Raw genomic sequence first — 56,539 nt, 5'->3', positions numbered from 1 at the left:
AGACCAGCTCGAAGGCGCCGAACAGGGTGAGAAAGGCGAGGATCGCCTCGATATTCGCCCTGCCCCGCGCGGCGCCGAGCAGGATCCAGACCAGCCAGAGCGCAAAGGCGATGCGGATCAGCAGGATCGGGGTCAGCCAGGACAGCGACGGCACGATCCGGAAATCGAGCGGGATGCCGAAGGCGGTGACGATCTGGAAGGCGGAGAAGGCGACGGCGATCCAGAACAGCAGGCGGCCCTTCCAGCCTGTGCCGAAGGTCGCCGGCAGGCCGTGTTCCGGGTCATGCGGCACGGCCGGTGCGGTGCCGGCAGTGTCCGGCACGGCCAGGGGCCTGCTGGTTTCGTTGCTCATGCCTCTTCCCCGTCCCCGTCGCGCTTATGCGCGGTCGTTCTTTGATCGGCTAACGCAAGCGGGGCCGGTCGTCCGGCCCCGCTGATGGCGAATCTGCCAATAGGCTCAGGAACCGACCTTCAGGCCCTTTTCCTTGAAATAGCGCGCAGCGCCGGGGTGCAGCGGCAGCGGCATGCCTTCGAGCGCGCTCTCGAGCTTGATCGAGCGCGCGGCGGCATGGGCGGCGGCGAGGTCGGGCAGGCTGTCGAAGACGGCCTTGGTCATCTGGTAGACCGTCTCCTCCTTCACGCCCTCGTGGGTGACGAGGTAGTTGACGACGGCGGCGGCGGGCACCGCCGCAGTCTGGCCGGTATAGGTGTTGGCCGGGATCGAGACCTTGACGAAGGGCGGGCCGGCCTTGTCGACCACGGCGGCGGGGACCTCGACCACGGTGATCTCGACCGAGGTCGCGAGGTCGCGCAGCGAGGCGACGCCGAGGCCGGCCGATTGCAGGGTGGCGTCGAGCTGGCGGTTCTTCATCAGCTCGACCGATTCGGCGAAGGGCAGGTACTCGATCTTGCCGAGATCCTTGTAGGTCATGCCGGCGGCGGCGAGGATGGCGCGGGCGTTGAGCTCGGTTCCCGATTTCGGTGCGCCGACCGAAAGGCGCTTGCCCTTGAGATCGGCCAGCGTCTTGATGCCGCTATCCTTGGAGGCGACGATCTGGACATAGTTCGGATAGATCGCGGTGATGCCGCGCAGCTTCTTCAGCGGACTCTTGAAGCCGGCCTCCTCGTCGCCCTTCCAGGCGGCGTCGAGGGAATCGCCGAGCGTGAAGGCGATCTCGCCCTTGCCCTGCTGCAGCAATTGCAGGTTCTCGACCGAGGCCTTGGTCGCCTGAACGGTCGGGCGGACGTTCTGGATCTTCTCGCCGTAGATCTTCGAGAGCGCGACGCCGAGCGGGTAGTAGACGCCCGAGGTGCCGCCGGTCAGCACGTTGATGAAATCCTGCGCACGCGCCGCCATAGGCGTGGCGGCGAGGGTGAGCGCGGCAATGCCGGCCAGGGCCCGGCGATGAAGCGAAATAGACATGAATCCTCCCGAGAGACGAAAGACCGCATCCCGGCTCTCAAGGCCGGCTGACGCTGTTGTAGGACGCTTGCGGGCAAAAAGGGAACCCGCGCCAATGGGCTAAGAGGCCGGCGCGTCGCCTTTCCGCGCGATTTTCGCCCTGCTCGCGCCAGGAAGCTGCGGAGATTGCCCTCGCCGGCTGGACAGGCTAGCCGGAAACACCAACTGTCGATCTTCCCCGATGGAGCGCCCCGCCCGATGCAACCGCGACAGCCGACCATACCTCTGATCGACCGCCGCACATTGCTCGCGGGTGCCGCCGGTACGGCCGCTCTCGCCGCAGTCGGTTTCTCCGGCACGGCGCTGGCGCAGCAGGGCCTGAAGCTCGGCGCCGCCGAGGCGTTCTCCTTCGAAGGGTTGAAGGCGCGGGCCCGCGATCTCGCCGCCAAGCCGTATGAGGCGCCGCCGAACCCCAAGCCTGACGTGCTCGAGAAGATCGACTACGACGCCCACGGCAAGATCAAGTTCAAGCCGGAGCTGGCGCTCTGGGCCAATGGCCCGTCGCCCTGGCCGGTGACCTTCTTCCATCTCGGCCGCTACTTCCAGAAGCCCGTGCGCATGCATGTCCTCGACGACGGCAAGGCGCGCGAGATCGTCTACGACGAGAGCTATTTCGAGATGCCGGCCGACTCCCCGGCGAAGCAGTTGCCGCCAGGCGCGGGCTTCGCCGGCTTTCGCTTCCAGGAGAGCCGCTCCGGCCATCCCGGCCGCAAGGGCGAGAAGCTCGACTGGCAGAAGAACGACTGGGTCGCCTTCCTCGGCGCCTCCTATTTCCGCGCCATCGGCGAGCTCTACCAGTACGGGCTCTCGGCCCGCGGCCTTGCGGTCGATCCGGCGGTCGGCGACCGGCCGGAGGAATTCCCCGATTTCACCCATGTCTGGCTGGAGACACCCGGCGAGGCGGCCGAGCATGTCGTGGTCTACGCCCTGCTCTCGGGGCCGAGCGTCTCGGGCGCCTTCCGCTTCCGCATGCATCGCGGCAAGGGCGTCGATATGGAGATCGAGCAGGAGTTGCACCTGCGCAAGGACGTCGCGCGGCTCGGCATCGCGCCGCTGACCTCGATGTACTGGTATTCCGAGACCGGCAAGGCGACCATGGTCGACTGGCGGCCGGAGGTGCACGATTCCGATGGGCTCGCGCTCTGGACCGGCAGCGGCGAGCGCGCCTGGCGCCCGCTCAACAATCCGCAGCGTACCGTCGCCTCGTCTTTCGTCGACGACAATCCGCGCGGCTTTGGCCTGATGCAGCGCGACCGCGCCTTCGATCACTATATGGACGGTGTCTACTACGAGCGCCGGCCGAGCCTCTGGATCGAGACGCTCGGCCAATGGGGCAAGGGCGCGGTCCAGCTGATCGAGATCCCGACCGACGACGAGATCCACGACAACATCGTCGCCATGTGGGTGCCGGAAGCTCCGGCCAAGGCCGGCAATTCCTATAATTTCCGCTATCGCCTGCATTGGCTCGCCGACGAGCCCTTCCCGCCGACGCTCGGCCGCGTCGTCGCGACGAGGCTCGGCAATGGCGGCCAGCCCGGCACGGCGAGGCCCAAGGGCGTGCGCAAGTTCATGCTGGAGTTCAGGGGGCCGGCGCTCGAGGACATCCCGTTCGGGATCAAGCCCGAGGTCGTGCTCTCGGCCTCGCGCGGTACCTTCTCCTACATCTTCGCCGAAGCCGTGCCGAACGATATCCCCGGCCACTGGCGGGCGCAGTTCGACCTCACCGTCGACGGCACCGACCCTGTGGAGATGCGCTGCTTCCTGCGCGGCGGCGACAAGGTGCTGACCGAGACCTGGCTCTACCAGTACTGGCCGGCCTGAGCCGAGCCGTCATTGCGAGGAGTGCAGCGACGAAGCAATCCCGAGGCCGCAGAGCGCGACGACACCGGATTGCTTCGCTGCGCTCGCAATGACGGTTCAAACTAGCCCTCGATCTGGCGCTTCTGGACGCGGTCGACCGAGACGAAGAGCGTATTGGCCGCGCCGGGCTCGACGCAGAAGACGTCGAAGCTCGGCGCCTGCGGATCGTCGGCTGGCATGTGCAGGGTCGCCGAGCCCTTGCGGCCGGCAAAGGCCATGATCTTGAAGCTCAACCCGTCCGGCAGGCAAATCTCGATCGCATCGGCTGCGATCTCGGTCGCGACGCCATCGCGTATCGCTTTGAAGGTCACCCGCTCGCCGCTCACCGGCCTGCTCCTGTTCGGATATTGTTGACGATGCCGATAACGCAGTGGCGTTGCGCTCGATGCAAGGGTGATCGTGCTTGCTCGTGAGCGAGCGTAATATTATATCATTCACTATGGCTCATGATCACCCCCACCATCGCCAGCCTGTCGCCGAGGTTCCCGGCTGGTCGCTGCTGCGGCTGTCGGCCGGGCAAAGGCTCGGTCTGGCAATCGGCGTGATCCTGCTGCTCTGGGCGGCGACCCTCGCCGTTATCGTGTGAACAAGAGTATCCCTGTGCCCGCCATCCGCTTCAGCGACCTGACGCTCGGCTATGACCGCCACCCGGCGGTGCATCATCTGTCCGGCGAGGTCGCACCGGGCAGCTTGACCGCGATCGTCGGGCCGAACGGCGCCGGCAAGTCGACCTTGCTCAAGGCCATCGCCGGCGCGCTCTCGCCGCTCGACGGCACGGTGACGCTCGCTAAGGGCAAGCGCCTCGCCTATCTCCCGCAATCGGCCGAGCTCGACCGCTCCTTCCCGATCCATGTCTACGATCTCGTCGCCATGGGCCTGTGGGACGCGGCCGGCATCTTCGGCAAGATCGGCCTCGGCCAACGCGGCAAGGTCGAGGCGGCGATCGCCGCGGTCGGCCTTACCGGCTTCGAAAGCCGCAGCATCGGCACGCTCTCGGGTGGCCAGATGCAGCGGGCGCTGTTCGCCCGGCTGCTGCTGCAGGACGCCGACATCATCCTGCTCGACGAGCCGTTCACCGCGATCGATGCCCGTACCAGCGCCGACCTGCTGGCGCTGGTCCAGCGCTGGCATGGCGAGAACCGCACCGTCGTCGCCGTGCTGCATGATATCGAGACGGTGAAGCGCGCCTTCCCGCAGACGCTGCTGCTGGCGCGCGAGGCGATCGCCTGGGGCGAGACCGGCGAGGTGCTGACGGCGAACAACCTGCTCAAGGCGCGGCGCATGGTCGAGGCCTTCGACAGCCATGCCGCGCCCTGCGCGGCGTGAGCTTTCCGCCCTTCTTGTCGATTGAAACATCCTGTGCGGGGTCATCCCGGGCGACCGATGGGAGACCCGGGATCCATTCCTGAACCGTTCCGGAATGGCTCCCGGGTCTTTGCTCCGCTAAGCCCGGAACGACCGCGCTTCTGAATTGAACGCAATGCTCTACGACCTCCTGATCGGCCCCTTCGCCGAATTCGATTTCATGCGCCGGGCGCTGGTCGGCGTGATCGCGCTGTCGGTCTCCGGCGCGCCGGTCGGCGTCTTCCTGATGCTGCGGCGGATGAGCCTGACCGGCGATGCCATGGCGCATGCGATCCTGCCCGGGGCCGCGCTCGGCTATCTCGTCGCCGGTTTCTCGCTGCCGGCGATGACCTTGGGCGGCCTCGTCGCCGGTTTCACCGTGGCCCTCGCAGCCGGCGCGGTGGCGCGCCTGACCGTGCTCAAGGAAGACGCCTCGCTCGCCGCCTTCTACCTGATCTCGCTGGCGCTCGGCGTCACCCTGGTTTCGCTGCGGGGTTCGGCCGTCGATCTTTTCCATGTGCTGTTCGGCAATGTGCTGGCGCTCGACGACGACGTGCTGGTGCTGCTCTCCGGCGTCGCCAGCCTGACGCTCGGCGTGCTGGCGCTGGCCTATCGCCCGCTCGTGCTCGAATGCGTCGATCCCGGCTTCCTGCGCTCGGTCAGCCGTTCCGGCGGCTTCGTGCACCTGACCTTCCTCGGCCTCGTCGTGATCAACCTCGTCGCCGGCTTCCATGCGCTCGGCACGCTGCTCGCCGTCGGGCTGATGATGCTGCCGGCCGCTGCGGCGCGCTTCTGGACCGCCGACATCACCCGGCTGATCCTGCTCGCCTCCGGCTTCGGCATGGCGTCCGGATATATCGGGCTCGTCGCCTCCTATGCCGCCGGCAGCAATCTCCCGGCCGGGCCGGCGATCATCCTCTCGGCCGGCGCGTTCTATCTCGGTTCGCTCCTGCTGGGATCGCAGGGCGGCCTTGCGCGGCGGCTCTTGCCGAGGGCCCATCTCCAGCGCTAGTTATGTTATACTGTTTCATATAGCGCGAGTGCCATCATGCTGAACCGCCGCTCCGTCCTCCTCGGCCTTGTCGCCGGCGTTGCCCTGCCATTGCCGGCCTTTGCCCAGGAGAAGCTGCCCGTCGTCGCGAGCTTCTCGATCCTCGGCGATTTCGTGCGCGAGATCGGCGGCGAGCGCGTCGCGGTGACCACATTGGTCGGGCCCGACGGCGACGCCCATGTCTATTCGCCGACACCGGCCGACGCGAAGACGGTGGCCGGCGCCAAGCTCGTTGTCGTCAACGGGCTGAAATTCGAGGGCTGGCTGACTCGGCTGGTGAAATCGTCGGGCACCAAGGCGACCGTCGCGACGGCGACCACCGGGATCACGCCGCTGAAGATGGCCGACGATCACGGCCACGGCCATGGCGGCGAGGATCCGCATGCCTGGCAGAGCGTCGCCAACGCCAGGCTCTATGTCGGCAATGTCCGCGATGCACTCATCGCCGCCGATCCGGCCGGCAAGGCGACCTACGAGGCCAATGCCGCGGCCTATCAGACCAAGCTCGATGCGCTCGAAGCCGAGATCAAGGCCGCGGTCGCGCGCATTCCGGCAGACCGGCGCAAGGCGATCACCTCGCATGACGCCTTCGGCTATTTCGTCAAAGCCTACGGCATCGCGTTCATCGCGCCGCAGGGCGTCTCGACCGAGGCCGAGGCCTCGGCCAAGGACGTCGCCCGCATCATCCGCCAGATCAAGGCGGAGAAGGTGCCGGCGGTCTTCCTCGAGAACATCACCAATCCGCGCCTGGCCGAGCAGATCGCCAGGGAGAGCGGCGCGAAGATCGGCGGGCGGCTCTATTCGGACGCGCTTTCGGCCGCCGACGGTCCGGCCGGGACTTACATCGCGATGATGAAACACAATATAAGCCAGATCGAGAAGGCGCTCGTCGCCGGCCCGGCCTGACCGGACCGCGATCATCGCAGCGCCACCAACCAGGTCGTTTCCCATGTCCGAGAAGATTCCCGTCACGGTGCTCACCGGCTATCTGGGCGCCGGCAAGACCACGCTCCTCAACCGCATCCTCACCGAGGACCACGGCAAGAAATTCGCCGTGATCGTCAACGAGTTCGGCGAGACCGGCATCGATGGCGACCTCGTCGTCGGCGCCGACGAGGAAGTGTTCGAGATGAACAATGGCTGCATCTGCTGCACGGTGCGCGGCGACCTGATCCGCATCCTCGACGGCCTGATGAAGCGCAAGGGCAAGTTCGACGCGATCATCGTCGAGACCACCGGCCTTGCCGATCCTGCTCCGGTCGCCCAGACTTTCTTCGTCGACCAGGATGTCGGCGACGCCACCAAGCTCGACGCGGTCGTGACCGTCACCGATGCGAAGTGGCTGCAGGACCGGTTGAAGGACGCGCCGGAGGCGAAGAACCAGATCGCCTTCGCCGACGTGATCATCCTGAACAAGACCGATCTCGTCAGCGCCGAAGGGCTCGCCGAGGTCGAGGCGGCGATCCGCGCGATCAACCCCTATGCCAAGCTGCACAAGACGACGCGCTGCGACCTGCCGATCGCCGAGCTGCTCGACCGCAACGCCTTCGATCTCGACCGCATCCTCGACATCGAGCCGGATTTCCTCGAAGCCGGCCACCATCACCATCACTCGGAGGACGTCCGCTCGATGTCCTTCACCATCCCCGGCGATGTCGATCCCGAGAAGTTCATGCCGTGGATCAACGACATCAGCCAGGTGCAGGGGCCGAACATCCTGCGCTCCAAGGGCATTTTAGCCTTCAAGGACGAGCCGCGGCGTTTCGTCTTCCAGGGCGTGCACATGATCCTCGACGGCGATTTGCAGCGCGACTGGAAATTCGGCGAGAAGCGTGAATCGCGCCTCGTCTTCATCGGCCGCGATCTCGACGAGGCAGCGCTGCGCAAGGGGTTCATGGCCTGCGCGGCTTGAGCTAAAGCGTGGGCATGGATTCGATCAGCAAACCGGTCTCGCTGCGCGAGCATGTCGTTCCCGTCGAAGCCGGCGAGCATGTCGTCGGCGCCGTCTGGCTGAAGCAGACGCTGGCGCTTGCCCTCGCCGATGGCCGGGTGCTGCGCTGGCGCGATGGCGAGACGCAGAGCGTCGAGGCGCATGGCGGCGGCCTACTCTGCGTCGCCTCGGACGGCGCCCGCCTGATCAGCGGCGGCGATGACGGCCGCGTCGTCGCGACCTCGGCCGATGGCGCGCCGGAAGAACTCGCCCGCGATCAAAAGCGGCGCTGGATCGATGCCGTCACGGTATCATCGTCCGGCAGCATCGCCTGGAACAGCGGCCGCAATGTCCACGCCCGCGACGACAAGGGCAGGCTCAGGTCGATCGAGGTCGCCTCGACGCCGCAGGGCCTCAGCCTGGCGCCGAAGGGCTATCGCCTCGCCATTGCCCAGATGAACGGCGTGCTGCTCTGGTATCCGAACACCGAGGCCAAGCCCGATTTCCTGGAATGGAAAGGCTCGCATCTCGACGTGACCTGGTCGCCCGACGGGCGCTTCATCGTCACGGCCATGCAGGAGAATGCGCTGCATGGCTGGCGGCTAGGCGAGAAGCCGAGCCATATGCGGATGACCGGCTACCCGGCCAAACCGCGTTCGCTGTCCTGGTCGCATGACGGGCTCTGGCTCGCCTCCAGCGGCGCGGATGCCGCGATCGTCTGGCCTTTCCAGGGCGAGGGGCCGACGGGCAAGGCGCCGCGCGAATGCGGCGCGCGACACGCCAAGGTCACCCGCGTCGCCTTCCATCCCAAGGCGCTGGTGCTGGCCGTCGGCTACGATGACGGCTGCATTCTGATGATCCGTCTGACCGATGCTTCCGAGCTGCTGGTTCGGCCGGCGCAACGCGGCAGCGGCATCACCGCCTTCGCCTGGGACAAGCTCGGCAAGCGCCTCGCTTTCGGCGCCGAGGATGGCGCCGCCGGCGTCCTGACCCTGCCCGGCGGCTGAGCGGCGATGCGCTTCGGCCTCTTCGGCAGGGACAAGCGCGAGGCCGCCGGCGCGGATGCCGCGGCGCAGGTCAAGCGACAGGTGCGCGAACTGCTCGGCCTGCCTGAGAACGTCGTGATCGCGGTCAACGAGATCCTCTGCGCCGATCCCGCCTGCCCGGGCACCGAGACGGTGATCCTGGTGATGAAGCCAGGCGAGAAGACGAGGGCGTTCAAGGTCCAGACGGGGCTGGCGGAGCTGACGCCGGAGGCGCTGGCGCAGGCGTTGTCGACGGCAGGTTGAGCTAGCGAAGACCACCGCCATGATATGTCAGCAGATGGCGGCACCGCGCCTTAACCTTCGGCAATCGCATGGCTAGCTTATGCCGATGGCGACGCGACCGCGAAAGATCCTGAAGCTCGACAAGGCCGAGGCGCGCCGGATCTGGCTCAAGGCCCAGAAGCTCGACACGCGCGAGCCCTTCGGCTCCGGTCCCGCGGCGACGGCGGCTGCGGTCGCCCATCTCGGCTATGTCCAGATCGACACGATCAACGTGGTCGAGCGCTGCCATCACCATATCCTCTACAGCCGGATCCCCGATTATCGCCGCGACGACCTCGCGCAGGCGCAGTCGCAGGACAAGTCGGTGTTCGAGTACTGGACGCATGCGCTGTCCTATGTGCCGATCGCGGACTTCCGCTATTTCCTGCCGGCGATGAAGGCGCACCGCGCCGAGCCCAAGCGCTGGGCCTCGGTCGGTAGCCGCGAGGAGGCGCGCAAGCTGCTGCGCCGCATTCGCAAGGATGGCGCCCTCACCATCCGCGATATCGACACTGACGTTCTGGTCGAGAAGGCGCATCTCTGGGCCAGCAAGAAGCCGTCAAAAGGGCTGCTCGAACGCGCCTTCTACGATGGCGAACTCGTGATCTCCGCCCGCTCCGGCATGCTCAAGACCTATGAATTGATCGATCGGCACTTCGGCTGGGAGAAGCAGCCGGCGCCGGCATCCGAGCGCCAGATTGCGGCCTACAAGCTCGACCGCGCCCTGCGTGCGCAGGGCATCGTCAGCCTCGATTCGATCTGCCATCTCGATGCGCCCAGCAAGAAGGCTATCGCCGAGCTGATCGCAGGACGCGTCAGGCGCAAGGAACTGGTGCCGGTCGCGATCGAAGGTGCAGAGAAGACACCGCACTGGGCTATACCGGCGGTGCTGGAGAGATCGGAGCCGACGGACGGCAGCCTGATCCACATCCTCTCGCCCTTCGACCCGCTGGTCATCCAGCGCAAGCGGCTGAAGCTGTTCTTCGGCTATGATCATGTCTTCGAGGCCTATCTGCCGAAGGAGAAGCGCGCCTTCGGCTATTTCGGCCTGCCGGTGCTGGCGGGGGACCGGATCGTCGCCGTCGCGGATCTCAAGACCGACCGGGCGGCGCGCAAGCTCCTGGTGCAGCAATGGACCTGGCTTGAGCCGGAGCCGTCAACCGAATTGAAGCGGCAGGTCGACGAGGAGATGCAGCGCTTCGAGCGCTTTCAGCTGGCCTGAGCCACCTCAGTTCGGTCGCGGCCAACGGAAATCGTCGGCGCGGCCGGGGCGCGGCTCCGGCGCGATGCCTTGGCCAAACACGCGCTCGAGCCCGGCTGCGACATCGCCGCGGCCGCGCGCCTCCTGGATCGAGGCGATCAGCGCAGCGTCGCCACCTGCGGGGACGGCTCCGGTCAAGGGCAGGATCGGGCCCGCGAGCGGCCGGAGCGGGGCCACCGGGACGAGCGGAAGATCGGTCGGGACGCCGCTGACCATGCGGTCGATCAGGCGCTCGACATCGATGGGCTGTGTCGGTGCGGGCGTGCCCTCTGCCTCGGGAGGAACAGGCAGGGCGATGACGTTCTGCGTCGGCGTCTTCTCCAGGATACGGCGGATGACGACGTCGACGAAATGAGCGGCCTTGCGGGCGCCGGCCTTGGTGAAATGGACGCCGTCGCCGAGCCGCAGCCGGGCGACCTGGCCGTTCACGTCCGGTCCCATGGCGGCGTAGCGGTTCTCGGCGTCGACATAGGCGCCCCAGAGGTCGACGAACTCGCCGCCGGCCGCCTCGGCGCCCTTGCGGAAGAGGTCGTTCAGCGTGGTCAGGTCAGCCGAGAGGCGTGCATTCTGCATCGGCGGCGCGCCGACCCAGATCAGCGGTACGCGTTTGGCGCTGAAGGCTGCCGCGACGGCCTCGATCCGCGCCTTGTAGAGCTGGAGCCAACGCTCGCTCAGCGGCTCATGGGTGATCTCGCCCTCGCGGATCACCTGGCGGTCGTTCGGCCCGAGCACGACGACGCCGACCATGACCTTGGCGTCCCCCGCCAGGAGTTCGCCGGTTGCCTTCGGCCAGTCGTAGAAGTCGGTCCGGACAAGGCCGCTGTCGGCTTTGGCCTTGTTCACCACGGCGACATCGGCTCGGTCCTGCAGGCTGTCTTCCAGCCCTTCGGCGATCTGCCCGGCGAGCGTGTCGCCGATCACCAGGACATGGTGATTGACGTCCACCTTGGGGATGACCGGGTCGTCGCGGACGACAACGCGGGTCGGTGCCCGGCGCTGGGCCGGCGCGACGCGTTCGCGTGGCTGCCGTTGCTGTACGGCGGGCCGCTCGGGAATCTGCCAGAACATGTTGAAGAGGCTGCGGCCTTGCGGCTGTGCCTGCGGTATCCGGCCGGGCGGCACCGGGTTCTGGGCGATCGAAACCGGCCCGCCGGTCACGAGCAGGATGAGGGCAGCCGCCAGAACCATGAAGAGCGAACGCAGGCGCATCATGCTCTCGATCGACGCCGTGCGAGGGTGGCGCCGACAGCCAATATAGGCGCGATCGCTCGCTCCGTCAGCGGGGCGCCTTCATCCGCGTCAGCAGCGCCGGGGTCGGGTAGCCGTCGGCGAGCAGGCCGACGCGCAGCTGGTACTGCCTGACCGCCTCGCGCGTGCCGGTGCCGATGCGTCCGTCGGCGTCGTGATTGTAGAGGCCCAAGCCCTTCAGCCGGAGCTGGACATCGGTGATCCCTGCCTTGTCGAGGCGCGGCGCCTTCACCGGCCATTCGCCCTGCAAGGCAGGCCGGCCGACGATCCGGTCGCCGAGATGGCCGACGGCGAGCGCATAGGCGTCGGAGGAATTGTACTTCTTGATGACGTCGAAATTCGCGGTCAGCAGCAGGGCCGGGCCGGTATGGCCGGCCGGGTAGAACAGCCTGGCCTCGCCTGAGGACGGGAGCGAGCCGCCATCGGCGCGGCGCACCCCGGCCGAGCGGAAGGACGAGAAGCTGGCGCGGTAGAGATTATGGTCGAAGCCATCGGGCACCACGACCTCGATGCCCCAGGGCAGGCCGGGGGTCCAGCCATAGCCCTTGAGATAGTTGGCGGTCGAGGCGATGGCGTCGCTGCTCGAGGTCCAGATATCGGCATGGCCGTCGCCGGTATGATCGACCGCGTATTTCATGTAGCTCGACGGCATGAACTGGGTGTGACCCATCGCGCCGGCCCAGGAGCCGCGCAGCTCGCTGCGTTCGACATGGCCCTTCTCGATCAGCTCCAGCGCGGTCAGGAGCTCGTCGCGGAAGAAGTCGCCGCGATAGCGGATGTTCGCCAGCGTCGCGAGCGAGCGGATCACGTCCTTGTCGCCCTTGAACGAGCCGTAATTGGTTTCCATCCCCCAGATGCCGAGGATGATCTCCTTGGGCACGCCATAGCGGGATTCGGCCTGGGCCAGCACGCTGGCATGGGCCTCCAGCATCTCGCGGCCGCGCGAGATCCGGCCGCCGCCGACCGCGCTGTTGAGATAGCTCCAGATCGGCGCGGTGAATTCTGATTGCTTGCGGGTCAGCGCGACAATGGAGGGATCGGGCGTCACGCCCTGGAAAGCCAGGTCGAAGGTCTTGCGCGAGATGCCGCGCGCCTGCGCCATCGGCCAGAGCGTCCTGAGGAAGCCGTCGAAGCCGGGCGCAGCCGGCCGCGCCTCGGGCCTGGGGGTCTGCGCCCGTGCCGGATTGATCGAACCCGTCGTCTGCGCGAGCGCCGGCCCGAGGCCGAGCGCGACGGCGAAGGCGAGAACGGTGACGGGGCGCATGATGGCTCCTCTGGCTCGGCCGCGGTGTCTTTCCACCACAGCGCCCGATCGAGGTTAACCATGGGTTAACGCCGCGCCAAATCCCGTCGCTCAGCTCGCATTGCGCTTGCGCAGGCTCTCCTCCCAGGCCAGCGCCTGGGTGACGATCTGCGTGAGGTCGTCATGCTCCGGCTGCCAGCCGAGTTCGGCGCGGATGCGATCGGCCTTGGCGACCAGAGCGGCCGGGTCGCCAGGGCGGCGCGGCGAGAGACGGACGGGGAAATCGACGCCGGAGACGTCTTTCACCACCTCGACCACTTCCTTGACCGAATAGCCGCGGCCATAGCCGCAGTTCAGCGTCAGATTGCCGCCACCGGCGCGCAAATGGTCGAGCGCGGCGAGATGGGCGCGGGCAAGGTCGGTGACGTGGATGTAGTCGCGCACGCAGGTGCCGTCGGGTGTCGCGTAGTCGGTGCCGAAGATATCGAGCCCGGCGCGCTGGCCGAGCGCCGCCTGGCTCGCGACCTTGATCAGATGGGTGGCAGTGGCGCTGGACTGCCCGGAGCGGCCCCTGGGATCGGCGCCGGCGACGTTGAAATAGCGCAGGGCGACATAGGTCAGGCCATGGGCGCGGGCGACGTCGCCGAGCATCCACTCGCTCATCAGCTTGGAGCGGCCATAGGGATTGATCGGATTGAGGGCGATCTCCTCCGGCACCGGCGAGACCGGCGGCTCACCATAGACGGCAGCGGTCGAGGAGAAGATCACATGCTTGACGCCGCCACGCACGGCGCTTTCCAAGAGGGCGCGCGTCTTGACGGTGTTGTTGTGGTAATAGCCGAGCGGATCCGACACGGAATCCGGCACGACGATCTTGGCAGCGAAATGGGCAATCTCGGTGATGCCGTGCTCGGCAATGGTGCGCTCGACCAGGGCCTGGTCGCCCATGTCGCCACGCACGAGCGTCGCTTCCTGTGGCACTGCCCACCAGAAGCCGGTCGAGAGATCGTCGAGCACGACGACCTTTTCGCCGCGGTCGAGCAGCTCGAGGACCATGTGGCTGCCGATATAGCCTGCGCCGCCCGAAACCAGAATCGCCATCTTCGTCTCCTCGTCACGTGATCGGCATAATCCGGAATCACGACAGTTCGATCCAGCCTCTCCGGCGCACATGGCTAATCTCGGGCGCCGCGCGAGTGAAGCCATGCAAGAATGATGACCAGGGCGGCAAAGTGCGCCAAGGGCATTGACGTATCGGCAAGGTCAGAATGGTATTCGAAGAGGGGCTGGCCCGGCTTTTGCCAGAATCGCGGGCCAGCCTTCAGCGGCCGGCATGAATGGGCGACGCCGGCTCTCCCCAAAGCCCTCCGATTTTCAGCAGGCGCGCGCCGGGCGCGCGCGAGATGGACGCGCATGATCAAGAAAATCCGCAAGGCGGTCTTTCCCGTCGCTGGTCTCGGCACCCGCTTCCTGCCTGCCACCAAGGCGATCCCGAAGGAGATGCTGACCATCGTCGACCGGCCGGTCGTCCAGCACGTGGTCGACGAGGCGCGCGCTGCCGGGATCGAGCATTTCGTCTTCGTGACCGGGCGCAACAAGGCCGTGATCGAGGACCATTTCGACATGGCCTACGAGCTCGACGACACGCTGGCCAGGCGCGGCAAGACCAAGGAGCTGGAGGCGCTCAAGCACGATCTGCCAGCCGCCGGCGCAGCGAGCTTCACCCGCCAGCAGGCGCCGCTCGGCCTCGGACATGCCGTCTGGTGCGCCCGCGAGATCGTCGGCGACGAGCCGTTCGCACTGCTGCTGCCGGACATGCTGCACCATGGGGCGGGCAAGGGCTGCCTCGCCGAGATGATCGCGGCCTATGAGGAGCATGGCGGCAACCACATCGCGGTGGCGCCGGTGCCGGACGACCAGACCCATCAATACGGCATCGTCGGCGTCGCCGACGCCAAGGCCAAGGTCTCGCAGATCAGCAAGATGGTCGAGAAGCCGCCCAAAGGCACGGCGCCATCGAACCTGCACATCACCGGCCGGTACATCCTGCAGCCGACGATCTTCGATCTGCTCGCCAAGCAGGAGAAGGGCGCCGGCAACGAGATCCAGCTTACGGATTCGATGATCGCGCTGGCGCAGCAGGAAAAATTCTTCGCCGTGCGCTTCGACGGCGACATCTACGACACCGGCTCGAAGATCGGCTTCCTCAGCGCCAACGTCGCCTATGCGCTGGAGCGCGGCGATCTGGGCCCACAATTGCGGGCCGAGATCGAGCGGCTGCTGAAGAAATAGAAAACGCCGACGCCATGGCCGGGGTCAGCCCGGCCATGGCGCTTTTCTCAATGACAGGGGATCAGCCCGACTTGGCCTTCTTGGCCCGCTCGATCGCCTCGACGATCAGCTGCTTGGCCTTGGCGGCGTCGCCCCAGCCGGTGAGCTTCACCCACTTGCCGGGTTCCAGGTCCTTGTAGTGCTCGAAGAAGTGCTGGATCTGGTCGAGCGTGATCTGCGGCAGATCGGTGTAGTTCGTGACGTTCTCGTAGCGCTTGGTCAGCTTGGGGACCGGCACGGCGATGATCTTCTCGTCGCCGCCGCCCTCGTCTTCCATCATCATCACGCCGATCGGGCGGACCGCGATGTAGGAGCCCGGCACCAGCGGGCGGGTATTGGCGACGAGCACGTCGCAGGGATCGCCGTCTTCCGACAGCGTATGGGGGATGAAGCCGTAATTCCCGGGATAGCGCATCGGCGTATAGAGGAAGCGGTCGACGAAGAGCGTGCCGGCTTCCTTGTCCATCTCGTATTTGATCGGTTCGCCACCGATCGCGACTTCGATGACGACGTTGACCTCGTCCGGGGGGTTCTTGCCGATGGCGATGGCGTCGAGCCGCATGTACCTGACCTATCGATGATAAAACTTCGGCGGCGTTATGCGCGGTTGCGGCGCAAAGGCCAAGCCCGGCTTTTAGTCGGAGTTACCGATTTGCGCAGCAAGGCTCCCGCTGCTATCGGGCGGGCATGACAGGTGCGATCCCATGCTGAACCGCTGGCGGCGGCCGGAAGACCGCTATGCGAGGCGCATGGCTCGGATCGCGCGCTGGGATCGCCCTTTGCGCGGCCGGCTCGATCGCGCTCGCGCCTGGACCAATATGCTGCTGTCCGACCACGGCATCTTCCGGCTCGTCTATCTCAATGCGCACCGCATCACCCCGCAGCTCTGGCGCGCCGCCCAGCCGGCCCCGACCGACATCGCCTGGTTCGCCCGCCAGGGCGTGAAGACGATCGTCAACCTGCGCGGCGGCCGCGAGCACGGCGCCTGGCCGCTGCAGAAGGAGGCCTGCGAGCGCCACGGCATCGCGCTGGTCGAATTCGTCCTGCGGTCGCGTGGCGCGCCGGACCGCGACACCCTTCTGGCTGCCCCCGCGTTCTTTGCGGGGTTGCAGACGCCTGCTCTGGTCCATTGTAAATCGGGCGCCGACCGGGCCGGTTTCTTCTCTGCGCTCTATCTGCTGATCCACGAGAGGCGGCCGCTCGCAGAGGCGATGGCCGAGCTTTCGCTGCGCTACGGCCATTTCCGCTTCGCCAAGACCGGGATTCTCGACGCCTTCTTCGAGACCTATGCGCGCGAGGGCGCCAGCAAGGGCACGCCGTTCCTCGACTGGGTGGCGAAGGAGTACGATCCCGAGCGGCTCGAGCGCGAATTCAAGCCGGGCTTCTTCTCCTCGCTGCTCGCCGACCGGCTGATCCGGCGGGAATAGCCTAGAGCATTTTCGAGCGAAGTGGACACCGGTTCGCGTGAAGAAAATGCGCTAAGAGAAAGACTTAGAGCAATTCTGCGATTCGAAGAATTGCGGAATTGCTCTAGCTTGGGTTGGCCAATCGCTGGTCGCCGATCGCGGTCCATGTCAGGCGCAGATGCAGCAGCAGGCGCCCCAGCGAGATCAACCCGATCACCGCGAGCAGGGCGGGAGACAGGCTGCCGAACCCCCAGATTACGATCGCCGCAGCGGCCAGCGCCACCGCATTGGCCGTCATCTGGCTATGCGGGCGGGAGGAGAAGGCGCCCATTTCCTGCAAGGGGCCGGCCAGGGCGCCGCTGCCATAGAACAGCGCCATGATCGCCATCACCTCGCCGATGCCGTCCCATTTGGTGCCGCTCAGGAGCAATTCGTCGGTGCTGACGGCGACGAAGGCGATCGCGGTGAAGAGCGTCGCCACAATGGCCACCATCCCCAGGGTGACGAGGCGGGCTCGCTTCTGCTGATCGTGGCCGCGATGCCTGCGCAGATTGTTCATCACCAGCGGCGTCGTCACCGCGCCGAACATCTGCGCCGGCACGTCGAGCAGGCGCGTCGCCAGGGCGACATGGGCAGCCAGCACCGGGTTGCTCGACATCGGCAGCGCCAGCAGCGGCGCCGCCGAGAAGCCGAAGGAGAGCAGTGCCGAGGGCAGGAGGAAGGTCGGCGAGTTGCGCCATTGCCAGCCTGCCATGATCAGCTCGGTCAGCGACCAGCGCGCGGGGTGCATCAGGCGCAGCAGCGAGTCGCGTCGGCGCCAGGCGAGATAGCAGGCCGCGACGGCGTGGCCGAATGCGTCTGCGGCGAACAGGGCCAGAGATACCGGCCCGAGCGGCCAGATCAGCAGGATCATCATCCCGGGCTGGAGCAGCGCCTGGGCGATATTGGTGTTGCCGATCGTGGCGAAGTCGCCTTCCGCCGTTGCTTCGGCCAGCAGCAGCCGGATCGCCGCCCGGCTCGCCAGCGAGATCAGGAACAGCGCGCCGAAGCCGCGCAGGATCCAGCCCTGTGCCGCTGCGAACAGGACCGCGATCACGGCCCCGGCGAGAAAGACGGCGCCGGTGGCGACCGCCAGGCGGAAGGCCCGGCCGAGCCGCAGCCGGTCGTTGTTCTGGAAGAACACCGCCTCGAACCGCAGCAGGACGGCGATCGAAGCCAGGTTCGCCAGGGCCGCGAAGATCGCGAAGTTGGCGAAGACCTTGGGTGGACACAGGGCGGCGGCCAGCAGCAGCCCCCAGACCGACAAGAGGCGCGCCTGCACGAAGCGGAGCGCCAGCATCACCCCGTTGCGGAAGCCCGCGTGCTTGGCGAGCGATGACAGCCCTGCTTTGGGGCCGGCTGCGGCCAACGCCGGCCCGATCAGGTCCTTGGCGAGGCTGACCCGTGTCAGGGCGAGCTGTGCCGCCATCGCAGCGTCCTCAGCCGGAGTCTCGGGCAGGCCGTCTGCGCCGGCCGGCCGGCCGTGGCGCTCACCTGTCGGAGGCCGTGCGCGATCAACGGTGTCGATCACGTCACTTGTCTCCGCAGCCAGAAAGCTGCGCTTCTATGGTTAACGCTTGGTAAATTCTCGATCTTTCGCGATATTTCAGGCCCCGCTCACCCGATATGGCGGTGCTTGTGGCGGAAGCGTGGCGACTGACGTCATTTGTCAGCGATCAGCCTGCGGCCATGCGCATGCTGCGTGACGAGAAAGCCCCCGCCGGGGATGGCGGAGGCTCGGATGAATTGCCCGTCAGCCGGAGTCGGTCGGTCTCAGGCGAAGTCGCGCTTCAGCGCCTCGAAGCGTGCGACCTGATCGGGCAGGAGCTCGCGCGCCGCATCGCGGCGGACGAAGACCTTGAACATCGCCTCGCCGGCACCATTGAAGAATTGCACCGAGCAGGAGCGGCGGCCGTGGAACTGCCGGTCGACGAGATAGATCGCCCTGCAGTTGCCGGCCTTGATATGACCGCCGATCGGGCTGTCGCCATGGATGTTGTAATAGCCGTGGCCGAACGAGCCGACCGGCAGCGAGCCCTCGCATTCCAGCACGATGTCGGGCGTGTGCACGATGAAGAGCACCGTGCCCCAGGTCGCAAGCTCCCGCCAGAGCGCCTCGAAGCGCTCCGCCGCGATGAAGCGGCGCTGCTCTTCCGGGGTGACCTCGAGCACGGCGAGGGTCGAGACGCCATGCTCGCGCGCGACCGCCTCGATCACGCCGTCCGGCTTGGCGGCGAGCGCCGCCCGGACCTTCGCCATGGCTTCGGCGGGAGCAGGCGGTGCCAATGTCTCGGCAAACGACATCGTGATCAGCCTCTCACTCGGCCGCCTGGCGCGGCAGATGCGGATTGTGCTCGGTCAGGATCGTCTCGAAGCCCTCGAACTCGGGATGGCCGAGATAGAGCGGCGTCGGCCGCGGCTGGCCGGCGCTGCGATGCGACTCGCGGAACTGCTCGGACTTGGTCCAGGCGGTGAAGTCCTCCTTCGAGGCCCAGGTCGTGTGCGAGGAGTAGAGGGTGTGGTCCTCCTTCTCCGGGCCCTTGAGCAGATGGAAGGCGATGAAGCCCTTCATCTCGTCGAGGCGGGTCTTGCGCGAGGACCAGACCGTCTCGAAGGCCTCCTCCTCACCCTTGACGACCTTGAAGCGGTTCATGGCGATGAACATCGGGAAATCCTCGGCGATTTGCAAAAGCGTGATGGTCCGGCAGCTTGCGCCGCTCTTGACCCTCCTTAGTAAAGCTGCATATCACCGTCAATAACGGCTCCAATAATCGTTGTTTTGAATGATTATAAAAGAGCCATTACTTTGTAATGACTTCAGTGTAGCTGAGCGTTGCGAGCGCTTCTGCTGCGCGTCGTCGCACGCACGAGATCGATCATGGGCACGCTCCAAGCGCCTTCATCCGCTCCGCTCGCAGGCTTCAGGGCCAAGCGCCTCGGCCGGGAGATCGCGGCTGCTGCGGTCGTGTCTCTGCTGGCGCTGGGCGGCCTCTCCGGGTCGCTGGAGCCGCTGGCCGTCGTCGCTCCCGCCCGGGCGCAGGCCGCCGAGCGTATCGTCGCTGCCGGCGGCGTCGTCACCGAGGTACTCTATGCGCTCGGCCAGCAGGACAAGGTCGTCGGCGTCGACACCACCAGCCAGTGGCCGCCGGACGCGCTGAAGGACAAAAAGAGCGTCGGCTATGTCCGGGCGCTCTCGGCCGAGGGCGTGCTGTCGCTGAAGCCCTCGCAGGTGATCGCCGTGGAAGGCGCCGGTCCGCCCGACGCGCTCGCTTTGCTCAAGGAGTCGGGTACCCCGATCACCATGATCCCGGAAGCGCTGTCGCCCGAAGCGGTCGTCGGCAAGATCGCTGCGATCGGCAAGGCCGCCGGCGTCGCCGAACCGGCAGAGCAACTCGCCGCCGCGGTGAAAGGACGCTTCGACGAGCTCGACAAGCTGCGCTCCGGCCTGCCCGGGCAGAAGCGCGTCCTGTTCGTGCTCTCGCTGCAGAACGGGCGCACCCTGGTCGGCGGCAGGGCCACCACGGCCGACGCGATCATCGCGCTCGCCGGTGGCGTCAATGCCGCCAGCGCCGTCGAAGGCTTCAAGCCGATGACCGACGAGGCGATCATCACCGCCGCGCCCGATGTCGTGCTGATGATGCGCCATTCCAGCGCCCACAATGCCGGCCCCGACGAGCTCTTTGCCATGCCGGCCTTCTCGGAGACACCGGCGGCGAAGCAGAAGGCGCTGATCCGGATGGACGGGCTCTATCTGCTCGGCTTCGGGCCTCGGACCCCGAACGCGGCGCGCGACCTGATGGCCGAGCTCTATCCCGAAGCCAAGGTCGCCCAGCTTTCCGCCGCCAAATGACGCTTGCCGCGAAGCAGCCCCTGAGTGCGAGTGCTGCGGCGCTGGCCGTGCTCACGGCCGGCCATCGCCGCAAAGGCGTGATCGCCGTCGCCGCGCTCGTCGGGCTCTGCCTGCTGTTGATGCTGCTCTCGCTCGGGGCAGGGGCGTTCGCGATCGCGCCCGGCCGCGTCGCCGACATCCTGCTGGCGAAGCTCGGCTTCGCTCCGGCCGAGCTGCTGGGAAGCCGGGAGGCGCTGGTCGTGCTCAATATCCGCATGCCGCGCCTGCTGCTCGGCGCGCTCGTCGGGGCGGCGCTCGCGATCTCCGGCGCGCTGATGCAGGGCCTGTTCCGCAATCCGCTCGCCGATCCCGGCCTGGTCGGCGTCTCCGCTGGCGCCGGTCTCGCCGCCGCTGCGACCATCGTGCTCGGAGACCGCCTCCTCGCGGCTTTCGCGATGAAGCTGCCCTTCGCGGTGCTGCCTTTCGGAGCCTTTTTCGGCGGCCTCGTCTCGACGCTGGCGCTCTATCTGATCGCGACGCGCCAGGGCCGCACCTCGGTCGCGACCATGCTGCTCGCCGGTGTTGCGCTCGGCGCGCTCGCCGGCTCGCTCACCGGCCTTCTCGCCTTCGTCTCCGACGACCGGCAATTGCGCGACCTGACCTTCTGGTCGCTGGGCAGCCTCGGCGGGGCGAGCTGGACCAAGCTCTCCGTGGTGGCGCCGATCGTGCTGCCGCTACTCTTTGCAGTGCCATTGCTGGCGCGCGGCCTCAACGCTCTGATGCTGGGTGAGGCCGAGGCCTATCATCTCGGCATCCCCGTCCAGCGCATCAAGGCGCTCGCGATCCTGCTGGTCGCCCTCGCGGTCGGCGCCAGCGTTGCCGCAGCCGGCGTGATCGGCTTCGTCGGCATCGTCGTGCCGCATCTGATCCGGCTCTCGATCGGTCCCGATCACCGCCTCCTGCTGCCGCTCTCGGCGATCGGCGGCGCTGCCCTTCTGGTCGGCGCCGACATCATCGCCCGCCTCGTCGTCGTGCCGGCGGAATTGCCGATCGGCATCGTCACCGCCTTCATCGGCGCGCCCTTCTTCCTGTGGCTGCTGCTGCGCCGCGGCCGGATCGCGGAGCTCTGAGCATGGCGATCCTCGCAGCGGAGAATCTCAGCTTCTCGGTCCGCGGCAGCTCCCTGGTGCGCGGCGCTTCGCTTGCGCTGGAGGAGGGGGCGACGACGATCGTCGTCGGCCCCAACGGCGCCGGCAAGTCGACGCTGCTCAAGCTGCTGACCGGCGAGCTCGCTCCCTCGCAGGGCACGGTCCGCATGGACGGCGCGGCGCTGCCGCAGATTCCGGCATGGCAACTCGCCTGTCGTCGCGCCGTGATGGTGCAAAACCAGCGCCTCGCCTTCCCGTTCAGCGTCTACGAGGTCGCGCGCCTCGGCCTGGAAGGCGTCGGCCTTGCGCAGCCGCGCGCCCGCAAGGCTGAGATCATCGCCCAGGCGCTGGAGACCGCCGGCGTGATCGGTCTCGCCGGCCGCCAGTACCAGACATTGTCCGGCGGCGAACAGCAGCGCGTGCAGTTCGCCCGGGCGCTCTGCCAGCTCGCAGCCGGCCGCAGCGTCGCGCAGCGCCAGATCCTCTTCCTGGACGAGCCGATCGCCAGCCTCGACCTCTGCCATCAGCTCTCGCTGCTCGATGCCGCCCGCTCTATTGCCGCACAGGGAGCGGCGGTGCTGGTCGTGCTGCACGACCTCAACCTCGCCGTGACCTATGCCGACCGGCTGGTGGTGATGCATGAGGGCGCGATCGTCGCCCAAGGCGAGCCCGCGACCATCCTCGACGACAACCTGCTGCGCGGCGTCTTCCGCGTCTCGCTCTCCTTCAGCCGCCTGCCGCCGGCCGGCCAGCCCTTCCTGCTGCCGCAGCAGCACCTGACGCCGGTCCCGCCGGGCGGTGTCGTGCCGCTGCGCGCCGCTAGCACATAACGAGGGGCGGACGCGACAACTTTGCGGTTGTGCGCTGCGACAACAGGTCTATAGCGGGCGCTCCGGTGCCTCCCGTCCGACCGGGCGAGCAGGCGCATCGCTGGACCGTCGAGCGCGCCATGAATCTCCCCACCGACCGGCTTTCCTTTCCGAAGGACCGCCTCCGCGTCCTCCTCCTCGAGGGAATCAACGATTCCGCCGTCGCTGCCTTGCAGCAGGCCGGCTACACCAACCTCACCCGCCTGCCCAAGGCGCTCGACGAGGCCCAGCTCGTCGAGGCGATCGAGAAGACGCATATCCTCGGCATCCGCTCGCGCACGCAGCTGACCGAGCCGGCTTTCGCCGCGGCCAAGCGCCTCTTCGCCGTCGGCTGCTTCTCGGTCGGCACCAACCAGGTCGATCTCGACGCTGCCCGCCTGCGCGGCATCCCGGTCTTCAACGCCCCCTTCTCCAACACCCGCAGCGTCGCCGAGCTGACCATCGGCGAGATCGTCATGCTGCTGCGCCGGATCCCCGACCGCTCGCGCTCGGCGCATGAGGGCGGCTGGGACAAGTCGGCCAACGGCTCCTTCGAGGTTCGCGGCAAGGTGCTCGGCATCGTCGGCTACGGCAATATCGGCAGCCAGCTCTCCAACATCGCCGAGGCGATGGGCATGCGCGTGATCTATTACGACCACACCGATCGCCTGCGCCATGGCAACACCGAGCCGGTCGAGAGCCTGAAGGCGCTGCTCGCCAACAGCGACGTCGTCTCGCTGCATGTCCCGGAAACGCCTGCCACGCACAACATGATCGGCAAGGCCGAGATCGCGGCGATGAAGCAGGGCGCCTATCTCATCAACAATTCTCGCGGCACGGTGGTCGATCTCGACGCCCTCGCCGAAGCGCTGCGCAGCGGCGCGCTCGCCGGCGCAGCGGTCGACGTCTTCCCGAAGGAACCGGCCTCGAACAATGACCGCTTCGTCACCCCGCTGCAGGGCCTGCCGAACGTCATCCTGACCCCGCATGTCGGCGGCTCGACCGAGGAGGCGCAGGAGCGCATCGGCGCCGAGGTGGCGCGCAAGCTGGTCGACTATTCCGATGTCGGCTCGACCGTCGGCGCCGTCAATTTCCCGCAGGTGCAGTTGCCGGCGCGCCCGGCCGGCACCCGCTTCATCCAGGTCCAGCGCAATGCGCCGGGCATGCTGCGCCGCCTCAACGACGTCTTCGCCAGCCGCAACATCAACATCGCAGCCCAGAATTTCCAGACCGACGGCGAGATCGGCTATGTCGTGATGGAGGCTGATCCGGTCGGCGAGGTCGCGCGAGAGATCATCGAGGAGATCCGGGCGCTGGACGGTACGATCCGAGCGCGGCTGCTCTACGAACGCGGCTGAGCGGAGCGCGAGCGTTAGTTCCCGAAGGGCTCGACCACCATCTCCATCCGCTCGCCGGCGAAGACGCTGTTGACGATGTGGATCGGCGTCAGGTCGGGCAGCGCGTCGACGGCCAGCGAGACCAGCACCGCCGCACCGGGCTCGATCCGCAGCAACGCCGCCTCGCGCTCCGTGGCGAGCCTTGCCGTCAACCGGGTCGAGCGGCGCACATAGTCAAGGATGCCATAGGCCTTGAACGCCGCCGTGATCGACGCCTCCGCATCGCGATAGACCTTGTCGAAGCCGGGAAACCGCCCGACCGCGAGCCAATGCGTCCCGGTCCCCATCGGCGTGCCGTCGGCGAGGCTGAGCCCTTCGCACCGCCATAGCGGCGTTCCCGGCTCGAGTGCCATTGCCTCGCAAATCTCCGGATCACCCGCCACCACCTCCGCCGAGAGCATGCGGCTGGAGCCGATCATGCCGATCCGTCCGAGATTGGCGCGCATGCTGACGCGCCGGCCGAGCGGATAGGGCACGCGCCGGGAACTGACCTGCGTGCCGCGTCCGCGCGCGACCGTGACCAGCCCCTGTTCCGCCAGATGCCGAAAGGCCTGTCGTACCGTGTGCCGGTGCACACCGTATTGCTCGGCGAGCACGATCGCCGCCGGCAGCGTATCGCCGGGCTGGTATTCGCCTTGCTCGATCGAGGCCGCCAGCGCATCGGCGATCCGCCGCCAGGCTGTGCCGCCATCGCCGCCCTGATTGTCCGGCAAGCTCGGCGTCATCAAAATTTCATCCAAAATGTATAGACCTTTTCCAACGATACGCTTATCTTAGTCTAGACATTAGACCTTGGCGAGAGGCCGACACGGTATGACGGACATCGCGACACGTCAGCATTGGATGGCAGTTCTGGCCCGTGCGACGCAAGGCGAGATCGACGCCTTGCTGCAGCAGACCGGCCCGCTGCCGACGCACGAGCTCCTCAAGGCGCCGCAGACCGGCACCGTCATGGTCGAGGGCCGTGCCGGCGGCGCCGGCCGCCGCTTCAACCTCGGCGAGGCGACGGTGACGCGCTGCGTCGTCCGCCTCGACAGCGGCGCGATGGGCTTTTCCTACGCGCTCGGCCGCGACGGCCGCAAGGCGCGCCTTGCTGCGGTCACCGACGCACTCCTCCAAAGCGAAGCCGAGACCGGCCCGCTCCGGCGCGGCGTCTTCGCCCTGGCGCAGAAGCAGCAGGCCGCCCGCGAGCTCGCCTCGCGCAAGGCCGCTGCCACCAAGGTCGATTTCTTCACGCTGGTCAGGGGCGGCTGATGACTCCCAACGACACCCTCATCGGTGCCGGCTTCGCCGACCCGGTCTTCCAGTCGCAAGGTGCCTTCCGTGCCTTGTTGGCAGCGCTCTCGGAGCCGGGTCTCGCCTGCGATCTCGGCGATGCGATCGTGCCGCCCGCCGGGCTCGAAGCTGCGACTGCCGTCGCGCTGCTGACCCTCGCCGATTACGAGACGCCGATCTGGCTTCCGGCCGCCTTGCGTGATGGCCCGGCCGGCGCCTGGCTGCGTTTCCATTGCGGCGCCGCCCTCGTCGATGATCCCGCCCGCGCCGCCTTCGCCGTGATCGACGGCGCCGCGACTGAGCCGAGGCTCGCCGCCTTCAATGCCGGCGACGATCAATTCCCCGATCGCTCGACCACCGTGCTGATCCAGTGTGCCGGCTTCGAAGGCGGCGAGGCTGTCACGCTCGAAGGCCCGGGCATCCCCGGCCGGCGCAGCATCGCCCCGACTGGTCTGCGTCCCGGCTTCTGGGCCGAGGTCGAGGACAACGCTGCAGTTTACCCGCTCGGTGTCGACCTTCTGCTGGTCCATGGCGCGCAGGTGCTCGGCCTGCCGCGCTCGACGCAAATCGTGGAGGCCCGCTGATGCCCCGCCGGGAGCTTTACTGATGTATGTCGCGGTCAAGGGCGGCGAAGCCGCCATCCTCGCTACCCATGATCTCGTTGCCGAGGCCCGCCGCGGCGACGAGAGCGTGCCGGAGCTCGGTGTCGCGCAGATCCGCGAGCAGATGGGCCTCGCCTGCGGTCGCGTCATGAACGAGGGCTCGCTCTACGATCCCGACCTCGCCGCGCTGGCGCTGAAGCAGGCACAGGGCGATGCGATCGAGGCCGCCTTCCTGATGCGCGCCTATCGCACCACGCTGCCGCGTTTCGGTTCCTCCGAGCCGCTCGACACCGCCAGGATGGCGATCCGTCGCCGCGTCTCGGCGACCTACAAGGATCTGCCGGGCGGCCAGGTGCTCGGCCCGACCTATGACTACACCCACCGGCTCTTCGATTTCGCTCTGATGGACGAGACTGCGCCGAGTGAGACGCAGGCCCGTCCGGCCGCGCAGCCGCTCGACGCCTCAATGCCACGCGTGCCGGATATCCTCGGCGCAGAGGGGCTGATGGAGGAGGAAGCGCCTCCCGCAGGCGATCCGCGCCCCTTCGATCTCACCCGCGAGCCCGTCACCTTTCCGGCCGAGCGCGATGTCCGCCTGCAGGCGATGGCGCGCGGCGACGAGGGCTTCCTGCTCGGCCTCGGCTATTCCGTGCAGCGCGGCTTCGGCGGCAACCACCCCTTCGTCGGCGAGATCCGAGTCGGCGAGGTCGCGGTCGAATATGTGCCGGAGGAGCTGGGCTTCGCCGTCGACCTCGGCGACATCACCCTGACCGAATGCCAGATGGTCAACCAGTTCGCCGGCTCCAAGGAGGTCCCGCCGCAGTTCACCCGCGGCTACGGGCTCTCCTTCGGCCATAGCGAGCGCAAGGCGATGTCGATGTCGCTGGTCGATAGGGCGCTCAAATGCCGCGAATTTGGCGAAGCGGCAACCTATCCGGCCCAGCAGGACGAGTTCGTCCTCTACCACTCCGACAATGTCGAGGCGGCCGGCTTCGTCGAGCACCTGAAGCTGCCGCACTATGTCGATTTCCAGGGCGAGCTCGAACTGATCCGCCGCATCCGCAAGGAACGTGAGCAGCGCCTTGCCGAGCAACAGAGCGAAGCCCTGCCGGAGGCCGCGGAATGACCGTGCACCAGAACATCACGGACGAGACCAGGCCGGCCTACAACTACGCCTATCTCGACGAGCAGACCAAGCGGATGATCCGCCGCGCGCTGCTCAAGGCGGTCGCGATTCCCGGCTACCAGGTGCCGTTCGGCTCGCGCGAGATGCCGCTTGCCCGCGGCTGGGGCACCGGCGGCATCCAGGTCACCGCTGCGATCATCGGGCCCGACGATACGCTGAAGGTCATCGACCAGGGCGCCGACGATACCACCAACGCCGTCTCGATCCGCCGCTTCTTCGAGCGCACCGCCGATGCGCGCACCACAGAGGCGACGCACGAGGCGACGATCATCCAGACCCGCCACCGCATCCCGGAGGCGCCGCTGAAGGCCGGCCAGATCATGGTCTACCAGGTGCCGCAGCCCGAGCCGCTCAGGAAGCTCGAGCCGCACGAGACCGAGACGCGCAAGATGCACGCCTGGGCCGAATACGGGCTGATGCAGGTCAAGCTTTACGAGAATATCGCCCGCTTCGGCGAAGTGACGACCACCTACGACTACCCGGTCATGGTCAACGGCCGCTATGTGATGGCGCCGTCGCCGATCCCGAAATTCGACAATCCGAAGATGCAGATGTCGCCGGCGCTGCAACTCTTCGGCGCCGGGCGCGAGAAGCGCATCTATGCGGTGCCGCCGCATACCAGCGTGCGCAGCCTCGATTTCGACGACCATCCCTTCCGCATCCAGAGCTGGGAGCAGCCCTGCGCGCTCTGCGGCGCGGCCGATTCCTATCTCGACGAGGTCGTGATCGACGACCAGGGCGGGCGCATGTTCGTCTGCTCCGACAGCCACCATTGCGAGACGCGGCGGGCCGACGGCCATCGCGGAACGATGCTGGGTGACGCCACAGATAGTGGCTTGGTTTCAAACTCCCACGTCGTCCCGGGCGACCCATCGGGTCCGACCTTCGGTTCGCCCGAAGACAGGCTCCGGGAGACCCGGGACCCAGTCCGGACCCTATCCGATGAGCGCTCCGGAATGGATCGCGGGTCTGCGCTCCGCTCCGCCCGGGGTGACGGGGCGAATGGAACATTGGGAGAGAGCCAATGACACTCCACGTCGCGCCGCCAGACCTCGCGCTCGATCCTGCCCCGCTGCTCTCGGTCGCTGGCGTCAGCCGCTTCTATGGCGAGCGCATCGGCTGCGCCGACGTTTCCTTCGATCTCTGGCCCGGTGAGGTGCTTGGGATCGTCGGCGAATCCGGCTCGGGCAAGTCGACCCTGCTGCGCTGCCTTGCCGGCATCGACAAGCCCGATGAGGGGCAGGTGCTGTTCCGGGGCGGGGTCGAACCGCTCGACATCTATTCGGTCGCCGAGCAGGAGCGGCGCCGGCTGATGCGCACGGCCTGGGGCATCGTCCACCAGAACCCGCGCGACGGTCTGCGCATTGACGTCTCGGCCGGCGGCAATGTCGGCGAACGCCTGATGGACAATGGCGCGCGGCATTACGGCAGGATTCGCGAGACCGCGCTCGACTGGCTGCAGCGCGTCGAGATCGCTGCGGGCCGCATCGACGACCGGCCGCGCCAGTTCTCCGGCGGCATGCAGCAGCGCTTGCAGATCGCCCGCGTGCTGGTCTCAGAGCCGAAGCTCGTCTTCATGGACGAGCCGACCGGCGGCCTCGACGTCTCCGTCCAGGCCCGCCTGCTCGACCTGCTTCGTGTGCTGGTGCGCGATCTCGGCCTCGCCGCGATCATCGTCACCCACGACCTCGCGGTCGCCCGCCTGCTCACCGACCGCCTGATGGTGATGAAGGATGGCCGCGTCGTCGAGCAGGGCCTGACCGACCAGGTCCTCGACGACCCCCAGCATGCCTACACACAGCTTCTGACCTCGGCGGTGCTGACGGTATGAGCTTCTCGCCACACTTTCCTCCGTCATGGTCGGGCTTGTCCCGACCATCTGCGTCTCCGTTCTTCGAGAGCGGTATTCAAGGCGTGGATGCTCGCCACAAGGGCGAGCATGACGGTGGAGCCTTCGTCACATCCTCGTCACCGCGCCGGCCGAAGGCACTGACACCATGACCACGATGATTCACGTCGAGAACGTCGCCAAGGAATTCACCCTGCACAACCAGGGCGGCGTGCGCCTGCCGGTGTTCGACAACGTCAACTTCTCGGTCGCTGCCGGCGAGGCGCTTGTGCTGGCAGGCGCTTCGGGCGCCGGTAAATCCAGCCTGCTGCGCATCCTCTACGGCAATTACCGGCCGACCTCCGGCACCATCGCCATCACCCATGGCGGCAGGCAGATCGACATCGTTTCGGCCGTGCCGCGCACCGTGCTCGACATCCGCCGCCGCACGCTCGGTTTCGTCTCGCAGTTCCTGCGGGTCATCCCGCGCGTCACGGCGCTCGACATCGTCCGCGACCCGCTGCTCGCTCGCGGCGCCACGCCCGAGGAGGCCAGCGAACGCGCGAAAGCCATGCTCGCCCGCCTCAACCTGCCGCAGCGTCTCTGGGATCTCGCGCCTGCGACCTTCTCCGGCGGCGAGCAGCAGCGGGTCAACATCGCCCGCTCCTTCGTCGATCCCTCGCCGATCATGCTGATCGACGAGCCGACCGCCTCGCTCGACGCCAACAACCGCAATGTCGTGGTCAGGCTGATCGCGGAGGCCCGCGAACAGGGCTCCGCCATCGTCGGTATCTTCCATGACGAAGCCGTGCGAGAGGCTGTCGCGACCCGCTATCTCGACATCACCGATTTCCAGAAGGCCGCCTGATGTCCACCATCCTGACCAATGCCCGCCTGATCCTCGAGGACGAGGTCGTCACCGGGACCATCGCCTTCGACGAGGGCGGTATCCGTTCGGTCGACCAGGGCCGCTCCTCGCTGCCGGAGGCGATCGACGCCCAGGGCGACTATGTCGCGCCCGGCCTCGTCGAGATGCACACCGACAACATGGAAAAGCATTTCATGCCGCGCCCGAAGGTCTTCTGGCCGAACGGGCTCGCGGCGGCGCTGGTCCATGACGCGCAGATGGCGGCCGCCGGCGTCACCACCGTCTATGACGCGATCTGCGCCGGCACGCCCTTCTCGGCCAAGGACTATCGCAAGGACATCTTCGCCGACGTGATGGATGCGCTCCGGCTCGGCAGCGCCGAGGGCGTCTTCCGCATCGACCACCGCATCCATATGCGCTGCGAACTGACCAGCCCGGACCTGCTCAGGGATATCGAGCCCTATCAGGACGATGCCCTGGTCCAGCTGGTCTCTCTGATGGACCACACCCCCGGCCAGCGGCAGTGGCGCGATCTCGCCCACTTGCGCACCTACGCGCTCGGCAACGGCAAGACCGAAGCGGAGTTCGAGGAGGATGTAAGCGTCCGCCAGCGCGAGGGGACGGCCAATGTCGGCCGCAACTGGAGCGCCGTTGTCGAGATGTTCCAGGCGCGCGGCATCCCGATCGCGACCCATGACGACACCACGATCGAGCATGTCGAGGCCGGCATCGCCTCGGGCGCGGTGATCTCGGAATTCCCGACCACGGTCGAGGCGGCGCAGGCCGCCAAGCAGCGCGGCCTCGCCACCATCGCCGGCGCGCCGAATGTCGTGCGCGGCGGCTCGCATTCCGGCGGCGTCTCGGTGGCGGAACTGGCCGAGAAGGACCTGCTCGACGGGCTCTCCTCCGATTATGTTCCGGCGAGCCTGCTGCAGGCCGTGCTCAAGCTCCACGACAAGCACGGCATCACCCTGCCGGCGGCGATGGCCAAGGTCACCTGGAAGGTCGCCGACATTCTCGGCCTGAAGGATCGCGGCCATCTCAAGCCCGGCCTGCGCGCCGATCTCGTGCGCTTCAAGGCGCTGGGCCCGACGCCGGTGATCGCCACCGTCTGGTCGCAGGGACGCCGGGCCTTCTGAGCGCAGCATGACCCAACCTGCGCCGCGCTACGCGCTCTACTACGCTCCCGCAGCCGACAGCGCCCTCTGGCGCTTCGGCAGCGCGACGCTGGGCTATGACGCCGTCACCGGGGCGGACATCGACTTCGCGGTTCCGCCCGGTTGCGAAGGTCTCGACTGGTCCGAGATCACCGCTGAGCCGCGCCGCTACGGCTTCCACGCCACGTTGAAGGCTCCGTTCGAGCTTGCCAATGGCCGCAATGAGGGCGCCTTGCGCGCCTTCGCCCGCAACTATGTCGCCGGGCGCCCGCCGGTCCGGCTCGCCGGGCTTTCGGTCAACGCGCTCGGCCGCTTCATCGCGCTGACGCCGTCCGAGCCGAGCGAGGAGCTGCAGCGCTTTGCCTTCGACATCGTCCAGGCCTTCGAGCCGTTCCGCGCCCCGCTCTCGCAGGCTGATCTGGCGCGCCGGCTGCAGAGCCCGCTGACGCCGGCGCACCGGGCCTATCTCGAGGCCTATGGCTACCCTTATGTCGGTGACGCCTTTCGCTTCCACATGACGCTGACCGGCTCGTTGCCGGACGCAGAGGTGGCTCCGGTCAAGGCGGCACTGGCGCAGGCTTATGTGCAGGCCTTGCCGGCTGGCCCGGTCCCGATCGACCGCGTCGCCATCTTCAAGCAGCAGAGCCGCAGCAGCCGCTTCGTGCTGCTCGACAGCATCCCGCTCGGCTGATTCATCCTCGAGGGAAGCCCGTCATGGCAGGCAAGAAGCTCGGGCTCGAACCCGTGATCGACCCGACCGCGAATGTCCGTGACGCCGTGCTCGGCCGCTATACCGAGATCGGTGCCCGCACCGTCTTCGCGGAATCGACGCTTGGCGACTATTCCTATGTCGTGAACGACTCCAACATCATCTACACGACGATCGGCAAGTTATGCTCGATCGCGGCGCATACCCGGATCAACCCCGGCAACCATCCGATGCAGCGGGCGAGCCAGGCGCATTTCACCTATCGCGCCAGCGCCTATTTCGAGGATGCGCAGGACGAGGCCGCCTTCTTCGACTGGCGCCGCTCGACGCCCGTCACGATCGGCCATGATGTCTGGATCGGCCACGGCGCCATCGTGCTCGCCGGGCGCAGCATCGGCACTGGCGCGGTCGTCGCGGGCGGCGCGGTCGTGACCAAGGACGTGCCCGACTACACCATCGTCGCCGGCAACCCGGCCCGCATCATCCGCCGGCGTTTCCCGGAGGAGATCGCCGAGCGGCTGAAGGCACTGGCCTGGTGGGATTGGGAGCACGCCGCCCTGCGCACCGCGCTCGACGACTTTCGGGCGCTGAGCGTCGAGGCGTTCCTGGACAAATATGAGGGCTGAGAGCCCGTCGCCGTCAGAACTGCACGCGCAAGCCGACCTGCGCGACGTTCGCGGTGTAGTCCGAGCCCTGGTTGGTCGAGTTCAGCCGCTCATGGGTGAAGCTGGCGCGGATCGCGAAGGTCCGGGTCAGCTTGTATTCGATCCTGGCGCCGATGGTGGAGAGGTTCTCGCGCAGGTCCTGGCCGTCATATTCGGTGCGGGCGAAGGTGGTGAAGCCGGTGACGGTCAGGTTGCGGCGTAGCGCATGCGCCACTTCGAGGCCGACGCGGCGCGCCGTCGTGCCGCTCGAGCCGGGAATGGTGGTGTCGCCGAGCTCGGCCGAGCCGCGCAGCGTCACCGTGGTCAGCGGCGTCGGTGTCCACAGGATCGCGGCATCGCCGACGAAGCCGCGCAGGTTCCGCAGGCGGCCATCCTCGTATTTGCGATCCTGATAGCCGCCGGAGACCTCGCCGGTGAGCATGCGGCTGATCTCGAAGGTCGAGCCGAGGCGAAGCGTATAGCCGTCGGAGGAGCGCATATAGCCGCTGGAATCGACCTTTTCGTCGAACTGTCGCGTGTCGATTTCGCCCTGGACGAAGGGCTTGAAGCCTGGCGTCACCTCATAGGCGGCGCGCAGGCGCAGGCCGTATTGCGTCTGGTTGCGGTCGGCCTGGCTGAGGATGCGGCCATTGCCGAGTTCGGCGTCCTCGTAGTCCTGCCGGTCGATTGCGCCACGCAAGGTCACCTGCAGGCGGTTGAAATCATGGGTGACGCCGGCCGCGGCGCCATAGTTCCAGGTGATCGGCCGGCCCTGTACGGCGGAGGTCAGGTCGGGCGACCCCGGGCGCTGGGTGTCGAGCCGCAGGCGCGATTCGAGCAGGATGCGGGTGTCGCGCGTCGCGTCGAGGCGCAAGGACATGTTGCCTTCCGCGTCCGGGCGCGAGGCACTGTCGTTGCGATAATAGCGGCTGTAGCCGCCGCGCAGCATGCCGGTGAGCTCGTGAACGTTCCAGTCGGACTGGACGCCGAGCTCGCCCTCGGTGCGGGTGAACAGCGAACCCTTGCTCGGCCCGGAAATGCGCTCGGGATTGCTGTCGTAGCCGACCGAGCCGGTGATCGCCGGGCGCAGGATGACATTGCCGAGCCGCAGGCCGAGCGGCGCGTAGGGGTCTTCCTCCGGCCGCTTGCGCTTGCGCGGTTCGGGTATCGGCGGGGGCGCCGGCGGCAGGTTGGACACGCTCTGCGGTGGCGCGCGGAACTCACGCTGGGTGACGCCGCGAAGGCGCGAGGACCGGACCGGCTGGCTGGCGCGCGTCGGCTGGCCGTTTGAGATCGCGCTGGACCGGCCGCGCGGGGCAGGGGCGGCATCGTCGACACCATCCGGCAGCGCGGACCCAGTCCCCGGAGCCGGGTTCGGCCTTTGCGCGACATAGTCCGGCGTACCGGTCCGCAAGGCCGGCGTCCGGGCGCGTGCCGGCATATCGGCCGGCTGCGTCTGCGCGGAGGCCTGCTCCGGCCAGGCCGTCAGCCCGGCGACGCCGCAGCAGCCTGCGACGCCTGCCAGCCAGCAGATCTGGGCGAAACGGGACACGGGCGCGACGATGCTCCGGCGAGGCAAAGGCTTATCCGCGCCGGGTCGGCGCGCATGGTTAATGGAGTTAGAACGAAGAGGGTTAATGCCCCGTCAATGCGCCGGCACCGGTGGTCAGGCGGGCCTGCGCCGTGCTAGAGGCGCGCTCCATGATCGCGACCATCAGCGCCTCCGCCCTTCGCACCATCGCCACCGAACGCGCCGGGCTCGACGCCTTGCATCAGGCGATCGGCAACGGCCTCGCCGAGCCTTTCGCCGCCGCCGTCGAGATGATCCGCGCCGCCACTGGTCGCGTTATCGTCACCGGCATGGGCAAGTCCGGCCATGTCGGCCGCAAGATCGCGGCGACGCTCGCCTCGACCGGGACCCCCTCCTATTTCGTCCACCCGGCCGAGGCCAGCCATGGCGATCTCGGCATGGTCCAGCCCGAGGACGTCGTCATCGCCCTGTCCTGGTCGGGCGAGGCGGTCGAGCTCTCGGCGATCGTCGGCTACACCCGCCGTTTCCGCGTCGGGCTGATCGCGATCACCGCCAATCGCGACAGCGCACTCGGCCGCGAGGCCGATGTCCCGCTCGTCCTGCCCAAGGCCGAGGAGGCCTGCCCGAACGGGCTCGCGCCGACGACCTCGACGACGATGCAGATGGCGCTCGGCGATGCGCTCGCGGTCGCCTTGCTGGAGGCGCGCGGCTTTTCGCGGCAGGACTTCTACGTCTACCACCCCGGCGGCAAACTGGGCGCGCAGCTCAAGACCGTCGCGACCATCATGCATTCCGGCGAGCGCCTGCCCGTCGTCGGCGAGACCGCTGCGATGGCCGATGTCGTCTCGATGATCACCGCCAAGGGCTTCGGCTGCGCCATCGTGATCGATGCCGACGGCAAGCTCACCGGGGTCGTCACCGATGGCGACCTGCGTCGCAAGCACGGCGCCGGCTGGGGCGGCCGGCTGGCGCGCGACGTGATGACCAAGGGTCCGCGCAAGATCGCGCCGGATGCGCTGACGGCCGAAGCTTTGGAGATGGTCAACCGTCTGCGCGTCACGGCGCTGATCGTCGCCGATGCCGACGACAGGCCGGTCGGCCTCGTCCACGTTCACGATCTCTTGGCACTGGGCGTCGCCTGACCCGTAGGATCTGGCGAGGGGCCCATGGCCGCGCTCGAATGGGATGATCTGCGCTATGTCCTCGCCGTCGCCGAGGCCGGCTCGCTCGCCGGCGCGGCGCGCGAACTGCGCGTCAACCATTCGACGGTGCTGCGCCGCATCGCTGCCTTCGAGCAGCAGGTGGGCTTACGCCTCTTTGAGCGCCTGCCGACCGGCTATGTGCTGACGGCCGGCGGCGAGGATCTGGTCGAGGCCGCGCGCAGCATCTCCGGCACCGTCACCGAGCTCGAACGCCGCATCGCCGGCCAGGACCTGCGACTCTCCGGCACGCTGCGGATCACCGCAACAGACACGCTGATGGGCTCGATCCTGCCCGAGATCCTCGCCGAGTTCGGCGAGGCCCATCCCGGCATCGCCCTGGAGGTCGCGGTCTCCAACCTGATGTTCAACCTGACCAAGCGCGATGCCGATGTCGCCTTGCGCACCGCCGACAATCCGCCGGTGACCTTGGTCGGGCGCCGGGTCGGCAAGATCGCCTTCGCGATCTACGCCGCGCCCACCTATCTCGCGCGCCACGATCATGCCGACCTCGCCGAGCATCGCTGGGTCGGTCCGGACGACACGCTTGCCGGGACCTCGGTCGCACGTTGGATGCAGGCAAAGCTGGGCAAGAGCGAGATCGTGCTGCGGGCCGATTCGCTGCTGGCGATGCAGCAGGCGGCGGTGGCGGGCTTGGGCCTGGTCGCGCTGCCCTGCTATCTCGGTGACAGCCTCCCGGCCCTCGCTTGCGTGCGCCGTCCCTTGCCGGAGATGGAGACGGCCTTGTGGATCCTGACCCATGAGGATCTGCGCGCCGCGGCGCGGGTCCGCGCCTTCACCGATTTTGCCTATGGCGCCTTCCGGAAGCGCCGCGCCTTGCTGGAGGGCGAGGGCGCGCCCTCCGCTTAGAGGTCAGGCCTCGACCAGCTTGAGGCCGATCACGCCGATCAGGATCAGCACGAGCAGGGAAAGGCGCACGGGCGAGGCGCTCTCGCCGAGGGCGACGATGCCCGCGATGGCGACACCGAGCGCGCCGATGCCGACCCAGACCGTATAGGCGGTCCCGACCGGCAATTGCTTCAGCGCCAGCGACAGCATGACGAAGCTGACGATCGCCGAGACGATGCCGATCAGGCTCGGCCAGAAACGGGTGAAGCCGCCGGCCTGCTTCAGCGCAATCGCCCAGACGATCTCGAGCAGGCCCGCTCCGGTGAGTAGCAGCCAGGACATGGGATGTCTCCGTGGAAATGGGGTGACGGCGTCGGATCGGCGCCGTCCTGAAGCTCGAGGAGTCAGAAGACCTTGATCGCGGCGACGCCGAGCAACAGGACGACGACGCCGGAAAAGCGCAGGGCCGAGATCTCGCGCCGAGGCAGGCGGAACCAGCCGTAACGATCGACGAAGAGCGAGACGATCTGCTGGCCGGCGACGGTCAGGCCGACGGTCGCGGCGGTGCCGATGGCAGGGATCGCGACGAAGACGGTGGTGACATAGGTCGCGCCGCAGACCGCGCCGATCCAGCCCCACCAGGGCATGGCCTTGAGGCCGCCGAGCTGCGGTTTCGCGCCACCCGTCAGCAGCGTCACCAGGAGAACGACGATCATCGACAGGGTCGCGACCGCGAAACTGATCGTTCCGACGACGAAGGGCGCGCCGAGATCCTGCCGCAGCAGCCCGTTGATCGCGCCCTGGACCGGCAGCACCGCGCCGGCGACGAGGGCGAGCAGCAGCCAGCCGAGTTTCGAGCCGGAAAGCTCCTTGGTCGCGGCCTTCTGGCCGAAGACGATCGCCACCACACCGACGAGCACGGCCGCCGTGCCGATCAGCGTCGCGGGCTTCGGCGCCTGCCGGGGTACGCCGAGCACGCCGAAGCTGTCGAGCGCGAGCGAGGCCAGCATCTGGCCGGCGATGAAGAGGCCGACCGCGACGACCGCGCCGAGCCGCGGGAAGACCAGGATGGTCGAGGCGACATAGAGCGCCGTCGCGACGCCGCCGATCGCATGCCACCACGGCACGGCCTGCAGGCCTCCGAAGGCGGCCGCCGTGCCGGTTGCGATCGCGACGATCAGCAGGAGGAGGGCGGCGAGCACGACCTGGATCGTCGTCGCGGCGAAGGGGCTTCCCGTCGCCTTCGACAATTGCGCATTGGCGCCGGCCTGCACCGCCAGCAGACCGCCGGCGGCGAGGGACAGCGGGATGAAGAGGGTATCCATGACGAATTCCTGTCGGGAGCGACGCGCTCAGGCGTCGGCGTGCGCGAGCGCCGGCACGGCAAGGCCGCGCTGCACGGCGGGGCGGGCGGCGATCGTCTCGTGCCAGCGTTGCAGATGAGGGGTGTCGGCGAGGCTCAGGCCGAGTTTCGGCAGAGCGTTGATCCAGGGCCAGACCATGATGTCGGCGATGCCGTAGCTGGCTTCGACCAGATAGGGCCGCAGCGCCAGCTCGCCGTCGAGGACACGTAGGATGCGGGCGGTCTCGCGCTCATAGCGCTCGATCGCGTAGGGCAGCGTCTCCTTGGCGAAGACCTTGAAATGCCAGAGCTGGCCGATCATCGGCCCGACATGAGCCGCCTGGAAGAAGCTCCATTGCAGCGTCTTGCTCAGCGCCGGTGGGCCGTTGGGCCGGAGCACGCCGGAACGCTCGGCGAGGTAAAGCAGAATCGCGCCGGACTCGAAGATCGTCCGGTCATGATCGTGGTCGACGATGACGGGGATCTTGTTGTTCGGGTTGAGCGCCAGGAAGCTCGGCCGGTGCTGCTCGCCAGCCTCGATGTCGATGACGGTGACGGCATAGGGCAGCCCGGCTTCCTCGAGCATGATCGAGGCCTTGTGGCCGTTCGGGGTCTGGTAGGTGTAGAGGTCGATCGGGGTCATCGGCTTGCTCCGAAGTCTGGATGCCGATGAGATAGATTGTGCGATGGCGCATCACGATGTGTGATATAGCCTTGAGATTATGCGAATTCGCACAGGCCTCGGATCATGCTGGCAATCTCGCATCATGGCCGGGGCATATTGCGCCTGCCATGACGAATGAGGGTTTCAGATCGCCCGCTTGCCGATGATGGCGAACCGCAGCTTGCTTGAGAGGAAGTCGATCGCGGTCACCGCCGCCAGGATCAGCAGGATCAGGAACGAGACCTGCTGCCATTCGAGCGTGCGGATGGTCTCGGCGAGATAGAGGCCTATGCCGCCGGCCCCGACGATGCCGATGATGGTCGAGGAGCGGGTGTTCGACTCGATGTAGTAGAGCACCTGGCTGGCGATCACCGGCAGCACCTGCGGGATCAGGCCGAAGCGGATCTCATGCAGCTTGCCGCCGCCGACCGAGGCGACGCCCTCGACGGGCTTGCGGTCGGCGGATTCGATCGCCTCGGAGAACAGTTTGCCGAAGGCGCCGAGATCGCTGGTCATGATCGCCAGCATGCCGGCAAAGGGGCCGAGGCCGACGACATTGACCCAGATCAGCGCCCAGATCAGCGCGTCGACGCCGCGCACGGTGTCCATCGAGCGCCGTGCCAGGAAATGCACGATGCGGTTGGCGACGACGTTCTTGGCGGCGAGGAAGCCGAGCGGGAAGGCGAAGATCGCCGCCAGGATGGTGCCGAGGAAGGCGATGGCGATCGTCTCCAACAGTGCCTTGACGAAGATGACGGCGCGGGCGAGCGAGCCGGGATCGGGCGGCAGCATCAGCGCGATGAAGGTGCCGAGATTGGAAAAGCCGGCGATGATCTTCCAGAGCGAGGTCTCGAGCGTCGTCAGCCCGTAGAGGAAGAGCCCGACGAGGCCGCCGACGACGGCCATGGTCGTGAGCTTGGTCTTCAGCGAGCCGTCGATCGCGGCCTTGTGGCGGGCGATCAGCGCGGCGCGGTCGGCGGAGGAGAGAGCGAGCGTCATTTGCCGTGCTCCAGGCTGAGCAGCGCATGGCGCAGGCGCTCGGTGCCGTAGTCGATGAGCATCACCGTGACGATGATCAGCAAGAGGATGGCGCTGACATCGGTGAAGTAGAATTTGCGGATCGCCTCGATCAGATCCTGCCCGATGCCGCCGGCGCCGACGAAGCCCATGATCGAAGCGCCGCGGACATTGATCTCGAAGCGCAGCAGCGCGTAGCTGGCGAAGTTCGACAGCACCTGCGGCACCACGGCGAAGCGGATCGTCTGCCACCAGCCTGCGCCGGTCGCGGTCAGGCCGTCGACCGGCTTCATGTCGATGTTCTCGACCACCTCGGAGAAGAGCTTGCCCATCGCGCCCATGGTGTGGATGGCGATGGCGAGCACGCCGGGCAGCGGTCCCAGCCCGAACGCGATGACGAAGATCAGCGCGAAGACGATCTCGGGGACGGTGCGGCAGAATTCGAGGAAGCGGCGCGTTCCCCAGCGCAGCCAGGGAAAACGGCCGAGATTGCTGGCGGCGGCGAAGCAGAGCAGGAAGCCGCCGACGGCGCCGAGCACGGTGCCGATATAGGCGATCAGCAGGGTCTGCCAGAGCAGCTTCAGCCAGCCATTCAGGCCCCAGTACCATTCCTTGAGATCGGCGCCGAGCGTCGCCAGGCGCAGCGTCGGCAGGGTCTCGAGGATGTATTTCGGGAAACGCCAGGCATTCGCGGCGAATTTCGCGATATCGACCTCGGAGCCGATGCCGGCGAGCACGACGCAGGCGACGAAGACGCCCAGGCCGAGCAGGGTCTGGAGCCGCTTGGCCGCCATTTCGCGCCGATAGAGCTCGGCATGGGCGGCGATGGCGGGATCGGTGCGGTCGATCGCGAGTGTCATGAAATATGCCCTGGCCGAAAGAGGCGCGGGGAACCCCTCTCCCGCATCGAAGTCGAGTGAAACCGACTTCGACACTTTGAGATCTGATCTCGGGCAGGCCCGAGATCAGTGAGAGGGGCAGGGGTGAGAGCCTGCCGGTAAACGCCAGAGCGCGCCGCGGCCGCCCGAATGTTGAGAATAACGCGGTGAGGGCGGTCCCTCACCCCCGGCCCCTCTCCCATCCGGGAGAGGGGAGGGAGCACGTGATTACGACGACTTCTTCTTGCGGAGAGCGTCGACGAACTTGTTCAGCTCGATGATCGGGTCGTAGGCCTCGTTGTCGACGGCGACGAGCGGGCCCTGCTTGCCTTCATAGATCTTGTCGAAGGCGGCCTTGTCCTTGGTGGCGAGGTTCAGCACCGCGTCACGGATCTTGGCCTTCAGCTCTTCCGGCAGCTCGGTGAGATAGGCCATCGGCGAGTTCACGATCTGCTCGGACTTGTAGATGATGCGGAATTCGTCCGCCTTGACCATCTTCTTGCGGTCCATGCGCAGCAGGTTCGATTCCTGCTCGTCGTTCCACCAGTTGGCGGCGACGTCGACGGTGCCCTGCTGCAGCGCGATGACCGCGTTCTCATGGCTGCCGGTGTAGACGACCTTGCCGAAGAAGGTCTCGGGCTCGATCTTCATGCCGTCGAGCGCGAAGCGCGGCACATTGTTGCCCGAGGTCGAGTTCGGGTCGACGAGGCCAAGATTCTTGCCCTTGAGATCCTCGATCTTCTGATAGGGCGAGTCCTTCTTCACGTAGAAGACCGAGTAGTAGCCCTTGGTGCCGTCGATATTGGTCTCGATAGCGAAGGCGTCGACCTTGGCGCCGGTCATCAGCGCGCGGGCGAAGGAGGCCGGGCCGTACATGCCGATATGGATGTTGCCGGCGCGCTGGCCCTCGATGATCGCGGCGTAGTCGTTGGCGATGCGCAGCGTGACCTTGGTGCCGAGCTCCTTGGCGAGATAGTTCACGAAGGGGGTGTAGCGCTCGACCACGCCCGAGGCGTTCTCGGAGGGGATGATGGCGAAGACCAGCTCGGGATATTTCGCCTTCCAGTCCTGCGCGAAGGCAGGCGTAGCGAGCGTCGCGGCAAGGCCGGCCGCGGCGAGCGTGAGGGTATGACGACGGGTCAGCATGGTGGTGCTCCTTTGGAAAAGTCGGTGGTGAAAGGTCAGGCGTAAGGGCAGGCCCGCGGGCACGCCGCCGGCTGTCTCAGGCGGCGTTCTGCTTGGCGCGCTTGGCTTCCTGGCTGGCGATGGCTTCGAGCGCGTCGAGCGCTTCGGCACCGGCATCCTTGGCCTCGATGCCGTAGAGTTCGGCGGCAAGCTCGCTCGTCAGTGCATGCGGCGGGCCGTCGAATACGACCTTGCCGCCGGCCATGCCGATCAGCCGGTCGCAATACTTCGCGGCGATGTCGAGATGGTGGAGATTGCAGACCACGGTGATGCCGTCCTCGCGATTGATGCGGAACAGCGCGTCCATGACGACCTGGGTGTTGCGCGGGTCGAGCGAGGCGATCGGCTCGTCGGCCAGGATGATCTTCGGCTCCTGCACCAGAGCGCGGGCGATGGCGACGCGCTGCTGCTGGCCGCCGGAGAGGGTCTCGGCGCGCTGCGCGAGCAGATGGCCCATGTCGAGCCGCTCGAGCGCGGCAATGGCGCGAACCTTGTCGTCCTGCGAGAAGCTCTTGACCAGTGTCAGCGCGGCCGAGCGATGGTTGAGGCGGCCGAGCAGGACATTGGTCAGCACGTCGAGGCGGCCGACCAGGTTGAACTGCTGGAAGATCATTGCGGTATCGCGCCGCCAGGCCCGCAGCGCCGCGCCGCGCAGGGCGGTGACGTCGCGCTCCTCGCTGAGGATACGGCCTTCGCTGGCGTCGGCGAGGCGGTTGAGCATGCGCAGCAGCGTCGACTTGCCGGCACCCGAGCGGCCGATGATGCCGACCATCTCGCCGCGTGGAATCGACAGGGTGACGTTGTCGACGGCGGCCTTACCGCCGAAACGCTTGGTCAGACCCTCGATACGCAGCATCGACACTCTCCCGCGATTGCGGGATGATGCGGTATCGGCGGCAGATGACAGCGCCGTGACAGGAGGTGCATTCCGGGACGGCCGAGGTGGAAGGCCGGTCATCGACCGTCAACCATATCGCCCGCACTCGCGGCAGAAGGTGGACTGTCAGCCCGCGCGCAGCAGCAAGTCGACGCAGGCGGCGACATAAGCCTTGCGCTCGGCGTCGGCCGCGCGCGCGATGCCGAACAGGCCGCGGACCTGATGGAAGCCGCGCAGCATGCCGATGAACTGCTCGGCGAGCCTGTCGGCCTCCTCGTCGGCCAAGGGCCGAGGCAGGCCATCACCCGATCGTGAACGCTGCGCGAGCAAGGCGGAGAGGTCCGTGATCATGCGGCCTGCCCCAGCCTCGTACGCAGCCTGTCCCAGTTCGGGAAAGCGGGCGGCGGCTCCGACGATCAGGCGATGCAAATCGAGCGAGGCCGGATGCAGCATCATCGCCAGCGCATCCTCGCCGAGACGCAGCAAGGTGGAGCGCAGATCGCCGGTCTCGCTGGCCGGTCTGCGCAGCGGAATCGTCAATTTTTCAGTGAGTTCGGTGCAGATCGCCAGGAACAGCGCCTGCTTGTCGGCGAAATGGCTGTAGATGGTCTGCTTGGAGACGCCGGCGCGCTGGGCGATCTGATCGAGGCTGGCGCGATCGAAGCCCTCGGCCAGGAACGTCTCCGACGCGGCCCTAGTGATCGCGTCATGTTTATCCGGCCGTGATTTTTCGGCCGGCATCGGTCTTGCTTCTGCAGCGGTGGCGCTACCGCGTCCGTGCATTGATCATTCCGTCACGCTTCCGCCCTTAAAGGGTGCTTATCAAACTAGACCGTCCAGTCTAGAATATGTCCGTACTCCCGGAGCGTCCAGCCTGATGAAGCGTTTTCTCCTCCTTATCCTGATCGCCGGGCTGGCGGGCGGCGGATATTACGGCTACCGCAACCACTTCAAGGGCAGCGGCCAGCAGGTGCAGGCGCAAGCGACGGCCCCCGGGCAGGCTGCGGCCGTGCCGGTCGAGGTCGGCGCGATCGAGCTCTCTTCGGTCAATGAGGAGGTCGAGGCGCTCGGCACACTCGCCGCCGACGAATCGGTGGTGATCGCTCCCGAAATGGCTGGCCGCGTGGTCGCGCTCGGCTTCAAGGAAGGCGAGAAGGTCGCCAAGGACCAGAAGCTGGTGATGCTCGACACCGCCATGCTCGACGCCGAGCTGAAGCAGGCCCAGGCCGATCTCTCGCTCGCCCGCGACACCTATGACCGCAATCGCTCGCTGGTGCAGCGCGGCTCCGGCACGCAGGTCGCGCTGGAGCAGGCGACGGCGCAGCTCGCCTCCCAGGAAGCGAAGATCCAGCTCGTCCAGGCCAAGCTCGCTCTGGCGACGATCAAGGCGCCGTTCACCGGTGTCGTCGGTCTGCGCTCGGTCGGCATCGGCGATTTCGTCTCGGTCGGCAAGCAGTTGATCACGCTGACCAATATCGACCCGATCAAGGTCGATTTCCGCGTGCCCGAGATCTTCCTGACCCAGGTCAAGGTGGGCCAGCCGATCCAGCTCAAGGTGGATGCGGTGCCTGACCGGCCGTTCACCGGCCAGGTCTTCGCGATCGACCCCGTGGTCGACGTCAATGGCCGCGCCGTGAAGCTGCGCGCCAGCATCCCCAATGCCGACCTCGTGCTGAAGCCCGGCCTGTTCGCCCGCGTCACAGTGGTGGTCGACAAGCGCGACAATGCCCTGCTCGTGCCGGAGACCGCCGTGGTGCCTGATGGCGTCGGCAAGGCGGTCTTCGTCGTCGAGGGAGGCAAGGCGCGGCGCATGCCGGTCGAGCTCGGCAAGCGCCTGCTCGGCAAGGTCGAGGTGGTGAAGGGGCTGAAAGCCGGCCAGCAGATCGTCACCGCCGGCCAGATGCGCCTGCGCGATGGCTCGACCGTTGCGATCAAGGAGAAGGCTTCGGTCCAGACCAGCGCGCTGCCGGGTGCCGTGCCGCCAGGCGTCGCGCAGCAATGAGCCTGTTCGAGCTCTTCGTCCGCCGGCCGGTCCTCTCGACCGTCCTCAGCCTGCTCGTCGTCCTGATTGGCTTCGTCTCCTATACGCGCCTGACGGTGCGCGAGTATCCGAACATCGACGAGCCGATCGTCTCTGTGCAGACGACCTATCGCGGCGCCAGCGCCGAGATCATCGAGACGCAGGTCACGCAGATCCTGGAGAACTCGATCGCCGGCATCGAGGGCATCGAGATCATCAACTCGACCAGCCGCCAGGAGCGCAGCCAGATCTCGGTGCGCTTCCGCCCCGACGTCGATCCCGACGTCGCGGCCTCCGACGTGCGCGACCGCGTCAGCCGCGTGCGGGGCCGCATGCCCGACGAGATCGACGAGCCGATCATCGCCAAGGTCGAGGCCGACGCCCAGCCGGTGATGTATCTGTCGCTGACCAGCAAGCGGCATTCGCCGCTGGAGCTGACCGACTTCGCCGACCGCTTCATCTCCGACCGGGTCCAGAACATCACCGGCGTCGCCGAAGTCCGCATCCTCGGCCAGCGCCAGTTCGCCATGCGCATCTGGCTCGATCGCGCCCGCATGGCCGCCTATGCCATCACCGTGCAGGAGATCGAGGCGGCGCTGCGCGCCCAGAACGTCGAGATCCCGTCCGGCCGGATCGAGAGCAACGACCGCGAATTCACGGTGCTCTCGCAGACTAGCCTGATCACGCCGGAGCAGTTCCGCGAGATCACGGTCAAGGACGCCAGCGGCTTCCCGGTCAAGCTGCGTGATCTCGCCAAGGTCGAGCTCGGCGCGCGCGAGGAGCGCAACGCGGCCTGGTTCGGCGGCCAGCCTTCGGTGACGATCGGCATCGTCAAGCAGGCGACGGCCAATCCGCTCGACGTCTCCGCCGGCGTCGTCGCGGCGCTGCCGGGCATTCGCGAGGACCTGCCCGACGGCATGTCGATCGCGACCTCCTACGACACCTCGATCTTCATCGACCGCTCGATCAAGGCGGTCTATTCGACGATCGGCGAGGCGGTCGTCCTCGTCGTGCTGATCATCTTCCTGTTCCTGCGCTCGCTCAGGGCGACGCTGATCCCGCTCGTCACCATTCCGGTGTCGCTGATCGGCGCCTTCGCGCTGATGTATGCGATGGGCTTCACGGTCAACACGCTGACCTTGCTGTCGATGGTGCTGGCCATCGGCCTCGTCGTCGACGACGCCATCGTCGTGCTCGAGAACGTCCACCGTCATATCGAGGAGGGGGTTGAGCCGACCAAGGCCGCGATCAAGGGCATCAACGAGATCGCCTTCGCCGTCGTCGCGATGACGCTGACGCTGGTCGCGGTCTACGCGCCGATGGCGTTCTCGACCGGGCGCACCGGCAAGCTTTTCGTCGAGTTCGCGCTGACGCTCGCCGGCGCCGTGCTCGTCTCCGGCTTCGTCGCGCTGACGCTGACCCCGATGATGTGCGCCAAGTTGCTCCGCCACGAGAACAAGCACAACTTCCTCTACAACGCCCTGGAACGCTTCTTCGAGGCGCTGTCGAGCGGCTATCGCCGCTCGCTGCGCTTTGCGCTGAGGATCCGGCCGCTGATCGTGGTGCTGGCGCTCGGCGTCGCCGGCGGCAGCTATTTCTTCTTCACCAATCTCCGCTCCGAGCTGGCGCCGGTCGAGGATCGCGGCACCATCACTGCGATCGGCGTCGCGCCCGAAGGCGCCACCATGGCCTTCACCGCCGATTATGCCCGGCGGGTCGAGGACTATTTCAGCAAGATCCAGGAGGTCGACACCTACCTCGTCATCGTCGGCTTCCCCGACGTGACGCGGGCGATCGCGTTTGCGCGCCTGAAGCCCTGGGAAGAGCGCCAGCGCAAGCAGCAGAATCTCGTCGCCGAGATCAACAAGGGGCTGTCGCAGATCCCCGGCATCCGCCTGTTCGCGACCAATCCGCCCTCGCTCGGGCAGGGTGGCGCCAACAGCAAGCCGGTCGAGTTCGTGCTGCGTTCTTCCGACAGTTATGCCGAGATCAAGGCGAACGTCGATCGCCTGATCGCCGAGGTGCAGGGCAATCCGGCGCTGACCAATATCGAAAGCAACCTCATCCTCGACAAGCCGCAGATCAAGGTCTCGATCGACCGCCAGCGCGCCGCCGATCTCGGCGTCGGCGTCGATGTGATCGGGCGCACCATGGAGACGCTGCTCGGCGGGCGCCAGGTCACGCGCTTCAACATGAACAGCAAGCAGTACGACGTGATGCTGCAGGTCGCGGGCGAGGATCGCAACACGCCCCAGGCCCTGCAGTCGATCTACCTGATCGGCCGTGGCGGCCAGGTCGTGCAGCTCTCCAGCCTGGTCCAGGTCGAGGAGAACGTCGCCCCCAAGGAACTGATCCGCTTCAACCAGCTGCGCTCGGCGACGATCACGGCGGTGCCGGGCGCGGGCTATTCGCTTGGCGATGCGCTGAGCGTGCTCGAGCAGGGCGCGGCGAAGGTCCTCCCGGCCTCCTTCCAGACCGACTATTCCGGGCAGAGCCGCGAGTTCAAGCAGTCGGGTTCCTCGATCCTGCTGGTCTTCCTGCTGGCGCTCGGCTTCATCTATCTGGTGCTGGCGGCCCAGTTCGAGAGCTTCGTCGATCCCGTCGTGATCATGGTCTCGGTGCCCCTCTCGCTCACCGGTGCGCTCGCGGCGCTCTATTTCTCTGGTGGCACGCTCAACGTCTACAGCCAGATCGGCCTGATCACGCTGGTCGGGCTGATCACCAAGCACGGTATCCTGATCCTCGAATTCACCAACCAGCTGCGCGAGGAGGGCCGCGAGCTCGTCGACGCCCTGGTCGAGGCGGCGGAGCTGCGTCTGCGCCCGATCCTGATGACGACCGGCGCGATGGTGCTAGGCGCCGTGCCGCTGGCCTTGGCGGAAGGCGCCGGCGCCGAGAGCCGCTCGCAGATCGGCTGGGTCATCGTCGGCGGCATGACCTTCGGCACGCTGCTCACGCTCTATGTCGTGCCGGTCGCCTACAGCTACATGGCGCGCGGCAAGCACGGCTCGCGCCATGCGGCTGCCGAGGCGCATCCACAGCCGGCGGAGTAGCGCCTGCGCCTTTGTCGTCATGGTCGGGCTTGTCCCGACCATCCACGTCTTCACTTATCGAATGCGGTGTTCAAGACGTGGGTGCTCGGCACAAGGCCGAGCATGACACGCTGGATTGGCGTTGCGATCGGTTTCGGAGCGCCCATGCGCCTCGGTCCGGGTAGAGGATATCCGGATAGCCCTTAGCGGAAACGTCTATTCGCTTTCGCCGCCGCCCGACGCTAACCGTCGCGGCGGCGGTGCCCAATGAGCGAGAACTCAGGCGACCGCCCGTGACATCAACGGGAGGAACGCATGAGGATCGGTTTCTGGCTCAAGGCGGTGCTCGCCGCCTGCATGGCGACTTCTATTCCCACCGCGCAGGCGCAGACCTTCCCGAGCAAGCCGGTCACCATGCTGATCCCGTTCGCGGCCGGCGGGCCGACCGACGTGGTCGGGCGCCTGGTCGGCGAGCACATGAGCCGCACGCTCGGCCAGCCGGTGATCATCGAGAACGCGGTCGGCGCCGCCGGCACGCTCGCCGGGCAGCGCCTGATGGCCTCGCCCGCCGACGGCCATGTCATCCTGATTGGTCATACCGGCACGCATGCCGCCGCCGTCTCGCTCAACCCGAACCTGAAATACCGGCCGGTCGAAGACTTCGCCCCGGTCGGGCTGGTCAACACCAACCCGATCTTCCTGACCGTCCGCAAGACCCATCCGAGCGGCACACTCGCCGAGTTCGTCGCCTGGGTGAAGGCGAACGAGAAGGCGGCGAGCAACGCCCATGCCGGCGTGGGCTCGGTCAGCCACACCACCTGCCTGCTGTTCAACACGGTCGTCGGGGTGAAACCCAATGGCGTGCCCTATCGCGGCACCGGCCCGGCGATGAACGATCTCGTCGCCGGCCAGGTCGACTATCTCTGCGACCAGGCGGTGAACGTCGCCCCGCAGCATCGCGCCGGCACGATCAAGACGCTGGCCGTCGCCTCGGCTGCCCGTGCGACGGCGCTGCCGGATGTGCCGACCAGCACGGAAGCCGGCGTGCCCGGCTTCAAGGTCGAGGTCTGGAACGCGATGTTCGCGCCCAAGGACACGCCTGCGCCGGTCGTCGCCAAGCTGAACGGAGCGCTGAAGGCGGCGCTTGCCGATGCGACGGTCAAGGCCAAGCTCAACGAACTCGGCGCCGAGATCCCCTCGGCCGAATTGCAGGAGCCGGCTGGGCTACGTTCCTTCGTCGGCGCCGAGATCGAGCGCTGGGCGCCGATCATCAAGGCGAGCGGCGTCAAGATCGAGTGACGCTGAGCTTCGTTCCAAGGATCGAAAAACCTTGTCATCCCGGACGGCGCGCAGCGGAGACCCGGGATCCATTCCCGATCCTATCCGAAAGGGGTTCCGGAATGGGTCCCGGGTCTCCCTCCGGTCGCCCGGGACGACTCGTTTCTCCTGAGCAACCTCAGTTTATTGCAGCCTGACCGAAACGCTCTCGCTGGCGCCTGCGGCATCGATCACCGAGATGCGCACGAAGCCCTTGCCGGGCGGCTGCCAGGCGGTTTCGCGTCGCTTCACCGCCGCGATCACCGGCGCGCCGTCGACCAGCCAGGTGAAGGGGGCGATGCCGCCGGTGACCTTGAGATTGAGCTGCGGAGCGCCATCGACCCCGGAGGCAGCGAGATCGATCTTCGCGCCCTCGGGCGGGAAGGCGAGCTTGAGGCCGGGCGTCGCCAGCGCCGCGACGGTCTTCGGCACGTCCTGGCGCAGATGCCGGAGCGGCGGCGGCAGGGTCGCGCTGCTGGCCGAGATTGTCCCCGGCGGCTGTTCGAAGGGTCGCGGATCGAGGCCGATGCGGGCGAAGGCGTCGAACAGGATCGGAGCCGCGACGACGCGCCCGACGAGGCCGGGCACCGCACCATTGTCGGGCCGGCCGACCCAGACGCCGATGGTGTGCTTGCGGTCGAAGCCGACCGCCCAGGCGTCGCGATAGCCATAGGAGGTGCCGGTCTTGTAGGCGATCCGGCCGGGGGGCGCATTGAGCGGCGGCGGCGCGCCGAGCAGCGTATCGGCGACATACCAGGCGGCGACCGGCTCGACGAGACGCAAGGGCGGCTCGATCACGCCGCCCGCCGACTTTACATGCAGCGGCACGACTTCGCCGCCGCGGGCGAGGCCGACATAGAGCCGGGTCAGGTCGGAGAGGGTGATGCCGAGGCCACCGAGGCCGATGGCGAGGCCGGGTGCGCCGCCATCCCTCGGCATGGCGATCGCCGCGCCGGTATCCTTCAGGCGCGACAGGAAGCGCTGCGGGCCGACGGCTGACAGCAGTTCCACCGCCGGCAGATTGAGCGAGAGCTGCAGCGCCTTGCGGGCGCTGACCATGCCCTGGAAGCCGAGATCGAAATTCTCGGGAACATAGAGGCCGTAGCGGGTCGGCCGGTCCTCCAGCATGGTCTCGGGATGGGCGAGGCCGTTGTCGAAGGCGAGCGCATAGATAAAGGGCTTCAGCGCAGAGCCGGGGGAGCGCAGCGCCTGCGTCAGGTCGAGCGAGCCGGCGCGCCCGGCGTCGAAGTAATCGACGCCGCCGACCGAGGCGCGGATCTCGCCGGTCTCGTTATCGGCGACCAGGATGGCGATCGAGAGCTGCGGGCCCTGGCCGATGGCGCGCTCGCGGGCGAGCTGCTCCAGGCTCGCCTGCCAGCGGGCATCGATGGTGAGGCGCTGGCTGCGCTGCTCCGGGGCCTCGGCGACCACCTGTTCGGCGGTGTGCGGTGCGAGGTTCGGGAAGGGCTTTCGCGCGGTCGGCACCGGCTCTTCGCGTGCGGCGGCAACCTCGTCAGAGGTCGCGAGCCCGGCCGCCTCGACGCGGGCTAACACACGCTCGCGGGCCTTGCGCGCGGCTTCCGGGAAACGGTCGGGCCGGCGCGTCTCCGGCGATTGCGGCAGGGCGACCAGCAATGCGGCTTCCGCGGTCGAGAGCCGCTTCGGCTCCTTGCCGAAATAGGCGAAGCTCGCGGCGCGCACGCCCTCGAGATTGCCGCCGAAGGGAGCGAGCGTCAGGTAGAGGTCGAGAATCTGCGTCTTGCTGAAGCGCCGCTCCAGCTCGATCGCGCGCACAGCCTGCCTGAGCTTGGCCGAGAGCGAGCGCTCCTGGCGCGGTTCGAGCAGGCGGGCAACCTGCATGGTCAGAGTCGAGCCGCCGGAGACGATGCGGCCATTCGCCAGCATCTGCCCCGCGGCGCGCAGGGCGCCGAGCGAGTCGATGCCGGCATGGTCGTCGAAGCGCTTGTCCTCGAAGGCCTTGAGCATGGAAAGGTAGCGCGGATCGACGTCACCGGCGCCGACCGGCAGCTTCCAGCGCCCGTCCGCCGTGACGAAGGGGCGCAGCAGCTTGCCCTCGCGGTCGAGCACCACGGTCGAGCGGTCGCGGGCGGCGGTGAAGTCGATCGGGGGCAGGGTGGAGGCGGGCCAGAAGAGGGAGGCGGCGGTGGCCGCGGCCAGCGCACCGACGCCGAGGCCGGCATAGGCAAGACGGCGCGGCCAGACGCTCTTCCCTTCTCCCCTCGGGGGAGAAGGTGGCTGCGAAGCAGACGGATGAGGGCCGCGCGACTGGGTGAGGCAGTTGTCAGCTTGCGCCTGACTTCCCTCATCCGTCAGCGCTCCGCGCTGCCACCTTCTCCCCCGAGAGGAGAAGGAAGAGGCGTTTCGCTCGTCCGGCCCCGGCTTCACGAGATCACCTCGCCGACGAGATCTCAATCGTGCCGAACCCCGTCCGCCCGAAGCGATCCGGTCGGTACATATCCTCGATCACTGCCGCCGGCGCGACATAGCGGCCGGGCGAGACGGCCCGGGCGATATAGGCGACCGTGTAGCCCAGCGGATCGTTCTTGCCGCCACTGCGCTCGAAAGCCGCGACGAAGCGGTCGTCGCGCGCCTCGGTATGCACCGGCGAGACCTCCTGCTTCAGCCAGTTGAGACCCTCGACCGAGGCGCCTTCGGTCAGCTTGGCGTTCTCGATCTCGAGGCCGGCCGGGACGGGATCGACCAGCAGCAGCCGGCCATAGCGCGCCGCCGGCTCGGTAACCTTGAGCGCGACGACATAGCGCTCGTTCTGGCGCAGGCGCGCGGGATCGACCCGCTCGCCCTTCATGGTGAAGAGCGTGCGCTCCAGCCCGAAGCCCTGGTTGAGCGCCGGCTCCGGTGTCGCCGGGATGCCCGAGACGGTGATCACGGCATTAGCGGAGGCGGTGCCGGGATTGCCGATCACCACGGGCTTGGCCTCCAGCGAGGCCTGCGGGATCGTGCGGTAGAAGGCGCCCTTGCGCTCGGTGCCGTCGACGGTCAGCGACAGACCCTCGGCGTCCTTGGCCATCGCCGCGGCCGCCATCGCCATCCACATGTTCTCCTGCGTCGAGGTATAGCGCGCATTCTGGCGCGCGTTCTGCACGACGTCGGCAGCACGGGAGAGATCGGCACGCTCGCCATTGCTCTCGGCGATCAGGGTCAGGATGCCGGCACCGTCGCGCAGCCGCGAGCCGTAATCGGGGCGCGAGAGGCCGTCATCGCTGGCCTGCTGCAGCGTTCCCAGTGCGCTGGTGAAGGCGGCCCGGCCGCGGGTGCGATCGCCGAGCAGGGAGAGCGCGGCGCCGATCTGGGCGCGGGCCAGGGGAGAGCCGAAATCGCCGAGCTTGTTGTCGGCGAGATAGCGCAGATCGCCCATCACCGGCCGCCCGTTGCGGGCGAGCACGTAGAGGGCATAGGCGATGCCGGCCGCCTCCTCCTTGTTGACCTCGCTGGTGTTGACGACCTGGTTGCGCAGGCGGTCGAGCGCCATGTTGAACGCCGTCTGCGGCACCGCGAACTGGCGCTCGCGGGCGCGGGTCAGGAAGTCGGTGACGAAGGCGTCGAGCCAGAGGTCCTCGCCGCCGACACCCCAGAGGCCGAAGGAGCCGTTATTGCCCTGGCGTGCGAGCACGCGTTCGATCGCGGCGGTCACGCGCTCGTCGGCATTGCCGTCGAGCGCCAGCTGCTCCATCGAGGCGAGCCGGTTCACGACGAGCAGCGGCAGCGCCCGGCTGATCGTCTGCTCGGTGCAGCCATAGGGGTAGCGGTCCAGCGCCTTCAGCACCGCCGCGACGTCGAGCGCCGCGACCGGCGAGACCGAGACGGAGACCGCGCCGGAATCGGGCACGAGATCGGCCATCAGGTCGGAAGAGACGGTGAGTGAGCCGCCGCCCGGGATCGGGCGGACGATCCGGCGCGCGATCGTCTGAGTCGAGGGCTGCACGCGCACGGCGAGGTTCTGCACCGTGCCGATGCCGTTCGGGCCGGTGACCTTGACGTCGAACGAGGCCCGCCCAAGCCCGGCGGCAGTCACGGGAATCGTCAGCGAGCTCTTGGCGCCGGCCGCCAGGGTCATGCTGCGGCGGGTCGCATCGGCGGCGACGACGACCGGGCCCTTGACGTCGAGATCGACGAGATAGGAGCCGGCGGGACCCTCGACATTGTCGATCTGCAGGTGGAAGCGCGACTGGTCGCCGAGCGCCAGGAAGCGCGGCAGCGTCGCCTGCGCCACGATCTGGTCGCGCACGAAGACGTCGGCGCTGGCCTGGCCGGTGCGGCCGGCACTCCAGGCCACGGCCATGACGCGGACCGAGCCGTTGAAGGCCGGCAGTTCGAAGTCGACCTTGGCGGTGCCGTCGGGGCCGAGCTTGACCACGCCGGAATAGCGCGCAAGCGGCTCCTGCGTCGGCGCCTCGCCATTGAGCTGCGGGGCGGCGTCGCCGCCGGAGCGGATCGCACCACGCGCGCCCTGCATGCCGTCGATCAGATAGCCGTAGAGATCGCGCAATTCATGGCCGAGCTGGCGCTGGCCGAAGAAGTACTTGCTCGGATCGGGGTTCTCGAAGCGGGTGAGGTTGAGGATGCCGATATCGACCGCAGCGACGGTGATGAAGGCGTCTTCGCCTGCTTTCGCGCCGGTGACCTTGACGGGGAGCGACAAGGTCGAGAGCGGGCGCACCAAGTTGGGTGCCCCGAGGTCGATCGCGAGGTTGCGTTCGTCCTTGCCGACGCTGAACCAGGCGAGGCCGATGGCGCGGCCGGGCATGCGCTGCGCAGCGGTATCCATCGGGCGATGGGCGAGCACGACGAGATAGGCGCTGGCACCCCAGTCCGACTTGGCGGGGATGGTCACGGTCGTGCCGTTGGCGGGCACGTCGACGGTGCGGATCTCGGCGACGCGGTCGCTCATTACTGCGAGCGTCGCCTTGCCGGCGAAGCGCGGAGTGAGACGCACCTGCATGCTCTCGCCATTGGCGTAGGACGGCTTGTCGAGGGCGACGTCGAGCACATCCGGTTGGTCGGCGGTCTTGTCGGTCTCGTAGCCGACAGTGAAGGAAACGCTGGTTTCGGTCGCTTCGGCGCCGTCGGCGCCGACGTCGAGCCGGTAATTGCCCCATTGCACCGGTGCGGCGATGCGGGCCGGCGCGTTTTCGGCGACGGCGATCTCGCCATCGGCGACGCGGCGGGTCGTCTTCACGCCCTCATAGTTCCAGCGGCCGTCCTGGTAGAACCACTGATAATTGCGGGTGACCTTGGAGAGCGTCCATTTGACGCCCTGGCGGGCGATGCGGCGCCCGTCGCCCTGGGCCATGATCACGTCGAAGGTCGCGGTCTGGCCGTTGCCGAGCTCGCCCTCCTTGAAGGCCTTGCGCACGCCGATGGCGGCGCCCTTCGGCACGATCGGCAGGGTGATGGAGCGGGCGATGGCGCGCCCGCCGGGCTCGCCGACACGCACGGTCAGTTCGACTTCGAGCGGGCGGTTGGTCTCGGGCTGGGCGACCGGATTGGCGATCGTGACCTTGCCGTCGGCGCCGGTCTTGGCGGCGTCCTCGAACTCGCTCTGCTGCGGCTCGAAGGCCTCGTCGGTCAGGCCGACCTCGTAGCCGGAGAAGCCGGGGATCGCGGTCTGGGCCGCCGAGCGCAAGGTCATCGAGCCGGTGACGTTGAGATCGGAGCCGGGCGCGCCGTAGAGATAGCGGGCGTTGACGTCGATCTCGGCCGGCTCGCCGGCCTGCAGCACCTGCTTCTTCGGTGCGAGGGTCAATTCCAGCCGCTCGGGGACATAATCCTCGACCAGGAAGGAGACCTCGCCGATCGCGGCGCCCTTCGGGTCGGAATAGGCCTGGACGCGCCAGGTGCCGGTCTGGGCGCCGGAGATCAGCGGGATCGAATGGGCGCGTCCACCGGCGCCCTGGTCCTCGACCTGGCGGCGGCGGTACTCGACGCCGTCCGGCCGCCTGACGACGAGCGTCAGCGGCAGGCCGGAGACGGCGGCGCCTTTGGCGTCGCGCAGCAGCGTCGTCAGATAGACCGTCTCGCCGGAGCGATAGACGCCGCGCTCGGTATAGAGGAAGGCGTCGAGCCCCGTCGGAGCGACGCGGCCCTTCACGCCCCGATCGGAGAGGTCGAACGCGGTCTGCTTCAGGTCGAGGAAGCCGTAATCCTCGGCGACGCTGGCGGTGACGAGGCCGGGCGCATTGCCGCCCTGGCCCTTGCCGAGGGCCGCGTCGAAGCGGGCATAGCCGTTGGCGTCGGAGCGGACGGTCGCCAGCACCTCGTTGTTGCGGGCGATCAGACGCAATTCAGCATTGGCGACGGGCGCGGCGTCGGCGAGCGAGCGCACCAGCACATGCACGCCATCCGGGCCGGAGAAGGAGGTCAGGCCGAGATCGGAGACGACGAACCATTGCGTCGCGCGGGTCGTGCCATCGTCGTAATCGCCGTCGCTGTCCGAGGAGCTCGCCGCCCTAGTGGTGCCGGTCGGCTTGGCGAACATGACGTAGACGCCGGGCTGCAGCCGGCCGACCGCTTCCAGCACCGGGAAGGCGGTGGTGACGTCCTTGTTGAGCTCGGACTTCACCGCCATCGTGCCCTTCCAGACGCTCGCGCCCTTGTCCGAGGCGATCTGGCTGGCGTTGTAGCTGCCGAGCTGGCTCAGGAAGTCGTCGGAATGGACCGAGCCGATCAGGTTGCGGTCGCCGATGCGCATGACCTCAAGATCGAGGCTATCGGCATTGACCGAGACGACCGGCACGCCCTGCTGGCCGGTGCGCGGCAGGACGTAATTCTTGCCGGTGAAGCGCACGGACGGGGCGCGATCGCGGACATAGACCTCGTAATCGGCCGATTTCAGCAGCTTCTCGTCGGGGATGGCCGAGGGCACGCCCTGGCGGATGACGAAGCCATAGCGCTCGCCATGGCGCAGGCCGTCGACGCAGAGCTGGCGCTCCTCGCCGCTGACGGCGAAATCGCCCTTGCCGGTGATGGCGACGTAAGGCGCGAAGTCGATGCGGCCGCGCGAGAGCGGTTCGGAGAACTCGAAGCAGGCGCGTGGGCTGGCCGCGTCGGAATCGACCTTGTTTGAGAGAAGACGGAAACCGCGCTGGGCCCGCAGCGCCTCGTAATCGGTGCGCAGCGAGGCGTTGTCGGAAAGATCGAGGCTGAGCCGATAGGTCGTCAGCGCCGGGCGCCAGAGTTCGTGCTTCTCGAAGACGCGGGCGAGCACGCCGAGCGAGGAGGCCTCATCCGGGCGCGAGGTCGAGCGCTGATAGGCGAGATAGGCGGCGCTGATCGCCCGCTCGCGCAGTTCGTAGCGCTCGCGATAATCGCGCGGCTCGATGCCGCTCGCCGCCTGCGCCATCAGGCGCCAGCCGCCGGGATTGGCGGGATCGGCCACAGCTGCGGCATTGGCGAGGGGCAGGGCGGCGCGGGCATCGCCGCGATTGAGTGCAGCCGTACCGTCGCGCAACAAGGTGGCGAAGGGGCGTTGGCCGACCGAGACCTCGCGCTTCAGCCGCTCCTCCAGGCGCTGCCCGTCGCTGGCGAGATCGGGCCGCACATACGCCTTCTGAGCGAAAGCGGGTCCGGCGGCGACAGTCAGGCCGAGCAGGAGGGCGAGACGGACGAGATGGCGCATGGCTCGGTCTCCGAAAAGGCGGGCGGCAGGATACTGGCCGCTGCAGGCGGCGACGCGATGACGGGTCATCACATTGCGCTGCGCGAAGCTAGCACCGGGCGCGTCGGGCGCAACTCGGCTTGCGATCAGTTGAGCCCTTCTCGCCTCTTGCCTCCGCAGCGAGGCTGACGCTGAATGGCGCCGCGTCGCGGCGCGGTCTGGATGAGGAGAAGGTCGTGCTCAAGGTTTCCTCTTGGATCGGTATCGCCGGCATGCTCGCCTGCCTCGGTGCTGCGCAGGCGCAGCAGCCGGCCGATCCGCGCCTGGCTGCGGCAACGCAGAGCTTTTCCGCGCTGCCCGAAGCGGAGCGCAAGGCGATCCAGGCCGATTTGATCTGGACCGGGCATCTCAACAGCGCCGCAACCGGCAATTTCGGGGCGCTGACCTTCCGTGCCGTCAACAGCTTCAAGGCCGGGCGCGGCGAGCCGAATGGGCAATTGACGCCGGCCGAGCGGCAGGAGCTGGCGCGCCTCGCCAGGACGGCGCGCGATGCGGCAGGCTTCGCCGTGATCACCGACCAGCCGACCGGCGTCCGCATCGGCATCCCGCAAAAGCTCCTGCCCAAGCGCGAGGCGACGGCCGCCGGCGGCAGTCGCTGGCAGAGCGCCGACGGCAAGATCACCCTCGATGTCAGCGCCGGCCCCGCAACCGAGCCGCTGCAGGCGATCTTCGACCGTGCCATCGCGGTCAACCCGAACGTCCAGCGCAAGGTCACCTACAAGCTGCTGCAGCCGAGTTTCTTCGTCGTCGCCGGCGAGACGCCGACCGGAAAGTTCTTCAGGCGGCAGGCTTTGGGGCCTTCGGGCCTGCGCGGTTTCTCGGTCGGCTACGACAAGGGCGTGGCCGCGACCTTCGACAAGGTGGTGACCGCCATCGCCGACAGCTTCGAGCCGTTCCCGAGCGGCGCAGCGCCGGGGCCGGCGCCGACGCCGGCGGCTCCCGGCGCGCCTGCCGTGGCG

The 56,539-nt window shown here is 67.6% G+C and carries 50 protein-coding genes and 2 pseudogenes (1 of these 52 cut by a window edge); 30 read left to right on the top strand and 22 right to left on the bottom strand.

The annotated features are described in order from the left end of the window. Positions 1–352, bottom strand: partial view of a TRAP transporter permease gene (locus tag CXY91_RS02830; RefSeq protein WP_100959221.1) — the start only. 1,958 nt of this gene lie to the left of the window's left edge; only the first 352 of its 2,310 coding nucleotides appear in the window; the start codon lies at positions 350–352; its stop codon lies beyond the left edge, outside the window. Between the two features lie 105 nt (positions 353–457). After that, complete coding sequence (locus CXY91_RS02825; protein WP_100959220.1) at positions 458–1,423, bottom strand: TAXI family TRAP transporter solute-binding subunit; 966 nt, start codon at positions 1,421–1,423, stop codon at positions 458–460. A gap of 237 nt (positions 1,424–1,660) precedes the next feature. Here CXY91_RS02825 and CXY91_RS02820 point away from each other — a divergent pair, with 237 nt between their 5' ends. Then, on the top strand, positions 1,661–3,283 hold the full coding sequence (locus tag CXY91_RS02820; protein WP_199777341.1) for an OpgD/OpgG family glucan biosynthesis protein: 1,623 nt from the start codon (positions 1,661–1,663) through the stop codon (positions 3,281–3,283). A gap of 101 nt (positions 3,284–3,384) precedes the next feature. On the opposite strand, the gene CXY91_RS02815 is transcribed toward CXY91_RS02820, so the two are convergent. Next, positions 3,385–3,648, bottom strand: coding sequence for a hypothetical protein (locus CXY91_RS02815; protein ID WP_100959219.1), 264 nt, complete (start codon positions 3,646–3,648; stop codon positions 3,385–3,387). Positions 3,649–3,761: 113 nt separating this feature from the next. On the opposite strand from CXY91_RS02815, the gene CXY91_RS30000 reads away from it, so the two are divergent. The 8 genes from CXY91_RS30000 (at position 3,762) to CXY91_RS02780 (ending at position 10,176) form a co-directional block, all read left to right on the top strand. After that, complete coding sequence (locus tag CXY91_RS30000) at positions 3,762–3,908, top strand: hypothetical protein (RefSeq protein WP_158673246.1); 147 nt, start codon at positions 3,762–3,764, stop codon at positions 3,906–3,908. A gap of 14 nt (positions 3,909–3,922) precedes the next feature. Next, complete coding sequence (gene aztA / locus CXY91_RS02810) at positions 3,923–4,648, top strand: zinc ABC transporter ATP-binding protein AztA (RefSeq protein ID WP_100959218.1); 726 nt, start codon at positions 3,923–3,925, stop codon at positions 4,646–4,648. A gap of 154 nt (positions 4,649–4,802) precedes the next feature. Continuing rightward, entirely contained in the window at positions 4,803–5,678 is an 876-nt protein-coding gene (locus tag CXY91_RS02805; RefSeq protein ID WP_100959217.1) for a metal ABC transporter permease, read from the top strand. A 36-nt stretch (positions 5,679–5,714) separates the two neighbouring features. After that, positions 5,715–6,623, top strand: a complete 909-nt coding sequence (locus CXY91_RS02800; protein WP_100959216.1) for a metal ABC transporter substrate-binding protein — start codon at positions 5,715–5,717, stop codon at positions 6,621–6,623. Between the two features lie 43 nt (positions 6,624–6,666). Further along, the gene (locus tag CXY91_RS02795) at positions 6,667–7,629 is read left to right on the top strand and encodes a CobW family GTP-binding protein (protein ID WP_100959215.1); all 963 of its coding nucleotides are present in this window, start codon (positions 6,667–6,669) and stop codon (positions 7,627–7,629) included. Between the two features lie 14 nt (positions 7,630–7,643). Then, a complete protein-coding gene (locus tag CXY91_RS02790; RefSeq protein ID WP_100959214.1) occupies positions 7,644–8,654 on the top strand; it encodes a WD40 repeat domain-containing protein in 1,011 nt (336 codons plus the stop codon). Positions 8,655–8,660: 6 nt separating this feature from the next. Continuing rightward, positions 8,661–8,936, top strand: a complete 276-nt coding sequence (locus CXY91_RS02785) for a hypothetical protein (RefSeq protein ID WP_100959213.1) — start codon at positions 8,661–8,663, stop codon at positions 8,934–8,936. An 85-nt stretch (positions 8,937–9,021) separates the two neighbouring features. After that, positions 9,022–10,176: a winged helix-turn-helix domain-containing protein gene (locus CXY91_RS02780; RefSeq protein WP_465246834.1), complete on the top strand. Its 1,155-nt coding sequence runs from the start codon at positions 9,022–9,024 to the stop codon at positions 10,174–10,176. Between the two features lie 6 nt (positions 10,177–10,182). Here the strand turns inward: CXY91_RS02780 and CXY91_RS02775 are convergent, their stop codons facing one another. The 3 genes from CXY91_RS02775 to galE form a co-directional block, all read right to left on the bottom strand. Continuing rightward, positions 10,183–11,427, bottom strand: coding sequence for an SGNH/GDSL hydrolase family protein (locus CXY91_RS02775; protein WP_100959211.1), 1,245 nt, complete (start codon positions 11,425–11,427; stop codon positions 10,183–10,185). Between the two features lie 64 nt (positions 11,428–11,491). After that, a complete protein-coding gene (locus tag CXY91_RS02770; protein WP_100959210.1) occupies positions 11,492–12,727 on the bottom strand; it encodes a lytic murein transglycosylase in 1,236 nt (411 codons plus the stop codon). 90 nt (positions 12,728–12,817) lie between these two features. After that, complete coding sequence (gene galE / locus CXY91_RS02765; RefSeq protein ID WP_100959209.1) at positions 12,818–13,807, bottom strand: UDP-glucose 4-epimerase GalE; 990 nt, start codon at positions 13,805–13,807, stop codon at positions 12,818–12,820. Between the two features lie 312 nt (positions 13,808–14,119). Between galE and galU the strand changes: the two genes are divergently transcribed. Then, entirely contained in the window at positions 14,120–14,998 is an 879-nt protein-coding gene (galU, locus tag CXY91_RS02760) for a UTP--glucose-1-phosphate uridylyltransferase GalU (protein WP_100959208.1), read from the top strand. A 61-nt stretch (positions 14,999–15,059) separates the two neighbouring features. Here galU and ppa read toward each other — a convergent pair whose 3' ends face one another. Next, entirely contained in the window at positions 15,060–15,599 is a 540-nt protein-coding gene (gene ppa / locus CXY91_RS02755; protein WP_091832708.1) for an inorganic diphosphatase, read from the bottom strand. 142 nt (positions 15,600–15,741) lie between these two features. On the opposite strand from ppa, the gene CXY91_RS02750 reads away from it, so the two are divergent. Further along, positions 15,742–16,464 (top strand): fused DSP-PTPase phosphatase/NAD kinase-like protein, encoded by a 723-nt coding sequence (locus CXY91_RS02750; protein WP_091832711.1) that lies wholly within the window; start codon positions 15,742–15,744, stop codon positions 16,462–16,464. Between the two features lie 103 nt (positions 16,465–16,567). Here CXY91_RS02750 and CXY91_RS02745 read toward each other — a convergent pair whose 3' ends face one another. The 3 genes from CXY91_RS02745 to hmuQ form a co-directional block, all read right to left on the bottom strand. Further along, positions 16,568–18,013, bottom strand: a complete 1,446-nt coding sequence (locus tag CXY91_RS02745; RefSeq protein ID WP_158673244.1) for a hypothetical protein — start codon at positions 18,011–18,013, stop codon at positions 16,568–16,570. Between the two features lie 242 nt (positions 18,014–18,255). Continuing rightward, complete coding sequence (hutX, locus tag CXY91_RS02740; protein WP_100959206.1) at positions 18,256–18,786, bottom strand: heme utilization cystosolic carrier protein HutX; 531 nt, start codon at positions 18,784–18,786, stop codon at positions 18,256–18,258. A gap of 13 nt (positions 18,787–18,799) precedes the next feature. Beyond that, positions 18,800–19,147 (bottom strand): heme-degrading protein HmuQ, encoded by a 348-nt coding sequence (gene hmuQ, locus CXY91_RS02735; RefSeq protein WP_100959205.1) that lies wholly within the window; start codon positions 19,145–19,147, stop codon positions 18,800–18,802. A gap of 213 nt (positions 19,148–19,360) precedes the next feature. Here hmuQ and CXY91_RS02730 point away from each other — a divergent pair, with 213 nt between their 5' ends. From CXY91_RS02730 to serA, 4 genes are all read left to right on the top strand, one after another. Then, a complete protein-coding gene (locus CXY91_RS02730; RefSeq protein WP_100959204.1) occupies positions 19,361–20,332 on the top strand; it encodes a heme/hemin ABC transporter substrate-binding protein in 972 nt (323 codons plus the stop codon). Further along, positions 20,329–21,441, top strand: a complete 1,113-nt coding sequence (locus tag CXY91_RS02725; RefSeq protein WP_100959203.1) for a FecCD family ABC transporter permease — start codon at positions 20,329–20,331, stop codon at positions 21,439–21,441. The genes CXY91_RS02730 and CXY91_RS02725 overlap by 4 nt, the downstream gene beginning before the upstream one ends. Positions 21,442–21,443: 2 nt before the next feature. Further along, a complete protein-coding gene (locus tag CXY91_RS02720; protein WP_100959202.1) occupies positions 21,444–22,289 on the top strand; it encodes a heme ABC transporter ATP-binding protein in 846 nt (281 codons plus the stop codon). 119 nt (positions 22,290–22,408) lie between these two features. Next, the gene (serA, locus tag CXY91_RS02715) at positions 22,409–23,665 is read left to right on the top strand and encodes a phosphoglycerate dehydrogenase (protein ID WP_100959201.1); all 1,257 of its coding nucleotides are present in this window, start codon (positions 22,409–22,411) and stop codon (positions 23,663–23,665) included. 14 nt (positions 23,666–23,679) lie between these two features. Here the strand turns inward: serA and phnF are convergent, their stop codons facing one another. After that, entirely contained in the window at positions 23,680–24,429 is a 750-nt protein-coding gene (phnF, locus tag CXY91_RS02710) for a phosphonate metabolism transcriptional regulator PhnF (protein ID WP_100959200.1), read from the bottom strand. 88 nt (positions 24,430–24,517) lie between these two features. Between phnF and phnG the strand changes: the two genes are divergently transcribed. The 9 genes and pseudogenes from phnG to CXY91_RS02665 all read left to right on the top strand — a co-directional run bounded on the left by phnG (position 24,518) and on the right by CXY91_RS02665 (position 31,955). After that, positions 24,518–24,958 carry a phosphonate C-P lyase system protein PhnG gene (gene phnG / locus CXY91_RS02705; RefSeq protein ID WP_100959199.1) on the top strand — a complete coding sequence of 147 codons (441 nt, stop codon included), beginning with the start codon at positions 24,518–24,520 and terminating at the stop codon, positions 24,956–24,958. Further along, positions 24,958–25,563 carry a phosphonate C-P lyase system protein PhnH gene (phnH, locus tag CXY91_RS02700; protein WP_100959198.1) on the top strand — a complete coding sequence of 202 codons (606 nt, stop codon included), beginning with the start codon at positions 24,958–24,960 and terminating at the stop codon, positions 25,561–25,563. The genes phnG and phnH overlap by 1 nt, the downstream gene beginning before the upstream one ends. A gap of 22 nt (positions 25,564–25,585) precedes the next feature. Next, entirely contained in the window at positions 25,586–26,707 is a 1,122-nt protein-coding gene (locus tag CXY91_RS02695; RefSeq protein WP_100959197.1) for a carbon-phosphorus lyase complex subunit, read from the top strand. Beyond that, positions 26,704–27,573, top strand: a pseudogene (locus tag CXY91_RS02690) (alpha-D-ribose 1-methylphosphonate 5-phosphate C-P-lyase PhnJ); the annotation flags it as partial. The gene CXY91_RS02695 and the pseudogene CXY91_RS02690, both read left to right, overlap by 4 nt. Before the next feature lie 218 nt (positions 27,574–27,791). Beyond that, positions 27,792–28,598: a phosphonate C-P lyase system protein PhnK gene (gene phnK / locus CXY91_RS02685; RefSeq protein WP_100959195.1), complete on the top strand. Its 807-nt coding sequence runs from the start codon at positions 27,792–27,794 to the stop codon at positions 28,596–28,598. A 166-nt stretch (positions 28,599–28,764) separates the two neighbouring features. Next, positions 28,765–29,463 (top strand): phosphonate C-P lyase system protein PhnL, encoded by a 699-nt coding sequence (phnL, locus tag CXY91_RS02680; protein WP_100959194.1) that lies wholly within the window; start codon positions 28,765–28,767, stop codon positions 29,461–29,463. Continuing rightward, positions 29,463–30,602 carry an alpha-D-ribose 1-methylphosphonate 5-triphosphate diphosphatase gene (locus tag CXY91_RS02675; protein WP_100959193.1) on the top strand — a complete coding sequence of 380 codons (1,140 nt, stop codon included), beginning with the start codon at positions 29,463–29,465 and terminating at the stop codon, positions 30,600–30,602. The genes phnL and CXY91_RS02675 overlap by 1 nt, the downstream gene beginning before the upstream one ends. Positions 30,603–30,609: 7 nt before the next feature. Then, positions 30,610–31,311: a DUF1045 domain-containing protein gene (locus CXY91_RS02670; protein WP_100959192.1), complete on the top strand. Its 702-nt coding sequence runs from the start codon at positions 30,610–30,612 to the stop codon at positions 31,309–31,311. Positions 31,312–31,334: 23 nt separating this feature from the next. Further along, a complete protein-coding gene (locus CXY91_RS02665; protein WP_100959191.1) occupies positions 31,335–31,955 on the top strand; it encodes an LbetaH domain-containing protein in 621 nt (206 codons plus the stop codon). Between the two features lie 13 nt (positions 31,956–31,968). On the opposite strand, the gene CXY91_RS02660 is transcribed toward CXY91_RS02665, so the two are convergent. Further along, positions 31,969–33,525, bottom strand: a complete 1,557-nt coding sequence (locus tag CXY91_RS02660) for an outer membrane beta-barrel protein (protein ID WP_158673243.1) — start codon at positions 33,523–33,525, stop codon at positions 31,969–31,971. A gap of 149 nt (positions 33,526–33,674) precedes the next feature. Between CXY91_RS02660 and CXY91_RS02655 the strand changes: the two genes are divergently transcribed. Both CXY91_RS02655 and CXY91_RS02650 read left to right on the top strand, forming a co-directional pair. After that, positions 33,675–34,646 carry a KpsF/GutQ family sugar-phosphate isomerase gene (locus CXY91_RS02655; protein ID WP_100959189.1) on the top strand — a complete coding sequence of 324 codons (972 nt, stop codon included), beginning with the start codon at positions 33,675–33,677 and terminating at the stop codon, positions 34,644–34,646. Between the two features lie 24 nt (positions 34,647–34,670). Next, positions 34,671–35,573, top strand: a complete 903-nt coding sequence (locus CXY91_RS02650) for a LysR family transcriptional regulator (protein ID WP_100959188.1) — start codon at positions 34,671–34,673, stop codon at positions 35,571–35,573. Positions 35,574–35,576: 3 nt separating this feature from the next. Here CXY91_RS02650 and CXY91_RS02645 read toward each other — a convergent pair whose 3' ends face one another. From CXY91_RS02645 to CXY91_RS02610, 8 genes are all read right to left on the bottom strand, one after another. Further along, the gene (locus tag CXY91_RS02645) at positions 35,577–35,894 is read right to left on the bottom strand and encodes a DMT family transporter (protein WP_100959187.1); all 318 of its coding nucleotides are present in this window, start codon (positions 35,892–35,894) and stop codon (positions 35,577–35,579) included. A 62-nt stretch (positions 35,895–35,956) separates the two neighbouring features. After that, the gene (locus CXY91_RS02640; RefSeq protein ID WP_100959186.1) at positions 35,957–36,877 is read right to left on the bottom strand and encodes a DMT family transporter; all 921 of its coding nucleotides are present in this window, start codon (positions 36,875–36,877) and stop codon (positions 35,957–35,959) included. A gap of 27 nt (positions 36,878–36,904) precedes the next feature. Further along, positions 36,905–37,537: a glutathione S-transferase family protein gene (locus CXY91_RS02635; RefSeq protein WP_100959185.1), complete on the bottom strand. Its 633-nt coding sequence runs from the start codon at positions 37,535–37,537 to the stop codon at positions 36,905–36,907. A 165-nt stretch (positions 37,538–37,702) separates the two neighbouring features. Further along, positions 37,703–38,557, bottom strand: coding sequence for a phosphonate ABC transporter, permease protein PhnE (gene phnE / locus CXY91_RS02630; RefSeq protein WP_100959184.1), 855 nt, complete (start codon positions 38,555–38,557; stop codon positions 37,703–37,705). Continuing rightward, positions 38,554–39,435 (bottom strand): phosphonate ABC transporter, permease protein PhnE, encoded by an 882-nt coding sequence (phnE, locus tag CXY91_RS02625; RefSeq protein ID WP_100959183.1) that lies wholly within the window; start codon positions 39,433–39,435, stop codon positions 38,554–38,556. The genes phnE (CXY91_RS02630) and phnE (CXY91_RS02625) overlap by 4 nt, the downstream gene beginning before the upstream one ends. Positions 39,436–39,681: 246 nt before the next feature. After that, complete coding sequence (gene phnD / locus CXY91_RS02620; protein WP_100959182.1) at positions 39,682–40,599, bottom strand: phosphonate ABC transporter substrate-binding protein; 918 nt, start codon at positions 40,597–40,599, stop codon at positions 39,682–39,684. A 76-nt stretch (positions 40,600–40,675) separates the two neighbouring features. Beyond that, positions 40,676–41,494, bottom strand: a complete 819-nt coding sequence (gene phnC / locus CXY91_RS02615; protein ID WP_091832786.1) for a phosphonate ABC transporter ATP-binding protein — start codon at positions 41,492–41,494, stop codon at positions 40,676–40,678. 147 nt (positions 41,495–41,641) lie between these two features. Beyond that, a complete protein-coding gene (locus CXY91_RS02610; protein WP_158673242.1) occupies positions 41,642–42,256 on the bottom strand; it encodes a TetR/AcrR family transcriptional regulator in 615 nt (204 codons plus the stop codon). Between the two features lie 136 nt (positions 42,257–42,392). Between CXY91_RS02610 and CXY91_RS02605 the strand changes: the two genes are divergently transcribed. The 3 genes from CXY91_RS02605 (at position 42,393) to CXY91_RS02595 (ending at position 47,866) form a co-directional block, all read left to right on the top strand. After that, a complete protein-coding gene (locus CXY91_RS02605) occupies positions 42,393–43,517 on the top strand; it encodes an efflux RND transporter periplasmic adaptor subunit (protein WP_091832792.1) in 1,125 nt (374 codons plus the stop codon). After that, positions 43,514–46,588 (top strand): efflux RND transporter permease subunit, encoded by a 3,075-nt coding sequence (locus tag CXY91_RS02600; protein WP_100959180.1) that lies wholly within the window; start codon positions 43,514–43,516, stop codon positions 46,586–46,588. The genes CXY91_RS02605 and CXY91_RS02600 overlap by 4 nt, the downstream gene beginning before the upstream one ends. 294 nt (positions 46,589–46,882) lie before the next feature. Further along, positions 46,883–47,866: a tripartite tricarboxylate transporter substrate-binding protein gene (locus CXY91_RS02595; RefSeq protein ID WP_091832798.1), complete on the top strand. Its 984-nt coding sequence runs from the start codon at positions 46,883–46,885 to the stop codon at positions 47,864–47,866. Positions 47,867–48,028: 162 nt separating this feature from the next. Here the strand turns inward: CXY91_RS02595 and pbpC are convergent, their stop codons facing one another. Both pbpC and CXY91_RS02585 read right to left on the bottom strand, forming a co-directional pair. Further along, positions 48,029–50,218: a penicillin-binding protein 1C gene (gene pbpC / locus CXY91_RS02590; protein ID WP_100959353.1), complete on the bottom strand. Its 2,190-nt coding sequence runs from the start codon at positions 50,216–50,218 to the stop codon at positions 48,029–48,031. A 76-nt stretch (positions 50,219–50,294) separates the two neighbouring features. Then, positions 50,295–55,541, bottom strand: a complete 5,247-nt coding sequence (locus CXY91_RS02585) for an alpha-2-macroglobulin family protein (protein WP_100959179.1) — start codon at positions 55,539–55,541, stop codon at positions 50,295–50,297. A 215-nt stretch (positions 55,542–55,756) separates the two neighbouring features. Here CXY91_RS02585 and CXY91_RS02580 point away from each other — a divergent pair. Further along, a pseudogene (locus CXY91_RS02580) lies at positions 55,757–56,539 on the top strand (serine protease); the annotation flags it as partial.

The sequence above is a fragment of the Allobosea sp. FBZP-16 genome (assembly GCF_002831785.1).
GTDB lineage: Bacteria > Pseudomonadota > Alphaproteobacteria > Rhizobiales > Beijerinckiaceae > Allobosea > Allobosea lupini.
The sequence above is the reverse complement of the archived record's forward strand: the minus strand, read 5'-3'. Positions and strand labels throughout refer to the sequence as shown.

Bases quoted from the DNA above. Each gene is read 5' to 3' on its own strand.
- phnH (WP_100959198.1), top strand. From the start codon at position 24,958: ATGACTCCCAACGACACCCTCATCGGTGCCGGCTTCGCCGACCCGGTC.
- CXY91_RS02595 (WP_091832798.1), top strand. From the start codon at position 46,883: ATGAGGATCGGTTTCTGGCTCAAGGCGGTGCTCGCCGCCTGCATGGCG.
- CXY91_RS02670 (WP_100959192.1), top strand. From the start codon at position 30,610: ATGACCCAACCTGCGCCGCGCTACGCGCTCTACTACGCTCCCGCAGCC.
- phnE (WP_100959183.1), bottom strand. From the start codon at position 39,435: ATGACACTCGCGATCGACCGCACCGATCCCGCCATCGCCGCCCATGCC.
- CXY91_RS02720 (WP_100959202.1), top strand. From the start codon at position 21,444: ATGGCGATCCTCGCAGCGGAGAATCTCAGCTTCTCGGTCCGCGGCAGC.
- CXY91_RS02640 (WP_100959186.1), bottom strand. From the start codon at position 36,877: ATGGATACCCTCTTCATCCCGCTGTCCCTCGCCGCCGGCGGTCTGCTG.
- CXY91_RS02785 (WP_100959213.1), top strand. From the start codon at position 8,661: ATGCGCTTCGGCCTCTTCGGCAGGGACAAGCGCGAGGCCGCCGGCGCG.
- CXY91_RS02725 (WP_100959203.1), top strand. From the start codon at position 20,329: ATGACGCTTGCCGCGAAGCAGCCCCTGAGTGCGAGTGCTGCGGCGCTG.
- CXY91_RS02675 (WP_100959193.1), top strand. From the start codon at position 29,463: ATGTCCACCATCCTGACCAATGCCCGCCTGATCCTCGAGGACGAGGTC.
- CXY91_RS02655 (WP_100959189.1), top strand. From the start codon at position 33,675: ATGATCGCGACCATCAGCGCCTCCGCCCTTCGCACCATCGCCACCGAA.
- CXY91_RS02775 (WP_100959211.1), bottom strand. From the start codon at position 11,427: ATGATGCGCCTGCGTTCGCTCTTCATGGTTCTGGCGGCTGCCCTCATC.
- CXY91_RS02635 (WP_100959185.1), bottom strand. From the start codon at position 37,537: ATGACCCCGATCGACCTCTACACCTACCAGACCCCGAACGGCCACAAG.
- CXY91_RS02585 (WP_100959179.1), bottom strand. From the start codon at position 55,541: ATGCGCCATCTCGTCCGTCTCGCCCTCCTGCTCGGCCTGACTGTCGCC.
- CXY91_RS02605 (WP_091832792.1), top strand. From the start codon at position 42,393: ATGAAGCGTTTTCTCCTCCTTATCCTGATCGCCGGGCTGGCGGGCGGC.
- phnC (WP_091832786.1), bottom strand. From the start codon at position 41,494: ATGCTGCGTATCGAGGGTCTGACCAAGCGTTTCGGCGGTAAGGCCGCC.
- hutX (WP_100959206.1), bottom strand. From the start codon at position 18,786: ATGTCGTTTGCCGAGACATTGGCACCGCCTGCTCCCGCCGAAGCCATG.
- CXY91_RS02600 (WP_100959180.1), top strand. From the start codon at position 43,514: ATGAGCCTGTTCGAGCTCTTCGTCCGCCGGCCGGTCCTCTCGACCGTC.
- CXY91_RS02780 (WP_465246834.1), top strand. From the start codon at position 9,022: ATGGCGACGCGACCGCGAAAGATCCTGAAGCTCGACAAGGCCGAGGCG.
- phnD (WP_100959182.1), bottom strand. From the start codon at position 40,599: ATGCTGACCCGTCGTCATACCCTCACGCTCGCCGCGGCCGGCCTTGCC.
- CXY91_RS02820 (WP_199777341.1), top strand. From the start codon at position 1,661: ATGCAACCGCGACAGCCGACCATACCTCTGATCGACCGCCGCACATTG.
- CXY91_RS02730 (WP_100959204.1), top strand. From the start codon at position 19,361: ATGGGCACGCTCCAAGCGCCTTCATCCGCTCCGCTCGCAGGCTTCAGG.
- galU (WP_100959208.1), top strand. From the start codon at position 14,120: ATGATCAAGAAAATCCGCAAGGCGGTCTTTCCCGTCGCTGGTCTCGGC.
- phnL (WP_100959194.1), top strand. From the start codon at position 28,765: ATGACCACGATGATTCACGTCGAGAACGTCGCCAAGGAATTCACCCTG.
- phnE (WP_100959184.1), bottom strand. From the start codon at position 38,557: ATGACGCTCGCTCTCTCCTCCGCCGACCGCGCCGCGCTGATCGCCCGC.
- CXY91_RS02645 (WP_100959187.1), bottom strand. From the start codon at position 35,894: ATGTCCTGGCTGCTACTCACCGGAGCGGGCCTGCTCGAGATCGTCTGG.
- CXY91_RS02790 (WP_100959214.1), top strand. From the start codon at position 7,644: ATGGATTCGATCAGCAAACCGGTCTCGCTGCGCGAGCATGTCGTTCCC.
- CXY91_RS02610 (WP_158673242.1), bottom strand. From the start codon at position 42,256: ATGCCGGCCGAAAAATCACGGCCGGATAAACATGACGCGATCACTAGG.
- CXY91_RS30000 (WP_158673246.1), top strand. From the start codon at position 3,762: ATGGCTCATGATCACCCCCACCATCGCCAGCCTGTCGCCGAGGTTCCC.
- CXY91_RS02795 (WP_100959215.1), top strand. From the start codon at position 6,667: ATGTCCGAGAAGATTCCCGTCACGGTGCTCACCGGCTATCTGGGCGCC.
- galE (WP_100959209.1), bottom strand. From the start codon at position 13,807: ATGGCGATTCTGGTTTCGGGCGGCGCAGGCTATATCGGCAGCCACATG.
- CXY91_RS02805 (WP_100959217.1), top strand. From the start codon at position 4,803: ATGCTCTACGACCTCCTGATCGGCCCCTTCGCCGAATTCGATTTCATG.
- ppa (WP_091832708.1), bottom strand. From the start codon at position 15,599: ATGCGGCTCGACGCCATCGCCATCGGCAAGAACCCCCCGGACGAGGTC.
- CXY91_RS02695 (WP_100959197.1), top strand. From the start codon at position 25,586: ATGTATGTCGCGGTCAAGGGCGGCGAAGCCGCCATCCTCGCTACCCAT.
- CXY91_RS02750 (WP_091832711.1), top strand. From the start codon at position 15,742: ATGCTGAACCGCTGGCGGCGGCCGGAAGACCGCTATGCGAGGCGCATG.
- CXY91_RS02650 (WP_100959188.1), top strand. From the start codon at position 34,671: ATGGCCGCGCTCGAATGGGATGATCTGCGCTATGTCCTCGCCGTCGCC.
- CXY91_RS02770 (WP_100959210.1), bottom strand. From the start codon at position 12,727: ATGCGCCCCGTCACCGTTCTCGCCTTCGCCGTCGCGCTCGGCCTCGGG.
- phnK (WP_100959195.1), top strand. From the start codon at position 27,792: ATGACACTCCACGTCGCGCCGCCAGACCTCGCGCTCGATCCTGCCCCG.
- serA (WP_100959201.1), top strand. From the start codon at position 22,409: ATGAATCTCCCCACCGACCGGCTTTCCTTTCCGAAGGACCGCCTCCGC.
- CXY91_RS02800 (WP_100959216.1), top strand. From the start codon at position 5,715: ATGCTGAACCGCCGCTCCGTCCTCCTCGGCCTTGTCGCCGGCGTTGCC.
- CXY91_RS02825 (WP_100959220.1), bottom strand. From the start codon at position 1,423: ATGTCTATTTCGCTTCATCGCCGGGCCCTGGCCGGCATTGCCGCGCTC.
- phnF (WP_100959200.1), bottom strand. From the start codon at position 24,429: ATGACGCCGAGCTTGCCGGACAATCAGGGCGGCGATGGCGGCACAGCC.
- CXY91_RS02665 (WP_100959191.1), top strand. From the start codon at position 31,335: ATGGCAGGCAAGAAGCTCGGGCTCGAACCCGTGATCGACCCGACCGCG.
- hmuQ (WP_100959205.1), bottom strand. From the start codon at position 19,147: ATGTTCATCGCCATGAACCGCTTCAAGGTCGTCAAGGGTGAGGAGGAG.
- phnG (WP_100959199.1), top strand. From the start codon at position 24,518: ATGACGGACATCGCGACACGTCAGCATTGGATGGCAGTTCTGGCCCGT.